Genomic DNA, 57,671 nt, shown 5'->3' on the forward strand with positions numbered 1-57,671 from the left:
GATTGCGCAGGAAGCCCAATCGGCCCCTCAGCATGCCCGAAAACAACATCGCCGAAGTAAAACAGAAGCCCTTCACACCCCCAACAATCTCACCCACGGAGTTGACAACCTATATAGGAACACCCCCCACTTGCAAGGGACGTGATCTTAAAAAGACGTTGCTTCCCTATTCTCAGTGAGCGTTCAACGGCCGTGACTTGACTGAAAGTACTGACCATTGAGGTTCGATGGTGGACAAAACAGACACCAGGGAGGCACATTCAACAAGACCCCAGGAGCTGGCTAGCAGTGCCTTACCGTTGCTGTTGAACAAATTTGGGCAAATGGATTCTGCAAGAAGTGCTAAGTCACTCGGTTCTGGGGAAACTTCAATCACATACCGAGGATGAGACTGGGAATTATTGAAGTAATTGCTCCACCACGGATCCGTAGGTACTCGGCAGCTCTCCCCTGGATGAAGAGCGACATCGATTTTCGAAAGCTCGAAAGAAGAAAAGCCTTTTCGCAACCCGATTTCGGTAGCAAGCATAATCACTGGCAGATATTCGACGGCAGATGGGTGCGTCTGATCAGAAGCGTAGAACTCTAATACCAAATCTTCGCACAGACCGTCAAAGCACAATTCCTCTTCATTGCTTTCCCCCAAAAACCAGGGAGATAACGAGGATCCAGAGATAATCGAGCCAATAGCGTTAATCAAACTCCAGAGATCCTCGGACTGCTCTGAGTTCCGCAACGGTCCATGAGGATCTTTTTTCCATGTGGCGCTCAGAGTCAAGATCATCGAAGCACCTCACAGCTAAACGCCACAATTCACCTAGTTCTCTTTATAAGCCTTCATTGGTGAGTCTACAGCGCCTATTATGGCAACATTCACAACGTTTCGATAGAGCGTGCGGTTGAGATTGCGGCAGTCGGCTCGAGCGTTCGAGCGATTACCCCTAGGCCAGACCTTCAGGAACAGTAACCTGCGAGCCTGTGGCTACCCTCACTCAGGTTCCATCTCCGTTTTTCTTCTCAATCCAGTTCCTCACCACTGCCCGCCCACCGGCTGGTCCTCCTATATAGCAACCATGTGCCGAGACATCTCCCTGAGAAAAGTGTGGGTTATCTGCAACCATGACCAGAGGCCCGATCCCCACCCCCGCACCTGAAATAGAGTCATGGTTCTGCTGCGGCCCAGAGGTTTCCAATTCAATCATCCACTGATCGGCTATTTCCGCAATTTCAGTATGAAGCAAGTCCGCGCCGCCTTCGTGGACAGACGCAGCTGGTGACAAACCCAACAGGGCCGTGGCAACGACAGCTCAAATGGATAACAATTGATTGTGTTTCAAAATCGTTTCCTCAGACCAAAGGCGTTTCTCTAATCGCTTTACCCAATCGAATTGGTTTGCGCACCATTGTTACTGAACATCAAGACACCGAGTACCCCAAAAAATACAAAATGCCTCGCAGCAAACCGTGAAGAATGCTGCGAGACATTTATCTAGTAGCGGGGGCAGGATTCGAACCTACGACCTCTGGGTTATGAGCCCAGCGAGCTACCGAGCTGCTCCACCCCGCGACGCGGTGCAAGAAGTAATCGAATTGATTGCTTCGGTGCAACGGGTTTTAAATCTACACCCGCTTCCCCACAAACACCAAATCCCCAGCACACACGGGTATCGGCGGCTGGGGATTCAGACCCGGCTTCAGGCTCGGCTTCAGGCTAGGGATTCAGGTTTCAGGTTTCGGAAATCGGAATACGGGGATTGGGGAACCCAGAGCAGGCTCGCCAACCCACTGCCCTAGTTGTTCACCAACCCTTGGTAGGCGCGCACGGCGCGGTCAAGTTCATCGAGCGCACGGCCATACTCCTCGTTGGTGCCGCCACGAGCATTTTCGAGGTTACGGAGGGCGTCGTTGATTGCCTGCACGGCCTCCGCCTCAGTACCCACAGAATCCGGTGCCGATGCCGGTGCCTGCGCGGAGGTCGTCGGAGCCGCGCCGGTTGAGGTAGATTCCGCATCGGTGGAGCCCTCGTTCACGCGTGGCGCGCTGGCGGTCTGCGTGTTGTCCAAGTCAGCTTCGGCGAGGTCCTGCGCGGCGCGTGGGTCGATGCCCACCTGGGCGAGTGCCTCAGAGATGGTTGGGGCGTAGCCCACCTGGCCTTTGTAGCTCACGAGCACACGCAGGAGCTTCGGGAACGCCGAGTCCTGGCCCTTGCGCTGCGAGTACAGGGGCTCCACGTAGAGGATCTCACCATCACCAACAGGCAACGTGAGCAGGTTGCCGTTGAACAGCTCGTTGGTTTCGCCCCACAGGGTGCGGTCGGAGGCGATCTGGTCCGAGGACATCATGGTGTCCTGCGCCTGCTTCGGGCCCTGGGTGAGCGTGTTGGTGGGCAGCACGCGCACGGTGATGCGACCAAAGGTCTCAGGGTCGGAGCTCACGGACATGTGTGCCGCCAGGAACTCACGCTGCAAGCCACGGAATGGGGTGATGAGCTGGAAACTTGGGTCACCCGTCTCTGGGTCTGCGGCCACCACGTAGTATGCGGGCTGAGCGATGTTCTGCTGTGCCTCGTCTGCGGATGGGTCGCCGGGGACGGACCAGAAGCGGTCGTTGGTGAAGAACTCGCGGGCGTCATCAACGTGGTAGCGAGCCAGCATTTCACGCTGCACCTTGAACATATCCTCTGGGTAGCGCAGGTGGTTCATGAGGTCTTCAGAGATCTCACTCTTTGGCTTCACGGTTCCGGGGAACACGCCTTCCCAGGCTTTCAGCACGGGGTCGTTTTCATCGAACTCGTAGAGTTCCACGGTGCCGTCGTATGCATCCACCACTGCCTTCACGGAGTTACGGATGTAGCCCACCTGGTCAAACACGGCGAGCTGGTCCACGGCGCCCACGCCTGCCGACGTATCCTGCGTAGCCTCCTGCAAATTGGTACGCGAGACGTATGGCAGTGCGCTCAGGGTGGTGTAGCCGTCCACAATCCACTTGATCCGGCCATCAACCACGGCTGGGTAGGTGGTGGAGTCCGTGGTCAACCATGGCGCAACGTTATGTACGCGCTCGCGGGGATCGCGCTGGTAGATGATCTTGGAGTTCTCATTCACGCGCTCAGAAAGGATGAGGTTGAGCTCCTGGTATTGCAGCGCAAAGGCTGCTCGGTTGAACACGTTGCCAATGCCCACGCCGCCTTGGCCGGTGTAGGTGTATGTGGACGTATCCGTGTCATATTCCACGGCGGTACCGTCGGCAGTGCCCACAACCGCATAGTCTGCGCCGTCGGCTGCGGATGCGATGAGCGGGCCAAAGTAGATGCGCGGCTCGGTGACGTCGAGGCCGATCGCGCGGGCGTCCGTGTCCGTGTTGTAGAGGTCGGAGACGGTGTAAACGGGGTAGCCGCCGCGGGCAGAGCCGACGTCACGCGCAACCTCATCCACCTGGTTTGCCTGGGCTGCCACAATGCCGTTGCCGTGCGTGTATACGGTGTGCCGGTTGATCCAGTCGCGCTGGTTTTCCCGCAGGGAGTTCGGATTCAACTCGCGCGCGGCAACAACGAAGTCTCGCATTTCGCCGTCGATCTCATAGCGGTCCACGGTCAAGGACTCGGGGAAGCCGTAGAAGTTACGCAGTTGCTGCTGCTGGGTGAAGGTTGGGGAAACGATCTCCGGGTCCAGCAGGCGGATGTTGCTCACCGTGGCCGTATCATTTGCCACGGCCTCGTTGCTCGCACCGCTTGCGCCCCAGTCCTCAATGTAGGTCACCTGCTCGTCGGTGATGCCGTACGCGTAACGGGTTGCCTCGATGTTTCGAGCAATGTATTCAGTTTCCTTTTCCGCGCGGTTTGGCTGCACGGAGAAACGCTCAATCATCAGTGGCCAGGCAGTGCCGATCACCAACGCGGAAAGCATCATCAGCACCGTGGAGAGCGCCGGGATGCGCAGGTCTTTGAGCACCACGGCAGCGAAGAAGCTCAAGGCCACCACGGCGGCGATCACCATCAAGATGATCTTGGCGGGCAGCACGGCGTTGATGTCAGTGTAGGAACCGCCAGTGAAGGTGGGGTGAGAGTTGAACAGCAGCTCGTAGCGATCCAGGAAGTAGCTGGCCACGCGCAGCAGCATCCACAGGCCCGCGGTGACTGCGAGTTGGATGCGCGCCGGCTGAGACACCACGCCCTTGATGCCCGCGGCTTGGTTGCCAATGCGGATACCACCCAAAAGGTAGTGCCCGAACAGCGCCACCAGGAATGCCACCACCAGCAGCACGGAGAAGGTGGACACGAGGATGCGCAGCATGGGCAGGACAAAGGCGTAGAAGCCGTAGTCCAAGCCAAACTGCTGGTCCTGCACGCCAAAGTCTTGGCGGTTGAGGAACATTTGCACCACCCGCCAGTTGGCCTGGCCAAACATGCCGGCGATCGCGCCGATGAACAGCGGTAGGACCACCAGAAGACGGCGCACGCTGGCCTCAATCACGCGGCGGTACTCCAGCATGGGGCCGCTGAGATCGAATTGCTCCAGCTCACTGGGCCGCCCGCGGTAGGCAACCCAGCCCGCGAGCCACACCACGAGCGCCGCGATAGCCGCAAAGATCACAAAGAGTGCGATGCGGGTGAAGATGACTTTTTGGAACACCCCCCTGAATCCAACTTCGCCGAACCAGAGCCAGTCGGTGTAGAAGCCGATGGCGGTTGGCACCACGGCAATGAGGATGCCCACCACCACAAAAATGGTGGTCCACATCCGCGATGGCCGCTTTGCTGCAGGAGACGGTGGCTTGAGGCCTTGCGTCAACTGTCTCTCCCTTAGTTGAGTGTGAACATTGCTAGTTACGCTGTGTGTTCCCCCGCCCTGCGCGCCCAGGCCCAGCACAGGCTGAGTTAGACTGCTTCACAGGCAGAAGACATGCAACGCTCAAGTTTACGGGAGTTTTGCATTTTGAGATTGTGAGGGTTTTCCAACCGTGGCTTCCAGCAAAGATTTTGACGCCCCTTCAGACCGGACGCTCAGCCCGCAAGCGCTGAATCGCGCGATGTTGGAGGCGGTAGAGTTCATCCACTCGGAAGGCTGGGACGCCCCACCAACGCTCTTTGGGCTGGTTCCAGCCGAGCTCATCGAGCAGCACATCCCCGAGGAAGACACCTCCCCACTCGCACTCGTAGTCCAAGACGGCCTGCCCACCCACATCAGCGGCGGCTCAGAGGAACTCGGCGACTACCTCTCCCGCATCACCTGGCCGCAGGAGGTTGTGGGTGCGGTGCTCGCGCAGGAGATCATGTTCAAGGACGCGGCTTCCGACGCCCCCACGGCGCGCGAAGCTCGACTGTTTTCAGGGGTGCTGCGGGAAGGTGCCGAGCTCACGCTGTTGCAAATAAAACCCACCGAGGAGGAGCTCGACGCGGCAGGAGCCTTTGCAGATGACAACATTGAGCTGCGCGGCGGGCCTGGCATTGCCCCTGGGGTGATTGCTGCGTTGCGTGCAACGCTCGACTAGAATGTGAGTGTTTGCTCGTTGCGCCCGAAGGCGCCGCGCCCGTTTTCCGCGCCCGTCTCCAAGGAGTTGCCCCGTGCGTCTAGTTGCTCGTGTCCCCCACGCCCGCGCTCTCAGCGGGATGTCTTTGGCGTGCGCGCTGGCCTTCACGCTTGCCGCTTGTTCCGCCGGAGACCAGGAGCAGCCTTCCGCTACAGCACCAGCCGAAACCACGGCAACGGCCACCGCCGCTACCTCTGCCGCAGCTCCCTCCTCTGCTGCAGCCCAGAGCACGCAGGCCGAGGCTACCAGCAGCGCCGCTGCCTCCACCTCTCCTTCCACCGCAAGCCGCCGTGCACAAAACGTGGAGGAAGCACGGCAGCGCTTCGGCGCACTCGCACCGGATTCCCTGTTTGATCAGTTTGATTCCTGTGACCGCGCAGGCATTGAAAACTCCATGGCCTGCTCCGGCCCAAACGTGGGGCAGTTCCAGTTCTTCGAGTCTGATTCAAATGCAGCATCCTCCACCCAGGTACTCACGGAACTCCGCAGCTCACGGGTGATGGAAGATACCGGCTCCCGCGTGGTGGGCTGGTCCATTCTTGGCAACACCGCCCTGATTACCGTGGTGGAAAATGACCTTGGCTTGGTGATGAAGCAGATGGTCTCCATTGATGAATCGGACCCGAAGGAGATCATCGAGGAGCTCGGATTGGTGGGCTTCAACCGTGAGGCAGCGCAGAAGTCTGGCGGCTCTGAGGAACCCACTAGCGAGGCTCCAGGAGCCAGCTAGCTGCAAGTCTCCACCGCTTGGCCGCTGTTGTAGGCCTCCAGCTCTGCGATGGCATCCTCAATTGAATCCACCGCGATGATGGTCATGTCACCGTGTTCCCGACTCACCGCTTCGGCGCAATTGGCCCGCGGTGCAAGGAACACCTCTGCCCCAGCCTGGCGGGCAGCATCAACCTTGTGGACAATGCCGCCAATGGGCCCCACCTCACCGGAGTCATCCACCGTGCCGGTGCCGGCCACAAACTTGCCGCCGTTGAGCTCACCTGGTGAAAGCTTATCAATCACGGCCAAAGAGAACATCATGCCCGCAGAAGGGCCACCGATATCTTCCAGGTGGAAGGTCACATCAATTCCCGACGCCGGCGCCGCCTCCATCAGCACCCCGAGCAGCGCCCGGTCGGCGTCGTCAGGCGAAGCCCCAAGCACCACCTTCCCTTCGTTTTCCTGCCCATCGCGCTGGTAGGTGATGGTGATCTCGGTGCCGGGGGCCAGCGCGCGGATGGAGTCTCTGACCTGCGCAGCGCCGGTGACGGGCTCGCCGTTAACACGCAGGAGTGTGTCGCCTGCTTGGAGCACCCCTTGGGCTGGGGAATCCTCGAGGACCTCGGCAACGTTAATGTTCACCGGCAGGTTGAGGTAGTTCATCGCCGCGATGGTGGCCGCGGCCTCCGAAGTGCTAAACGCCTGCTGGTTCGCCTCCTGGACCTCTTCCTCAGTCATGTCCTGGGGGAAGATTTCCTCGATGGGCACCAGAGTGTCATTGGTGAGCAGCCAACGGCCCAGCGCCTGGGCAAGCGTCATGCCAGTGCGCACGGAGACAGTGGTCATGTTGAGGTTGCCACTGGTGGGATCCAGTTCTGCGCCTTCAATCTCCACCACGTCCTGGCCGTCCACTTCCCCCAAGGTGTTGAAAGTGGGCCCGGGGCCTTCCGCCGCGTAGGGCACGGTGAGGTTGATAGAGGTGCCCGGGATGTGGTCCACCGTCACCAACAGCCCCAGCAGGCCCACTGGGATAAAGCCGAGGATGAGTGTGCGTAGGCGTCGATTCACGGTGTTCTAGCGTATCACTGGGTTTCAATGCGCTGCGAAGTTGTGGGTGAAGTGTGTTCGCTGTGAGCGTGCGGGTTTTCGTGGCAGCATGTCCTGGGCCTTCGGTAGCGTGTATGGCATGAACAGCAACGGCTTTGGTTTCTCCTTCCAGTTTGGCGGCGATGACGATGACGCCAACAATCGCAACAACCAAAACCCCTTCGGCTTTGGCGGCGGCCTCGGTGACATCCTGGGGCAGTTCGGGCAGATGATGTCCGGGCTCAGCGAAGCCATGAACAGCTCCGACCCTTCCGAACCGGTGAACTACGCCGTGGCTTCCCGCATGGCCAAACAGATGATCGGCCAACCCAAGAAGATCAGCGACCAAGAACGCACTGCCGTAGAAGAATCTGTGCGCTTGGTAGAGCTCTGGCTGGACGACGCCACGATCCTCCCCGCCTCCGGCAACCAAGTCCAAGCCTGGAACCAATTGGAATGGTTGGACAACACCCTGGCGGGTTGGAAGCGCTTCATCTCCCCCATGGCCGAGCAAACCCAGCAGGCGCAGCTCAACGCCATGCCAAGCGAGCAGGCGGAAATGATGGGCCCGATGGCCGGCGCAATGCAGCAGATGGCCAGCATGAACTACGCAATGCAACTCTCCGGGCGGCTCGGCGAACTCAGCTCCCACGCCCTCTCCGGCTCAGACTTTGGCATTGACGTGGCCCCGAGCGGCGTCACGGCGCTGCTGCCACACAACCTGGAGGAGGCAACCAAGGAGCTCGACGTCCCCGCGCAGGAAGTGCTCGTATTCCTCGCTGCCCGCGAGGCAGCCCGCCAACGCCTGTTCCGCCATGTGCCCTGGCTCAAAGAACGCATGGTTGCCTCCGTGGAGGAATATGCCCAGGGCCTTGAGCTGGACACGTCCGCAATTGATGAGGTGATGCGCACCCTGGAATCTGCTCAAGGCGACCCACACGCGATGCAAGAGGCCATGGAATCCCTCCAAGGCATAGATATGAACTCCATGCTGGTCTCCCGCAACACCGGCGCGAAGAACCGCCTGGCCACCTTGCTGGCACTTATCGAGGGCTGGGCCGAGCTGGTAGTGGCGGAAGCCTTGGGCGAGCGCATGCCGCACACGAAGGAGCTTGAGCAGGCGTGGCGGCGTCGCCGCACCTCTGGCGGCTCCGCACAAAGCGCTTTCGCGCAGGTCACGGGCGTTATCATGGAGGACATCGCCGTGGATGAGGCCCGTGAGCTGTGGCGACGCGTCGGCATCGCCGTAGGTACCGAGCGCCGCGACCGCGTGTGGGACCATCCAGACTTCATGCCGACGGCAGACGACGTTGCCAACTCCGCAGAGTTCATTGATTCCCTGCTGGACTCCGCCGAAGGCACGGACACCTTTGACCCCATCGCGGAGATCGCAAAGCTTGAGGCGATGCTTGAGGAAAACTCCGGAAAGGGAAACGAAAACAACGGGGGTGATTCTGATGAGGGCGAAGCGCCTGAAACGGAATCGGACCCGGAATCGGATTCAGGTTCGCAAGATGAGCAGAAGTAACGCTGCTGCGTAGCGTTTAAGGCATGCGCGCCCAGGCCTCCAAAAAGCCTTTGGCGCGCTCCGCCTTTTCCACCCTGTCTGCCCACTGCCAAAACTCCGCACTGTGCCCCGTGCTGATGAAGGTGTGCACCAGCTCATGGACGATCACCGCATCAAGCACATACGCTGGCACGCCTTTGAGCCGCGAGCTGATACGGATCTCCCCTGTGAGCTGACTGCAGGAACCCCAACGCTGCGTCTGGTTGTCCACCCAGCGGATACTGCTCACCTTTGCCTGCCCCTGCAGCACCTCCGCATTGAGGGCGTGGGCGCGTGCGGCCAGGTGCGCGTCGGAAATTGTGCTGCTCGTGCGGCTGCGCGCAACCTTTTCCACCAACTCCGCCACCGCCTCCTGCTCCTGCGTGCGGCTGAGCCGCGCCGGGATGCGCACCTGGAGGGTGTTGCCGTGGAAGCGGGCGCTGATGGTTTTGCGGCGTTTGGTGGAGCGGATGACTTCCACGGGGAAGTCGGGAATGGACGCGGGGGTGAGCTCGGGCATGCGGCAGCGCCTTTCCTGTGGTGGAATGGTGGGTATGCACACGGGGGAAGAATATGTGCAGCTCGCGCCGGGGGCGGCGGTGCTGCTGAGGCCACCACATCACCTGCAGTTCGGCATGGATGCCACCGTGGTGGGGGTGATGGAAACACCAGCAACGCTACAACGAAAGCTCGCCAAAAGCCTGCAACGCAGCGCGGTAGCCATCAAACGCCAAGACCTGGAGCACTGGTGCGTGGCCGCGGGGCTGGAGCCAGTTGCCGCGACGGCGCTGGTGGAGGACCTCCTGGCGCATGGGGTGCTGCAGGTTCGCTCCGCTACTCCCGCGGTGGCGATGCTCGGCAACGGGCCGATCCGCCCACTGGTAGATCAGGACCTGCGCCACGGCAATTACCGGCAGCGCACCCAAATGAAAAACGAGTCCCGCGCGGCGTTCCTGCACCGCCTGGGCCCCAATGACCTCACCATTGCTTTCCACCCCGACGTCAGCCACCACGAGCAGGTGCTTGCGCTAGCCAAATGTAGCAATGTGATCCCGGTGCAAAGCGTGGACGGCAAAGTGGTAATTGGCCCGATCATTTTTGGCGGCACCGGCGCCTGCCTGGCGTGCGTGGAATTGCATCATGCCGACGTGGACCCGCATTGGCAGGTGCTGCGCAAACAGTACCGACGCGCCCAGGTTGCCTTCCCCGTGCTGCTGCGGGCGGCGGGCACGGTGGCTGCGGTGGTGGCTTCGCTGCACAGCCATGTGGCAAGTCCCGGCGTGGCGCCGAAGCAGGTGTTCCCAGGGCAAATATGGCGGGTAGATGCGTGGGGACAGGTGGAGCGCACAGTTCTGCGCCATCCGCGCTGCCCGGTGTGCTGGGAGCGCGAACAGGGCTAGAGGAATTGGGTGGTGATTTCCAGGACTCCTTGCCCGAAGCGCTGCACTTTCACTTGGCCCACACCGGAGATGGCGAGGAGTTCCTCGGGGGTTGAGGGGAGGGCTTCGGCGATGGCGTGGAGGGTGGCGTCGGTAAAGACGATGTATGCGGGGGCTTGGATGTCTTTGGCCACGCCGGCGCGCCAGGTGCGCAGGGCCTCAAAGACTTCCTCGTTGCCACCTGGGCAGTCCTCGCAGCGGCCCATGGTTTTCTCCGCGGGGCTGAGCAGCGGTTCCCCGCAGATGCGGCAGGTGCGGCGGCGGCGAGTCCGGTCCGGTTGGGTGAGTTCTGTGGATGCGGTGGGTTCCGGCATGAGGCCGTCGAGGAATCGGGTGCGCTTGCGGGTGGCTTTGGCGCCCTCTTGGCGGGCCTTTGACCAGGTGCAGAACAGGTGCTCGCGGGCGCGCGTGACGCCCACATAGAACAGCCTGCGCTCCTCCTCGATGGCTTCATCATCTGCCTTGATGGCGTGGGTGATCGGCAGGGTGCCCTCCACGAGGCCCACCAGGAACACCGCGTCCCACTCCAAACCTTTGGCCGCATGCAGCGACGCCAAAGTCACGCCCTGCATAGTTGGCGGCACTTGGGCGCTGGCTCGCTCCCTCAGCGCCGCGAGCATCCCTTCAAAGTCAAGGTCAGGGGTGGCACGCCCCAGTTCTTCCACGAGGTCCACAAGCGCCCGCAGTGCCTGCCAACGCTCGCGGGCACGCGCGCCTTCGGGTTCTTGTGAGTCCAAGCCCAAGGGGGCGAGGATGTTTCTTACGACGCCGCCAAGGTCCGCACCCCGCAGCGCGGGTACGGCGCCTTGCTGCTGGGCGCGGATGATGCGCGCCATAGCTTCACGGATCTCGGGGCGCTCAAAGAACTTTTCTCCGCCACGCACCTGGTAGACGATGCCGGCTTCAGCGAGCGCCTGTTCGAAGGCCTCCGATTGCGAGTTCATCCGGTAGAGCACGGCGATGTCTTTGAGTTCCACGCCTTTGTGCTGCAGCTTCTTGATTTCTTGGGCCACCCCGCGGGCTTCCTCGGGTTCGCTATCGTAGGTGCGAAACTCTGGTTCTGCCCCACCTTGGCGCATTCCTTGGAGGGTGAGCCGGGTACCGGCAACGCGGCCGGTAGCTTTGCCGATCACGGTGTTGGCAAAGTTCGTGATGTGCGTGGTGGAACGGTAGTTGCGCTGCAATTTCACCACTGCCGCGTGGGGGTATTTCCTGGAGAAGTTGAGCAGGTAGTCCGGTGTTGCGCCGGTGAAGGAGTAGATGGTTTGGTTGGCGTCGCCCACCACGGTGAGGTCGTCGCGCTGGCCAAGCCATGCATCGAGCACGCGTTGCTGCAAGGGGGTAACGTCCTGGTATTCGTCCACCACGAAGGTGCGGTATTGCTCCCGGAACTCCTCTGCGATGCCGATGGAGTTTTCAAGCGCCCCGGCGGTGTGCAGGAGGAGGTCATCGAAGTCCAGCAAGAATCCCTCTGGGGTGTTTTTGGCTTGTTCGTAACGCCGGTACACTTCTGCCACCTTGTCTGCTGCCTGCGGAGGGGTGCGCTGGCCAAGGGATTCCGCGTACTGATCTGGGCTGATGAGGCGCGCCTTGGCCCATTCCACTTCACTGATGAGGTCACGCACCGTTTCGGTGGAGGCGTCCAGCCCAGCGCCACGGGTTGCACGTGCCACCAGGGCAAACTTGTTGTCCAGCATCCGCCACGGAAGGTCGCCTGCGATTTGTGGCCAGAAGTAGCGCAGTTGCCGCAGCGCCGCAGAGTGGAACGTTTGGGCTTGCACTCCCCCAACGCCCATGGTTTGCAGGCGGTGGCGCATCTCCGAGGCCGCCCGGCGCGTGAAGGTCACGGCGAGCACACGATTGGGGCTGGCGAGCCCTTGGTCGATGAGGTGCGCGATTCGGTAGGTAATGGTCCGGGTTTTGCCGGTGCCCGCTCCCGCGAGGATGGCAACCGGCCCGCGGGGCGCGAGTGCCGCCGCGCGCTGGTCTGGGTCCAGGTCTTCAAGGTTCACGCTGTGTGGTGCGGGTGTCACTGCCCCGGCTCCTCTGTAATTGCTGTGCTTGCTGTATTTGCTGTGCTTGCTGTATTTGCTGTGCTTGCTGTTTGGGCCCATTCCGTGATCATTGTGTACGCAATGGAGCTGCGCCCCGGCAAGGTAATTGTCCTGGTGCGGATGTCCTCCGGGGTGACCCAGCGGATGTCCATGAGTTCCTCGTCCGTGGGCGCGATGGGTGCTTCGTCAGCGGTGGTGGCATCCACGCCGAGCATGAGCGAGCCACCGTAGGGCCATGGTTGACTGCGCACATACTGCACGTTCTCCACGCGTCTTCCGGTCTCCTCTAATGCCTCCCGGATGAATGCTTGTTCAATGCTTTCCCCGAGCTCCACGAACCCGGCTATGAGCGAGTAGTAACCAGGGCGCAGCCGGTTTTGTGCGAGCAGCAACTTTGGTGGGTGCTGGCGTTCGGCGCGGAGGGTGATGCGCCCGATGACGGCGGGGTCGATGCGAGGGAACACTTCGTGTTGTGCGGGAGTACGTCCGACGGCCATCGGTTGGTTTGCAAAGTGGAGGGCCTCCCCGCTGCCTGGATGGTAGGTGGTGCGTTCGCGGTAGCCGAGCAGCCCGATGGCTCGTTGCACCAGTGGGTCTGCCACGCGGTTTGCGGTGTCTGTGTATGGCCGCAGGTCCGCTACTCGCTGTACCCAGAGTTCAGTGGTGACTTGGTATGCCTGGGAGGCTTGGTCTTGTGCTGGGGCGTGGAGGTAGCGGACGGTGCCCCGCGCGTGGGCGTGGGTGGGTACGCGCCCTTGCGCGTCGACAAGCAGGTAGCGTGTGGCCATGGTGCAACCGTGCTGCTAATTGGCGGGCTTGGTTTTGTGCTGAGACTTTTGTGCCGTCTTCTGCGGCGCTCTTTGCAGCGTGCCGGAGGGGTCCTTGAGGTCTTCGGAGAACACGCGGCGGACGTAGAGGAGGCGGTCGCCTGGCTCCACGGTTTCCGCTTCTGGGGAGTCGATGCGGTAGAGCTCGTTGGAGCGCACCACGCCGAGCACAATGTCTGCGAGGTGGCGTGGGTTGGCACCTACTTCATCTTCGGTGATGGGGCGTTCTGCAACGCTGAAGCCTTCGTCTGGGGAGAGGAGGTCTTCCATCATTTCCACCACGGATGGAGTCACAGTTGCTAGGCCTAGCATGCGCCCTGCTGTTTCGGAGGAGATCACCACGGAGTCTGCGCCGGATTGCTCCAGGAGGTGTTGGTTTTCCGATTCTCGGACGCTGGCCACGATCCAGGCACTTGGGGAGAGCTCGCGTACCGAGAGGGTGACGAGCACCGCGGTGTCGTCAATGTTGGGTGCTACCACCACGGCTTTTGCCTTGGGAACACCTGCGAGGCGGAGGATTTCGGATTTGGTTGCGCTGCCGTTGACGGTGACAAGGCCGCTTTTCGCGGCGGTGTCCAGCGCGTGTTGGTCGGTGTCTACCACCACGATGTCTTTGGGGGCTACGCCGTCTGCGAGTAGGGCTGCTACTGCGGAGCGGCCTTTGGTGCCGTATCCGATGACCACGGTGTGGTTCCGCAAAGTCTTCCTCCAACGTTGGATTTGCCATGCCCGGCGCGACTCTTCGGTGAGCACCGAAAGGGTGGTGCCCACGAGGAGGATCAGGAACGCCAAACGTAGCGGTGTAATGATGATGATGTTGAGTAGGCGGGCGCCTTGAGTAACTGGTGTGATGTCGCCATAGCCGGTGGTGGATAGGGACACCGCGGAGTAGTAGAGCGCATCGATGAAGGTGAGGTCTTCGCTGTATCCGCCTTTGTCGAAGTACACGATCAGGGCCACCGCGAGCACCAGCAACATGGCGTAGCCGAAGCGCCGCGCAATGAGCCGAACGGGGCTGCGGTAGCGCGGGCTTGGCAGGCCAACCACGCCGAATTGTGCCTGGTCAGGCACACCAGTTTCTGGCGCCTCGATGCTGCGCCTGGCGGGGTTTCGGGCCATCGCGTTCTTTCCCTTTTCCGGCTTTCTGTGGAGAAAACTTGTGCATTGCTTGTGTGAAGGTGGGTTTCTTGATTGCTGGGTGGTTGCCCTCACACGTCACGCCAAAGCGTACAACTAGCGTTGCAGCAGCGCTACTAGCTCACGTTCGCCCGGCAAGTTTGTGGGTTGCACCAGCTTGTTGTAGCGCACATAGTAAAACGCTGCCTGTACTTGTTCGGGGTTGCGCTCAAGGTCAATTCCTTTCAATTTGGCCCATGCGTAGCGGTACACGGCGAGTTGGAGTTGCACTGCACGTTTTTCTGCGGCATCTGCTGGTGGTTGGCCTGTTTTCCAGTCCACGATCAGCCATGCTTTCTCCGGTGCATCTTGGCCTTGGACTCCCTTTTGTGCGAAGACGGCATCCATGCGGCCTCGCACCACGGTGTTGCCTAGGGCTACCTCGAAGCCTTGCTCAACGTATTCCGGGGTTCGCTGTGCCCATTCGCTGGCCAGGTAGGCCTTCTTGAGGGCCTCGATATCTTCTTCCGGCTCGGTGTTTCCCGGCAGTTCGTCTTCTTCCAGGAGGGCTGCTGAGCCGAAGCGTTCTTCGAGCCATAGGTGGAACTTGGTGCCACGTTTTGCAAAGGTGTTGGGCTTAAATGGCACGGGACGCCGCAGGCGCCGGGCAAACTGTTCGGGGTTTGCGGTGAGCGCCACGATGTCCGATGCCGTCATTTCTGCGCTTAAGGGCACCTCGACTACCGGTGCTTGTGCTGCCTCGTGTTCTTCAATGAGCGCGGTAACTTCCTGTTCCCAGCGGTCAAACAGCCCGCCGTCGCTTTCCAACGCTGGTAAATCTTCGAGTGCTCGGCCCACTTCCTGCACTCCCGCAACGGTGTAGGTAGGTGGGAACTCCGCTTCCACTGGTGCTGGCTGTTCGGGTTCCTCATCTTCTGCACGGGCGACGGTCCAACCGGGATACTTGTCCATGAGCGCAGCGAGTTGTTGTGCGGGCTTTGTAGCCTTCTTGGTGGCTGGGTTGGAGGATGCGGTGATGAATAGTCGGTGCTCCGCTCGTGTGACGGCAACGTAGAACAGCCGCACAGATTCGTCTTCTTCGAGCCTCTTGAACTCAGCTTTTTGTGCCTCAATGGCCTTTTTGAGCGCAGTAAGTGTTTCTGCTTCCAATTCCCCTAGTTCGGGCACGCCGGTGGGGTTGTCCGGACTTTGCAGATCACCGCGCAGGGCGTATGGCAGTTCTTGTGGGGCGGTTGCCCAGGTGGAGGTCTGGGTTTTGTCATAGGTTTCTGAGTCCGCGTGTAGGACCGCTACGGTTCCCCACTCCAGGCCTTTTGCTGCGTGGACGGTCATGATTTGCACGCGGTCTGCCTGAACTTGTACTTCACCGGGGGCCAGGCCGCCTTCTTCATTGGCTGCGAGCTCTAGGTAGTTCAAGAGGCTGGTGAGTTGCATGCCGGGGATGTTGGCCATTGCAGCAACTTCTTGGGCAAATCTGTCAAGGTGAACGGTGCCCACCGCACCGTCACTGTGTGGATTTTCCCTGGTGAGCACCTCAGTTCGGATGCCCATCACAGTTTCAATATCCGTAAACAGGTCAGGCAGCGATCCGCTGAGGGAGTAGGTGCGCAGGTAGCGCAGTTTGGAGGCCAGCTCGCTGAGACGGCGGTAGCCCTCCTGGCTGTAGCGTTGTTCCTCCCCGAGATCTGCGATGGCGTCTGTGAGGCCTACTGCTGCTTCGGGGTTTTCTTCCAGGATTTCCTCAATTATTTCCTCAAGCCGCCGTTCCGGGTTTTCGGAGAAGTTTCGGCGTTCGGTAGCGCGGCCAGCAAGGTTTCGGGCGCGCTCTGAAAGTGCCATGAGGTCTGCTGCGCCAAGTTGTACGGCCGGCCCGGTGAGGATGCGCAGCGCAGCATGGTTTCGCTGGGGGCGGATGAGCATTTCCGCCACGGCAACCATGTCTGCAACTTCCGGCACGCCCAAAAGCCCACCGAGGCCCACGATTTCTACGGGCACACCTCGCTGCTGGAGTTCTTGTGCGATTGCCGCCATGTGCTTCTTTTTGCGCACGAGCACTGCGGCAGTGAATGCCTTGGGCTTGGGTTCTTCTTCGTTGGATTGCTTTTGAGTTTGGGGTTGGTTGGCTTTGCTGTGGTACTCCTGCGCGAGGGCGCCCGCAACAAAAGCGCGTTCCTCATCCGGGTTGGCAAAGAACCCCATTTGGACTTCACCTTTGAGGTTCGCGGGACCTTCTTTGAGAGGTGCCACGGTTCGCTTTGGGTTGCCCGGCTCGCCGAGCAATGAGGTGGAGACGTGATTGGCCACCTCTAGCACTTCCGGGGGATTGCGGAAACTTGTGAGGAGCTGGAGTTTTTCCGATGGCTCGCCGGCTGTGGTGAAGTCGTGTTGGAACCGCAGGAGGTTTGCCGCGGTGGCGCCGCGCCAACCGTAGATGGATTGCATAGGGTCACCCACTGCGGTAGTTGCAACGTCAGCAAAGAGCTCGCGAAGCAACACCCTCTGGGCGTGGCTGGTGTCTTGGTATTCGTCAAGGAGGACGACGTCGAAACGGCGCGCGAGCGCCTGCGAGACCTGCGGGTGTGTGGCGGCGAGTGTTGCTGCAATGCTCATTTTGCGGCCGAAGGTCATGAGCTGGTGATCTTCCATATACTCATTGACCTGCTGCACGAGTGGGAGGAGTTCCAGCCTGCGTTGGGCAATTGAAAGCCACTTCATTGCGTAGGCGGTTGTACCTTTGCTCGATTCCGCCGCGATATTTTCCACGTTGTGGATGAATGCTTGGGTTTCCTCACGGATGTCCTCCAAGTTGGCCATGTGGTTGTCCATGTTGCTCATCAGGTCACGGACGTTTGTGACGACGGAGTTGATCTCTATCTGATTTTCGATGAGTGGCTGGTCATAGTTGCGCACCACGCGGTCGATGATTTGGTAGAGCTCGGTGGCTGTGATGAGGCGCGAGCCTGGTTCAACGGGTGCGAGGAGCCCGAATTCTTGAACGATGTTGCCCGCAAAGGAGTCGTATGTAGAGATGGTGGGGGCAACAACTTGGAGGGTGCGTGCCAATTCCCCGGTTGGGTCAAGGTCTTTGATGCCTTCGCTTGCTGCGAGTTGGGCGAGCCTACCCCTGATTCGATTGGAGAGTTGCTGCGCGGCTTTGCGGGTAAAGGTGAGCCCGAGGACGCGGTCTGGGTGGATGATGCCGTTTGCTACGAGCCACACCACGCGGGCAGCCATGGTTTCTGTCTTGCCGGCACCGGCACCGGCCACAACGAGCATCGGCTCGAGTGGAGCGCCGATCACCATTGCCTGTTCGTCGGTAGGTTGATGCTCTTGGCCCAGCAGGATTGAAAGGTCTTTCGGGCTGATGCGTGACTCGAATGGTTTTGGGTGTTGCGTATGGGTGGTCATGGCTTCCCCGGTGGTGATGTGGTGATCCTTGCTGTGGTGTTCTGCGTGGGTATTCATCCAAGCACGCTCCTGCCCTCATCCTGTGCGGGGCAGATTTCTACAAGCTCGCAGTGTGCGCAGAACTTGTTTTGGCGCGCGGTGAATTTGGGGCCGCGGAGGTCCTGCAAAAGCTGTGGCAGCACGTTTGCGAGTTCGGCAAGTTCTTCTTCTGTTTTGGCTGATTGTTCACGCGACGGGTTTTTCTCCAAAGCCGGGTATTGCAACACCGCGTTGCATACTTCCAGCCCTTCGGCGTCTGTGGTTTCAATACGAACCGAAGATGCTGGCTGGCCCATCTCTTGCTCTTCCACGCCACTTGCCTGCTTTGTGGTGATCTTGCCGTGGCGCAATGCCAGCTGATAGGTAGCAAGCTGGAGGTGCTCGTCGGCGTCTGCTTGAGACATTGGAGAATTACCGGTTTTGAGATCGAAGATCTGAAAACCCTCTGTCCTGTGTTGAAGCCTGTCGATGCTTCCACCGATGGTCACGCCGTTGACATCCACGCGGACGGGCACTTCCACACCGACGAGCTCAGCTTGGCCGAGTTGGGCATGGTGCCAGTTGAAAATGTTGTCCAACATGATCTTCCACTTAGTGAGCTGGCCTTCATTGAACCAGCGAGGGCCGTCGAGGAGGCGTTCCATGGCTTCGGTCACTTTTTCCCGCGCCAATTGCGGATCCACTCCTTTGGCCAGTGCCTCAGCGTAGGCGTGGGCGAGCGTGCCTCGCACCATGGCGAGTGGCTTCGATTCATCAAGGAGCACACCAGAAAAAGTGGCGTACATCGGGCAGGAAAGGGCGGCTTCCACCTTTGATGGGGAGAGGCGGCGCACGTCCAGTGGCTCATCCACGCTCTGTGCTTTGGCGCCCCACCAATAATGCGGGTGGGCGCTAGCAATGCCGGCTTGAGCGAGGCGGGCGAGTTGGCGCGCTGCCTGTGCCTTGGTGGCGGCACCCGTGGTTTCATCCGCGAGGGCGCGGCGAAGCTCCGCAACCACAGTAGGTTGGCTGAGCAGGCGCACATAATGCTCATCCCCAACCGATTCCCATTCCGGATTCCCCGCCACTGCCCCCACTGCCCTCACTGCACCATTCGCCTGATCGGCGTCGGCAGCATCGGCGGCTTCCCCGGAGTCGGCGCTTGGCAGGTGGAGCCGCGCCTCTGCGCTGAGGGTCTTGGGACGCAACGGGGTGAGGAACCGCGAGGGTTCTGAAATTTCCTCACCCTCAAGGTTGTTCACCGCGGTGACGTAGGTGACCCTGCGGGCACGCGTGGTAGCCAGGGCAAACAGTGCTTCCTCATCACGCAGGCGTTCTGCGGTTCGGGAGATGATCTGGTCTGGGTCAATCCCGTTGTCAATGAGGTCCACGAGTTGCTGTTGGCCAAAGAGGGAGCCGGTTTCCTTCAGCGATGGCCAACTGTTCTCCTGCACGCCTGCCACCACCACGGTGTCCCATTCTCGCCCCACACAGCCGTGGGCGGTGAGCACCTCCACTGCTTCAGGGACTACCGAGCGGCGGTCGCGCACGCCGGTGGGGAGTTCTTGTTCCTCGATGTTTCGTAGGAAGGTGTGCACGGTGGTTCCTGGGCGACGTTCCACCCAGTCACCTGCGGCGTCGAACAACGCCATGATGGCGTCGAGGTCGCGGTCTGCCTGGGAGCCACGAGCACCGCCGCGCAGACTCACTGCACTGAGGTGGCCGGAGAGTTTGGAGGCATCCCAGAGGTTCCACAAGACCTCCTCCACGGTGCCCGGTTGCGTGCCCGCGTGCAGGACTTCGCGGATTCGAGTGAGGATACCCAGCTCGGATTCGGTGAGCACGGTTTGCACTTCCGCAAGGATTTCCTGGGCAGCCTCGGCGTGCATTGGTTGCACGAGCTCAGCAAGTACGGTGAGGGCGCGTCGGTTACTTCCCCGGCGCATTTCCACTTGGCGCAGGGCGCGCAGGAGGCGGCGCAGGCGCACGGGGTCTGCACCACCGATTGGGCCAAGTGCCAGCTCTTCCACCTCGGAGTTTTCCAGAGGCTCAACAGTTGCTTTTGCGGCAAGCATGAGGGAGCGGACAATTGGTTGTTGTCCCAGAACCACATCGGTGGGGTTGATGTGCACGGGTACACCTGCGCCGAGGAGGATGCGGCGCATTGGGGCGATGTCTTTGACGTCACGCACCACCACGGCGAGTTGGCTCCAGGCGATATTGTCCAGCAGGTGCGCCCGGCGCAGGATGTCTGCCACATAGTTTGCATGCACCGTGGCGTTTTCTGCGATCACCGCGTGCACTGGGGCCTCACGCAGCGGTGCGCTGAGCTTGAGGTCGTGCTCAACGGGAAGCTTTTCCATTGCGTCCTCGGCCGCGCCCCGGAAGTGGAACACGGATTGATCCGGGTTGCCGCCGATCACGGTGAACGTGGCAAACTTGCGGAGCTGATCGATGAGCTCGAGTGCGGCTGGGTCCAGATGTTGGGCATCGTCCACCAAGATGGTGCGCCACCCTTGGTCGGAGATGGTATGCGTGGCCAGGCGGCTGAGCAGCTCCGATGCGCTGAGGTTGTGGTTGCCGCCGATCTCAAGGGTTTGCTCGTACTCCCGCAGGAATTCACCGGCGGCACGCCACAATGGACGGTTGTGCTGTTCACCGAGTTGTTCTAGGTCTTCGGGGGAAAGGCCACGCTCGGCGGCGCGCAGGAGGAAGTCGCGCAGGCCACGGGCAAAACCTACCAGCGGCAAAGCCCCTTGGACTTCCTCGGGCCATTGGACTTTGGAAACCCCCTCCGCTGCACCTTGGAGGAGGTCTCGGATCACTGCGTCTTGTTCCGCGCCGGTAATGAGGCGGAACTGTTCCTCCTCCAAGGTGCGAAGCAGGGCAAACGCAAGGGAGTGCACCGTGCGCACCATGGGGCCTTCCGCGGAGTAGCCGTATTGCGTGGCGCGTTGCGCAATACCGGTGCGCAGGCGTTTTGCCGCCCCGGAGGAGGTTGCGATCACCAAGATGGAGCTGGCGGGATGCCCGTCTGCGATTTGTTGCGCGGCCAAGTCCATCAGGAGGGTGCTCACACCAGTTCCAGCGGCACCTCGAACACGCCAATGCCCGCTGCGCTGGGCAAAAAGCGGGTTGTCCCACTCCACGGCTGGTTGCTCCGGATCGGACTGGCCGTGGGCAATGGGAACGATCTTGGGATTCGGCGGCACCAAAAATGCAGCTTCCGGTACGGATTGAGGGGATCCTCCGGACACCGCCGGCGCAGAAGCGGAGCCAGCGGCAGGCTCAGATGCAGAAGCGTTGGGTGAGGGCTGTGCAGTCATAGTGCCCATCATGGCAGAAAGACGGGACACACCCACGCACAATCATTCGAACAAAATCTAAGAAATGAGAAATTACTCTGAGAGTCCCTCGCGGGCTTGGGCCACCAGCAGGGATGTCACCCACTCCAGGTTTGTGCCCGTATTTGAGGTAGCACCCTCATGCAAGGCATGCACGATTACCCGATAGAGCAGCGCACGCAGCGCAAGCTGTACAAAGGGCACCTGCTCAAACACTGCCATTCCCGCGAAACGGCGCAGCACGCCCTCATCCACGGCTTCCACAAGCAGGGCATCCACCGCCGTCAAGGCCGCGCTGTACCCCTTGGGGCGCAGGCTGCACACAAGGTCCGTGACCGCGGGCATGAGGGTTCCGTGGTAAATCGTGGTTGCAAACATGTCCGCGTGCGTGACCTGCAACGGCGCACTCGCTGCGTCAAGAGGTGCGAGCACCTCCACGATCTTCGGAATCAGACTCGCGGCCAGGCGCTGTTTGGGCACCTCCGTATCTAAGTGCAACCCTGCGCCGCGCAGCCAGCGCAAGGGGTCCGCGGCCTCGGCGGCGTCGATACGCAGCGCATACCAATCCGCCAGGGTGAAGGCGTTGGTGGAGTCTTTGTCCCCGAGCCCCTCGGGAACGGCAACCTCGGCGAGGGCCTCGTCCAGGCGCAGGGCGGCGGCGATGGTTTCATCTACGCGGCGCTCAATCTGGCCTTCCACATAGCCAGAGCAGCGCCAACCGGCGTTCATGAAGCGGGCGTCTGCGGAGCGCAGGGGGCGCACCACGCGCACACCCCTTGGGCTCAGTTTTTCGCGGATTTTGGCGGACCAGGCGGCGCGGGTGGGGTGCGCTACCTGGCTAAACACCACGTTGCCCACGCGCACGCCGTAGTCCCACGCGGTGCCCATGGCAACCTGTTCGCCCTCTGGGGCGTGGAATGCCTCGCGTACATGGGCGGGCACTTTCAGATCGTGAGGCGCTGACGCGGTGTGGCCCAGGCCGGCGGGTTCGAGTGGTGGGTGTTCAGCCATGCCACCTAGCTTAGGGCACGGGCTTTAGGCGAAGGGGTAAGGCCAGGGGTTGTGGGTGCAGGTGGCGTCGTCGTCCGGGTAGACCTCATTGGGATCAATGCGGTGCAGCTCAGAGTTGTTGAGGCTGAGAGTCTGCTGCATCATGATCGGCGCGAGTTCGCCGTCTGCTCGGCAGCCCTCGTGGGCGTCAAAGCCGATGCCATGGCCAACCTCGTGATTAATGAGGTATTGGCGGTACGCTCCCAGATCACCTTGGAAGGGCGTGGCGCCGCGGACCCAGCGGGACTCATTGAGCACCACGCGGCCGCCATCTGCGTAGTAGCAGCTCGTTTCCATATCAATGTTGTTGCCGCACAGCTCATGGGTGGTTTCCACGGAGGTGAGCTGGATGCGCAGGTCGGGGTCCTCATCCGCGGATACATGGCGGAAGGCAAAGCGTGGATCATTGGTCCAGCCCTTGGCCGCGGTCAGGGTTGCGTCCACCATCGTGGCAAAGGCATCGTCGCCGCCATAGGCGGAAGTATCAATCCCGTTTTCCACCTCGATGGCGTAGGTAAACTCCCGGGCCTCAGCTTGGCCGGCGCGCGCACCAGGCGTACCGACGGCGCGGAAGGTCCCCTCCCCTCGCTGCGTATAGGCGGCGCCGGCGGGCAGTTCATTATTGGCAATAGCGGGAATATCCTGGTCCGCAGGGTTCGGCCCGGCGAGGCTTTCCGCGCCATCCCCAGAAGCGTCCCCGGAGGCGCTCACGGAAGCGGCGGTATTTGCTGTATTTCCAGTATTTCCAGGCTGTGAGGAGGGTTGCGCATTGATGAAAATATCCACCAGCACCCACACGGTGAGCACGGCAAGCACGGGGATCGCGTAGGCACGCCAGCCGTATGCGCGGGCAAACTCCGCGAAACGCTCAGCAGTACCCGCCGGCCTCTTGAGCGGATAGGGGCTCGAGCTGCCTTGCGCGTTTCCCCTACTCCCTACCGACGGCGACGCCCCTTGGGGCCGCGGCTCTTGATGCCCCTTGGGGGCGTCGGCACGCCCTGATCCGTGCTTGCCCACGGTATTTACGCTCCTGCGAAGCCCACGTGGCGAGGCGCAGAGGTGCCAACCTCAACGTAAGCAACGCGCTCGGAGCGCACGAGGTAGCGGCGGCCCTGTTCGTCGGCAAGTTCCACCACCGGCTGATTGCTTTCCAACGCCTGACGCAGGGTGGCAAGGAGCTGCTCCTGTTCGCCCGCAGAGGAAATCACCAGTTCACGAGGGGTATCGGTGAAGCCGATTTTGATGTCCATACCCAGTTCTCCTTCAAGATTCTTCATTCGCCCGCGTCACCTTGATCCCCAAAGGCACAGGAGGCGCGGCGAGCGGTCACTAAGCAACTATAGGCGCCACTATATGCCACCTGTTGGACATGCAGCACCTGCCGGGAGAAAGCGCAGGAGGCGCAGTGATTCTCACCTTGCTGGCTGGCCTATTAGTATCAAGGTGTGTCTGCTTCAAGCCAATCCCCCACCTTTGCTGAGCTCGGCGTGGCCTTTGAGATCACCAAGGCGCTCGCCGCCCGAGGAATCCTGCGCACCTTTGCCATTCAGGAACTCACGCTCCCCATCGCACTCGATGGGCGTGACATCATTGGCCAGGCGCGCACCGGCATGGGCAAAACGCTCGGGTTCGGTGTGCCGCTCATTGACCGCGTGTTCGACGCGGCCGACGTCCCAGAGCTTGACGGAACACCCCGCGCACTGGTGGTGGTGCCCACCCGCGAGCTCGCGGTGCAGGTTGGTGAAGACCTCAAGCAGGCGGCACAGTACACCGGGGTGCGCACCCTCACCATTTATGGCGGGCGGCCCTACGATGAGCAGACCCAGGCACTGGCCAAGGGTGTTGATGTGGTGATCGGCACGCCCGGGCGCCTGCTCGACTTGGCCCAGCGCGGCAGCCTTACCTTGGACAATGTGGCCGTTCTGGTGCTCGATGAAGCAGACGAAATGCTGGACTTGGGCTTTTTCCCGGACGTGGAAAAGCTCCTGGAATCCACGCCTTCCAGCCGGCAGACCATGCTCTTTTCCGCAACCATGCCGGGGCCGGTGCTCACCCTAGCGCGCACGTTCATGCGCAGGCCGGTGCAGATCCGCGCGGAGCAAGCCGACGAAGCGCAAACCCACGAGGGCATCCAGCAGATCGTGTTCCAAGCGCACCAAATGGATAAGCCCGCTGTGGTCACCAAGGCATTGCAAGCCAAAGGCCGCGGCAAAACCATCATCTTTGCCCGCACCAAGCGCGGCGCCGCAAGCCTGGCGGAAGAGTTGGCTACCCGCGGCTTCATGGTGGGAGGCGTGCACGGCGACCTAGGCCAGGAGGCTCGCGAGCGCTCGCTGAGCGCGTTCCGCGAAGGCAAGATCGACATCCTGGTTGCCACGGACGTTGCCGCAAGGGGCATCGACATCGACGACGTCACCCATGTGATCAACTATCAAACTCCCGACGATCCCATGACCTACGTGCACCGCATCGGCCGCACGGGCCGCGCGGGCCACACCGGCACCGCCATTACCTTGGTGGGCTACGACGAGCTGCAAAAATGGAAGGTCATCAACGAGGAACTCAGCCTGGACAACCCCGAGCCACCGCAGTGGTTCTCCACCTCCCCTGAGCTCGTGGAAGCGCTCGACTTGCCTGCCAACGTTTCCGATACCGTGGGACCCGCCCGCAAAGTCTTCGGCGCGGGTGCCCCGCAAGCACGCCGTTCCAGCGGGCGCCGGCGCCGCTAACCGCGAGCCAGTCACCGCTCCTCGCCCAAGCTCCACTGCTCATCGCTCCACGCCCAGCAAAGGATTCACCCCGCATGGACCAGCGCCCCGCTCCAACTGCCGATACCGCCGATGCCGCCAATACCGCGGATACCGCCGATACCGCAACAGCCCCGCAACCTGAGGAAGCTGCGGCGGTGGCGGCGTCGAAAAGCATCACCTTCCCCAAGACCACCCGCCGTGACCTGCAGCTCGCCGGGGGTTTTGTGGCGGCGGCACTGCTCGGTATTACTGCGGTGTGGTGGACTGCCCCCGCGCGCCATGTGGAGCATCAGACCGCGGCGCAACAGTTCCAGGCCACCTATTCCGAGGCTGCGATGGCGCAGGCGTATGACACAGCGGGGGTTTTGGCAGATACGAACCCGCTGCCTGTGCCGTTGGTAGTCAATGGGCTGCTGATTACGGCTGCTGGGAGCGGGGGCAGCGGGAGCAGCGAGGGCAGCGAGGGCAGCACCGTCACCGCTTTTGACACCCTGAGCGGCCAAAACGTATGGAGCTACTCGCGCACGGACGCCCCGCTGTGTGCCGCGATGGGCGGGTGGAACAACGTGAACATGGTGTTCCGCACGGAGCGTGGCTGCGGTGATGTGGTGGCGCTGCAGGCGTCGGATGGCACCTACCAGCGCACCCGCAGTTCCAATGCCGCTGAGCAGGTGCTGCCGGTGCGCTCGAATGACCGCGTGGGCATTTTGAGCGCTGATCGCGTGGAGCTGTGGCGCTCTGACCTGGTGCGGACCGTGGAGTTCGGGCATGTGGAGGCGCCGCAGGAAGCAGACCAGCAGCCCGAAATTGGCCAAGACTGCGCCATGAATTCCGCCCTCACCCGGACCGAGCTGCTGGCCACCGTGCAGACGTGTGGCGCGGAGGCACAGTTAAGTCTGCAGAAGGTTACCCCGGAGGATTCCCGCGAGCCGGAGATGCACGCAACCGTGCAAATCCCCACCACGGACCCCGAAAGCGTGCAGGTAGTTGCGGTAGGCCAGCACCATAGCGTGGTGTATGTGGCCGCGCCGAAGCCGATGCTCCTCACCTTCGACGAACAAGGCATCGAAACCGCCCGCTTTCCCCTGGACGCCCCGCTCGATGTTGGCCGCGGCCTGATCCAACCAATCGTGGCCGACCTCCCCCACCACATCACATGGTTCGCCGACGGCAAACTCTTCCTCTTCACCCCCGAATCCATGCAGGTGGCCCACGTCCTCGACGACGCCCTCGGCCTCGGCATCGGCATCACCGCCACCAACTCCCTCTACTACCCCACCGCCGCGGGCATCCGGCAAGTGAACTGGACCACGGGAGAAACGGAAGCTGAGATCCCAGTGCAGCGCGAGGTTCCCGGAATCACTACCGACGCCACCACCCCCCCAACCAGCGCAAACGGCTCCACCCAGAGCATTTCATTAGCTCAAGCCAACGGTGTGATCCTGGAGAAGCGAGGCCAGGAAGTGGCGATCCTCAAGCCGCGGCAGTAGGCGCTTGGCCGGTCTTGCGGGCGGGCCGTTTAGTGGTAGTTCGCTGCGGTCCAGCGCACGGCGCGAGGACTAAACAGCATGGCCAATCCCACCACCGCGGACACCAAGCACGCAATGGCCAAAAGCCACGCGTGCGCGGTGAACATGTAATAAGAGATGGGCACAAGCATCATTTGCAGCATCACCACGGGGCCGCGCCCCCAGCGGTAGCCGCGCATCATGCGCCACGCGCCTACTGCCACCGCGCCGAAAATGATGATGAAAAAAATCGCCGTTCCATAGCCGACCCACGTGTTGGCATTGTCTGCTTCGTACACGATCGAAGGGTCGCGGTAGCCCGCCGCCTCCCGGTAAATCAGCAGCGCTGCGTAGCCAAATCCCACCAGGGATTGCAGCAGGGCGATCCAGCCGCCAACCATCACTGGCGCAGGGGGCGTTGGGCGGGTGGCGCCAGAAGGAGAGTTGCCACTGCTGGCAGTTTGGGGGTTCTTGCGAGGCTCGTTTTGAGGTCGGTTCACATCTGAGAAGTTTACCTGGGGTTCATTTTTCTGCATGTGCACGTAGGTGCTCAGGGCTTAGCAATATTGCTTTTGTAGTCAAACCTTAAGGATTCCAAAAGCACGATTTGACCTCGATACACTAATCATGCTTGGTGTCGGCACGGAACTGACATGCCCTGAACTGGGCTTATAAAGATTCAGTCCCGGCGGACACTGGAAGCATTGGGCTCCACACACCAAGGAGCCAAAGTGACCTTGCGCACATTCTATGAATAACCCTAGATATGAAGTTTTGTTCATGCCAAGATCACTTAAGTAAACAAACGCGGTCAAACCACTTGGCCAGCGTGATGCAGGAGCACTTGGGCAACCGAGCCTGCCAACTTTCCCCTTTGCACGCGCCACCGCCTCGCGGTTGGTTTATTTTTGTGCGCCCATCTCACATAAAGGAGTTGGGTTCCGGCTGGGAATTGAAGTTGGCGGCACCCTGGGTCTTCTGATGCGCTCCAGCTGGCGCACACTTTTTCAATATTTAGATAGCAACAAAATTTCACCCAAGGAGTACACAATGGATTGGCGCCACAAGGCAGTTTGCCGCGATGAGGACCCTGAACTGTTCTTCCCCGTAGGCAACTCCGGCCCAGCACTCGCACAGGTTGCTGCGGCAAAGGTTGTTTGCAACCGTTGCCCAGTTACCTCCGAGTGCCTCGCATGGGCACTTGAGACCGGCCAGGATGCCGGCGTGTGGGGTGGCATGAGCGAGGACGAGCGTCGCGCACTGAAGCGGCGCAAGAACCGCGGTCGTGGCCGCACCCGTGCGACCATCTAGTCGTTAGAAAATCTTCAGCCAACGGCGGCCCCACCAGCAATGGGGGCCGCCGTTTCACTTTTGTCCTAGCGCTGTCCTGTCCTAACTCTGTTGCCCCTACACGCGTTGGTCGATAGCTCAAAGTCGATAGGCCGTTGCGTTGGTCGATAGGAGGGCCATTTCGGAAAAATCCGAGTCCTATCGACTTTGGGCTATCGACCAACGCCCAAATCCCCCTGTTGCCACCACACGTCCCTGCCACAGCGCCACCACGCGTCCCTGCCACCACGCCGCCCCACCCCTCTCCTCCCCTCCACTGCCACCGCAGCGTGCAACCGGTTTCACGTTCCCCCCACCAAGCGGCTAGACTTATTGCGTTATCTTTTCCCCAGCAGCAAGGAGTGCCTCATGAGCCAGCGTGGCCGTAAGCGCAAGGACCGCCGTAAGAAGAAGGCGAACCACGGTAAGCGTCCAAACGCTTAAGTACGAAGCGTTTCACCGGAAAGCCGCGGATCCGCAGCGGGCAATGATCTGATTGCTCTCCCTGCAGGTTCGCGGCTTTTGCATCCACAGACTCCAAAACTCCACAGATACCAGCAACCCCCACGAAAACGCATCGGGAGCACCCAATGAAGATTTCCACCACCAGTATTTTTGTTCAGGACCAGGCTCGTGCAGCTGCCTTCTATACGGAGGTACTGGGTTTTGTTGTGCGCCATGACGTCCCTGTGGGCGAACACCGTTGGCTCACCGTGGTCTCCCCCGAAGACCCGGAAGGTACAGAACTCCTGCTCGAGCCCAACGTCCACCCCGCTGCGAAGGCGTACATGGAGGCCCTGTACGCAGAAGGTATTCCTGCACAGCAGTTTGAGGTCGCGGACCTCGCCGCTACCGTTGAAAACCTTAAAGAAGCTGGCGTGCGCTTTTCCCAAGACCCCACCCCTGCGGGCCCTGTGGAATACGCGGTGCTTGACGACACCTGCGGGAACTACCTCCAGCTTGTTTCCCCACTACAAAGCTAGAGGAACCACCTGCATTAGAAGCCTTCGCTGCGGATTTCGATGTGCGTAGAGCGGATGGTGTAACTGATCCGCTCCCGAAGGGTGTTCGGGGCGGCACCTTGGCAGCATTTCCGCAGGATGGAGCGCAGTTCGAGTTCATTGTTGATCTTCTCCGTGCAGGAGGGGCAACCACGCACGTGCTCTTCCAGGCGGGCGCATTCTTGTTCATTAAGTTCGCGGTCTACGAGCGCGTGAAGTTCTGCTCGGAATTCACCGCATGAACAGTGATGAGACATCGTTATTCCTTGCCTTCCTGGCCAGCGCGGCCCGCGCGGTCACCGTGACCGCGTTGTTGAACACCATCGGAGTCTCCCGTGGCGGGTCCATGAGCCTCATGAGCCTCATTAGCCTCAGCATCCAAAGCGTCCGTCGCATCCCCATTTCGAGCTGCGGTTTTGGCGCCGCTGGGGTGGTCGAGGCCAATGCCGTATTCGTTTGCTACGCCCTTCAACGCCTCTCGGAGTTGTTTTCTTCCCCTGTGGAGGCGGCTCATCACGGTACCCAGAGGGGTGTCCATGATTTCGGCGATCTCCTTGTATGCCAGGCCTTCGATGTCTGCGTAGTAGACGACCATGCGGTATTCGTCGGAAAGCGCATTGAGTGCTTCGGTGATCTCTGAGTCCGGGAGCCGTTTCAGGGCCTCGAGCTCGGCGGATTCGAGGCCGGTGGAGTCGTGTTGGGAGGATGCGAGCAGTTGGTAGTCGGTGACGTCCTCGGTGGAGGATTGCAGCGGCTGGCGCTTTTTCTTCCGATAGGAATTGATGTAGGTGTTGGTCATGATCCGGTACAGCCACGCCTTGAGGTTGGTGCCTTGGGTGAAGCTGCCGAAGCTTTGGTAGGCCTTCATGTAGGTCTCTTGGACGAGGTCCTCGGCGTCGGCGGGGTTCTTTGTCATGCGCAGAGCGCCGCCGTAGAGTTGGTCGAGGAGCGGCAAGGCCTCAGCCTCAAAACGCTTGGCCAGCTCGGAATGTGGAGCTGGTGTTGTCTTTGCAGCCACGATGGTTACCGTTCCTCCCGCAAAAATTGTAGGTAGATTCCAACCATTCTAATGGGGATGAGGAAATGGCCAAACGGCAGGCAAAACACAGCGCAGGAACCCCGGCTCTTCAACTGCTCAGCGACGCCGGGGTGGATTTTCACGTTCAGAGCTTTGAGTCCGGCTCGGACCATTTTGGGCAGCAGGCCGCGGAAGCCCTCAACGTTGAAGCTGAGCGCATCTTCAAAACGCTGGTCATTGATCTCACCGCAGGAAAGGGCGCTAAACGACGTCTCGCTGTGTGCTGCGTGCCCGTTACCACCACCTTGAGCCTGAAGAAGGCCGCCGCCGCGCACGGGGTTTCCAAGGTCACGATGGCTGACCCCCACGACGCAGAAAAGTCCTCCGGGTACATCACTGGTGGTATTTCCCCGCTGGGTCAAAAACATGTGCTGCCCACCGTGATCGATGAAACCGCCCTTTTGGCGGACACGATTTTTGTCTCCGGTGGCCGTCGGGGCCTTGACGTGGAACTTAAACCACAGGACCTCGCCTCGCTCATCAATGCCAGCTTCGCAGACATCAGCGCTTCCTAGTGCAACGCCGCGACTTCCATAGCCGAAGTGAGTAACCCTTTGTTTGGATGATGCCACCTCGCGAGCGATGTACTGGCGGGAAGGCATTGAGATCAATTGTTCAGGTGTGCCCAAAAGCGTTAACTTGGCCAAACTGAAAGTCATGGCCAATCGGATTGCGCAACTTGGCTTTGGTTTCTAGTCACCGAGTGTGTTAGTTGGCCAGTACTCTCTTCCCGGAATTTTCACAGCCGTGCAATGTGCAGTAAACGCCAAATGAATTCTTATAAAACACCGTGCAGTTCCCACTTGAAAACCGTAACCTACTATTGGAAATCAGAATGAACAAAAAGGAGCATTCATGAACAGAAAAGGCCTGTGGGGATCTTTTGCTGCAATCGTGCTGTTCAGTTTTGTTGGACTACTTCTGTCCGGAATCCTTTGGGAACCCAGGTCAGCTACCATAATTATTGCAGCATTCTTTGGAACGTTAATTATCGCCACAATTATCTGGGTGCCCCTTTATTATTTCATGAAGAAATATCAATCAAGAAAGGAAACTGACTAAAATAAAGCGTCTTATCTCTATCTCATTTTCCATTATTTACGCCTCTTCCCTTGTTCGCCCAATGGCCAACGCCCATGAGAATCTTCCAGCCCAAGAAAATGCCAGCTGCGAAGGTCGCTCTACAATGAACAAAAATTACGAAGGTTACGGATCACGCTTGTACGTCCAACACACCATAATTGGCCCTCACTGCCATGAATCAAGAATATGACCGCACAAATCATGAAATGATTGGGTGAAATTTGCCTGCCGTGCTCACTAGCGCCGCGGCCTCCGCAGCCCTGCCCCACTGCCGCCACCAACTTGAACCTTGGGAGCGTCGGAAATTTTAGCTCTCTCCTAATTCCAGCCCCATGAGTTCTGGGTAGTCGTTGCGCACGCTTCCTACCTCTTTGGGTGCGGGGGTGAAGTGGAAGCCGGTGGTGTCGGCGGGAGTGAGCAGTTCCTCGGCCTCGGCGGGGCTGCCAAAGATCCACTGTTCCATTTCCTCGGGGGCAAGGAACCTGGGCATGCGGTGGTGAACCTGATCCAGGGGCGCCTGGGCGTCCGTGGTGATCATCGTTGCGGAAAGCTGATCCAAGCCGAAGGAGTAGAGCCCTGCCACCCAAATCGGTGAGCCCGTGCGGATAAAGTTGGGGTGCTTCGCCTCCCCTTCGCCGGTCCATTCGTAGTAGCCGTCCATGGGGATCGCGCAGCGGGCGCGCTTGAAGGCCTCACGGAAACTCGGCTTGGAGGCTACCGTTTCCGCCCGCGCATTAAACAACGGCGGGCCCTTGAGTTCTTTTGCCCAGTGCGGGATGAGGGCCCAGCGGGCGGGCTCCAGGACCATCTCCGTAGCCACTGCGCCGCCAACGCCAGCCCCAACGCCAACTCCAGCCCCAGCACCAACGCCGCCGCCCGCCGGGCGCAGCACCGGGATCACCTGGGTAGGCGCAATGTTGTAGCGCGCCTTTGGCATGCCGTAGGGCATCTCGATGGTGGCAAAAGGCACGTTTTCCAAGAGGCGTTCATCAGTGGTGAACAATACGAAGCGTCCGCACATGCCTCTATTATGGTGCCTATGTCTGATTATTGGGCCGCCCCCACTGTGTCTGCTGGATCCACCGCGTTTGACGCCACCGTTGAGATTCCCGGTTCGAAGTCGATTACTAATCGCGCCTTCATCCTTGCGGCGCTGGCAAGTGGCCCTTCCACCATCAATGGTGCGCTGCGTTCCCGCGACTCCGACCTGATGATCGCCGGCCTGCGCGCCATGGGCGTGGACATCGAGGCAGCCCCGGACGCCGGCCCGTTCAGCTTCCGCGTCACCCCAGTCCCCGCACCGGGTACCCTCCACGCCGGTGAGGTGGACTGCGGCCTGGCGGGCACGGTGATGCGCTTCGTCCCACCGGTTGCCGCGTTCGCAGAGGGCACGGTGCGCTTCGACGGCGACGAATACGCCCGCAACCGCCCCATGGGCGTGATCCTCGACGCGCTGCGCAGCCTCGGCGTGCAGGTAGAGGGGCATTCTTTGCCTTTCGACGTCCACGGCGCCGGCGGTGCTAAAGGTGGGCTCGTGGAAATCGATGCCTCGGGTTCCTCCCAGTTTGTCTCCGGCCTCCTGCTTGCCGGCGCCCGCTTTGAGCAGGGCATCACCGTGCGCCACGTTGGCGAGTTCCTGCCCAGCATGCCGCACATCGAGATGACCATTGCCATGCTGCGTGAGGCCGGGGTGACGGTCACCACCAATGGGTCAAATGAGTGGAGCGTCGCTCCCGGCGAGATCGCGGGCCGCGAGTGGAACATCGAACCAGACCTCTCCAATGCCACCCCGTTTTTGGCGGCGGCGGCCGTCACCGGCTCCACCGTTCGTGTGCCTCACTGGCCTTCACAGACCACCCAGCCAGGGGATGCGTTCCGGGAGATCGCAGAGCGTATGGGCGCCACCGTGACCCTAGAGGATGGGGTGCTCAGCGTCACCGGCCCTGTTTCCGACCCCAGCTCCAATTCCAGCCAGCCGCTACGCGGCATTGACCTGGATATGGGTGACATCGGCGAGCTCACTCCCACCGTGGCCGCCATGGCCGCGCTGGCCTCCACCCCTTCGAGGCTCACGGGCATCGCCCACCTTCGCGGGCATGAAACGGATCGCTTGGCAGCACTCACGCATGAGATCAATAACTTGGGCGGAAACTGCAAGGAGCTGCCAGACGGCCTGGAGATTACTCCAGCACCGCTGCACGCCGGCAAGTGGCATTCTTACGCGGACCACCGCATGGCCACGGCCGGCGCGATTATCGGGCTGAAGGTGCCGGGTGTGGAGGTGCAAGACATCCACACCACCTCAAAGACGCTCCCGGACTTCCCCGCGATGTGGGACACGATGCTTCGTGGCTAGGCGCTGGGACGAGTCCGACGTCAAGGTGCGCCCGGGCAAAGGTTCGCGGCCACGCACCAAGGATCGTCCGACGCACGCCGATGCCCGTTTTGGCATGGTGGTCACCAAAGACCGCGGGCGCTGGGGCGTGGTTCTGGATGGCGAGGATCGCCACAACCCCATCGTGTGCATGCGCGCACGCGAGATGGGCCGCACCGCCGTGGAGGTTGGTGACCGCGTAGGAGTGGTTGGTGATACCTCCGGCAGGCCCGGCAGCCTGGCGAGGATCGTCAAGTTGGAGGAACGCTCCAGTGTGCTGCGCCGCACGGCGGACGACACCGACCCCTACGAACGCATCGTTGTGGCCAATGCCGAACGGCTGCTCATCGTGTGCGCCGTTGCGGACCCGCCGCCACGCTCCGGGTTTGTGGAACGCGCCCTGGTGGCAGCCTTTGTGGGCAACTTGCAGCCAGTGATCTGCCTGACCAAGTCCGACCTCGCCGACCCCACAGAGTTCGCCTCCGAGTTCGCCTCCCTCGACGTCCCCGTGGTGATCTGCGGCATCAATGACCCCCTGGATGCCGTAATGGATGTGGTAAATAATCACACCAGCGCGTTGATCGGCCATTCCGGGGTGGGCAAATCCACGCTGGTAAACCGCATTGTTCCGCACGCCCAGAGGGAAACCGGGGAGGTCTCCTCAGTGGGCAAGGGCCGACACACCTCCACCCAGGCGGTGGCGTTCCCACTGGACGCAGGTGGCTGGATCATTGATACCCCCGGCATCCGTTCCTTCGGCCTAGCCCATGTGGACGCAGATACCGTGGTCGGCGTATTCGAGGATCTCCGCCAGGCAGTGGAGGACTGCCCGCGCGGCTGCACCCATGCAGGTCCCCCGGCGGACCCAGAGTGCGCGTTGGATTCCTTTGCGGAGGATTCCCCCACGGGACGTCGGGTGCAGGCGGTGCGCAAGCTGCTCGCCGCGCTGCGCACCAACGTTGATTGGGAGTAGCTCGAGCTGCGTCTAGGCTTCAACGGACGCGAACGGATAGTCCGTGTACCCGTGCTCACCTGGGGTGTAGAAGGTGTCAAAGTCAATCGGATTGAGTTCCAGGCCCTCGCGCCAACGCCGCACCAAGTCTGGGTTCGCAATAAGCTCGCGGCCCACGGCTACGGCATCGGCAAGGCCGGAGACCATGATGTCCTCAGCCTCTGTGAGGTCGGTGACCTCCTGGAAGCCGGAATTGAGCACCACAAAGCCGCCGAACAGCTCACGCAGCCGCGTCACCAACTCGCCCTTATAGTCTTTGTGCAGGATGGAAAGGTAGGCAAGGCCCAGGTCCTTGACGCCTTCAATCAAGGCCTCGTAGGTTGCCAAGGCATCCTGCGGATCTTCCTCCAACACGCCTTGGATGTTGTGTTCTGGGGAAATGCGCAGGCCCACGCGGTCTGCGCCCACTTCTGCGGCCACCGCGCGCACCAGCTCCACCACAAACCGTGCGCGTGCCTGGGGCGTGCCACCGTAGGCGTCGGTACGCGTGTTGGAAACCGGGGAGAGGAACTCGTGCAGCAGGTAGCCGTTGGCGCCGTGGATTTCTACGGCGTCCACACCGGCGTCGATTGCGCGGCGGGCACCAGCCACGAACTCCTCGATCACCCGGCTGAGCTCTGCCGTTGCCAGCGCCCGGGGCACTGGCAGCTCCATTTTGCCTTGCGGGGTATGCGCGGAAACGCCGGGCGCGATCGCCGAGGGCGCCTCCGGCTCCTCCCCGCGAGTGAGGGGAGGCGGCGCCATCCTGCCGGCATGCATCACTTGCATCACCAGCACTCCTCCGCGATCGTGCACGGCGCGCGCAACCCGACGCCACCCTTCCTGCTGCTCGGCGTTGGCAATGCCAGCCTGGCCCTCAAAACCCCTGGACCGGAAACTCGGGAAGGTGCCCTCTGTTACCAAAAATCCCACCGACGCCCGCTGCGCATAATACTCAACGTGGAGGTCGGTGGGGACGCCGTCTTCACCAGCGCGCTTCCTGGTCAGTGGGGCCATGGTGATGCGGTTCGCCAGACGCAGCGCACCCGCCTGGGCTGGTTGGAACAAGTCAGTCATGATCTGTTCAACCCCCAAAGCGGGGCGGCGTATTCCCGCGAGGCGTTCCTACGCGGCATAGAACGAAAAGCCAAAGGCCCCGGACTTACCCTTAGGCAGCGCGCGCTGCGGCAGCCTTGCTGGGGATGCGGCCGGAGTAGATGCGGATTGCATCCTTCACGGTTGGGCGCAGTTTTTTGATGAGTCCGAGGCCCGTCTTGAGCCCGGAGCGGCGCCCCTGCTGCTCGCCTTCCCAGAGCTGGTCCTCCACTGGCTCGAATGCCCGGTTGGAGCGCACCTCCGGCGCGTTGTCCGGGCTTGCCAGCAGGAACTTGTTGGGCAGGGTGAGCTTGAGCAGAGTCTTTTGCACCTTGAACAACTGCACCGGGAAGGAATCCACGTTGTAGGGAAGATCGAATTCCTGGCACACCGCCTGGACCTTCTTCCCCACCGCCGCCAAGCGGTTGGAGGGCAGGTCTGGGAACAAATGGTGCTCAATCTGGTAGTTGAGGTTGCCAGACATGATGGTGAGCAGCCAGCCGCCGTGGAAGTTTGCCGACCCAAGCATCTGGCGCAGGTACCACTGGTTGTGGTCCTCGTTACGGAACTGCTCCTTGGTGAAGGTTTCCACCTCATCTGGGAAGTGGCCGCAGAAAATCACAGCGTATGCCCATACGGAGCGGGCAAAGTTGGCTACGGCGTTCGCGGCCACTGCCTTCGGGTAGTTCTTGCCCGCGAGCGCCGGGTAGAGCACGTAGTCACGCGCCGTTTGACGGCCGGCTTTGCGGGTGGTTTCCCAGAACTTTTCCCTGGTGTCCTCCCATGAGGCGCGCCCACTGAGGAATCGGCCCAGCTCCACGTCGTAGTAGCCCACGGCCCATTGGAACATGGAGGCCAACACAGTGTTCACCACAGGCTGGAATGCGTGCAATGGCCCCCACTTGCGGTCGCGGGTCACGCGCAGGATGCCGTATCCCACGTCATTGTCCATGCCAAGGACGTTGGTGTAGGTGTGGTGGACGTAGTTGTGGGAGTGCATCCACTGCGAGGAGGGGCACACGATGTCCCATTCCCAGGTGGTGGAGTGGATTTCGGGGTCGTTCATCCAGTCCCACTGGCCGTGCAGCACGTTGTGGCCGATCTCCAAGTTTTCCAGGATCTTAGCCAAGGTGAGCATGCTGGTGCCGGCCCACCAAGCGGCACGGTTCCCGGAGAAAATGAGGGCGATGCGCCCCGCCGCCTCCAGGCTGCGCTGGGTGCGGATGAGGTTTTTGATGTAGGCGACGTCTCGCGGGCCGAGGTCCTGCTCGACCTCTTCCCTGATGGCGTCCAGCCTGCGGCCGATTTCCGCGATGTCCTCATCGCTGAGGTGCGCGTAGGCCTTGATGTTGTCAATTGCCATGATGTGTTCGGTACTTTCCTTGAATGTTGTGGTTGGTGTGTTGGCGCTACTGGACCGTAATGTCCCCGCAGGCCACGGATACACAGGTGCGGAACCTCGAGCCCGGCTCGTGTTCCTCCCCGGTGCGCAGGTCCATCGCATGCCCCTCAGCAAGGGTTCGGGTGCAGGTGTGGCAGATGCCCATCCGGCAGCCAAAAGGCAACTGGGCCCCGGCTTGCTCACTAGCCTCAAGGACCGTGGTTGCGCCGTCCACGGTGACGCTGCGGCCGGACGGGAACGTAATGGTGCCGCCTTCAGCGTCGGACTCCCGCTCCAAGGAGAAGCGCTCCGTGCGCAGGGTGACGCCTTTGGCCTTGGCCCAGGATTCGAAGTCGTCGAGCATTGCCGAGGGGCCGCAAGCGTAGATGGTGCGCTGCGTAATGTCCGGGACGAACTGCTCGATGTTTTCCGGCGTGATGCGCGAACTTTCCGAGGTAATGCGGGTGACCAGGGTGAAGTTTTCCGGGTAGGTTTCGGCGAAGCGCTGCAGCTCCTCGGTGAACAGTTGCTCGCTTTCGTGGCGCGAGGAATACACCACGGCTACGTTCGTGGCACCGAACTGGCCGCGCTGCTCCATCGTGCGAAGCATGGAAATGATCGGGGTGATGCCCGTGCCGGCGGTGACAAAGGCGAGTTGCGCCGGTGGCGGGTCGCTTAAGTGGAAATCCCCTGCTGGGGCTGCTAAACGCACGGTGGTTCCCGGCGTCGCAGTGCCCACCAAGTGGTTGGAGAGCTTGCCTTTTTCCACCGCGCGCACGGTAATGCTGAGCGTGCCGTCTTCAGGCGTCGGGGCGTTGGTGAGCGAGTAGCTGCGCCAGGTGTAGCGCCCGTCTACCTCCACCCCAATTCCGATGTACTGCCCGGCCTCAAAGTGGGTAGGCACTCCCCAACCTGGGGTGATGCGCAGGTGGACGGCGTCGCCCTGACGCTCCACGGAATCAATTTTTCCGCGTAGCTCACGCGTGGACCACAGGGGGTTGAGCAACACCGAGTAGTCATCCGGGAGCAATGGCGTGGTGAATCTATGCAAAAGGCCTCGCACGCGTGCAAGGCCATCGGTGGTGCGTTGCTTCAACGGGCAACCTCTTCCGCACATAGGTGAAACTTACGTTCCAGTATCCTACGCAAGAGTAAGTTTTATTGTCAAAGGTAATTTTTCCTTAAGATCCACCGCTGCCACTGCTACGCCAACAGGGCGTTGAAAATTTCCGACGTAGACGGGTGCGTGAAAATGCCATCGCCCAACTCACTCGCGGTGATCCCGGCGCGCATCGCCACCGCCACAGTATTGATGAGCTCCTGGGAATCCACACAGAACAACACCGCGCCGAGGATCTGGTTTGTGCCTGCATCCAGCACAAACTGCACCACGCCTTCGGGCTGCTTGAGGATCTTCGGCCGCGGCACAATAGCCAGATCAGCCACCTTGGCCTGGCGAACCTCCACCTCAAAGCCCTGTTCACGGGCTTCCCGCTCACTCAGTCCGATGGTGGAAAGCGGCGGGTTACTGAAGGTGGTGCGGGGGTAAATCCGGCCAGCCCGGGTTCGTGGCTCACTCCCCGACCCCCAGCGATCAGCCATGACCACGCGGTGGTCGTCGTAGGAAAGGTAGGTAAATTGCGGGGCGCCGGTGACGTCACCCACCGCGTACACTCCGTCTACCGACGTCCGGCAGCGCTCATCCACCTCAATGCCGTCTGCGGAGTAGCGCACCCCAGCGGCATCAAGGCCCAGATCCTCCACCACGGGCTTGCGTCCCACCGCCATGAGCACCTTCTCCTCTGGTAGCGCTTTCGGGTCAGCAACCTTTTCATCCTTGATGGTGATGCCCTGACTCTCCAAGTGCTCGCGCACCGCTTGGGCGATCTCTGGGTCGAGGAAACCCAAGAACTCCTTGGAGCCGTTGTACAAGGTCACGGGCACGCCGAACTCGTTGAACATGGTGGCAAACTCAATGCCAATCGGCCCGGCACCCACGATGCCCAGCGAAGCCGGCTTGGCAGCAAGCTGCTGGATGCTGGTGGAATCATGCAGGCGCTCATCCACCTCCACTGAGGAGGCAGCACCGGTGTTGATCACTACCGTCTGCGCGGTGATCTCCAGAAGCTCGCCCTCGCCCGTGACCTGCACCGTGTGCGGGCCCACAAATCTGGCGTGCCCGTCAATAACCAGCGCCCCAGCGCCTTCAGCCATCGCCTTGTTGGCCGCGTTCAGCTTGGCAATAAAGCCATTGCGGTCTTCTTTAGCCTCAAGGTATTCCAGCCCAGCGGCGGCACTTTCCAGCAGCCGCTTGGTGGGAACGCAGGCGATGTTAATGCAGGTGCCGCCATACATCGACGGCAGCTTTTCCACGATGGCCACGCGGTCCCCCGCCTTGGCGCGCTTCATCGCAATGGTCTTGCCGGCCTTGCCAAAGCCGATGACCAACAGGTCAAGCTCGAGTGTTTCCTGGGTTCGGTGTTGTGTTTGGGGTGCCATTGATTCGCCTCGCTCTGAGCTGTGGAAGATGTACCACCCCAGCCTAGGCGCGAAGCTCACGCCCCTGCCACCACCACCTAGAGCATGAGCATGGCGAGCTCGGAGGGGTCGTACCACGCCATGAAGTTGTCTAGGGCGTCGCCAACCGCAAGCTCCGCGTCCTCATCGCCGAGGTCTGCTGCATCCACCAGCTCCACAGCCTTGGCGGTGGCCTCCTCAGCGGCCTCTAGGTCCACGTGAATCGCCGCGAGCTGGGCAAGCTTCACCTCAGGCTCAGCAAGCTTGACTACCGCTTCCCCACCATCGGGGTACAGCGCCACCTTGGAATCGTCAATATCCACGGAGATCACCACACGGCGATGAGGGTAGCGCCCTGCCTCGCCTGTGGCCAGGAGCCGCAGGGACGCCCGGGCCGCGTCGTCAAACGCAATCTCGCTGAGCTCCTCGTCCTCACCCTCGGTGAAGAACTCGCGCAGCGCCGGGGTCACCGCGAAGCCGTAGCCGGAGCGGGCGTGGAAGGCGCCGTTTTCTGCGAGCTCGGCGAGGATGTCAAAGGTAGCGGGGATGAACACGCGCATGCTAGAACTCTCCTTCAATGCCAAACAGGCCAGTAATTTCCACCACGGAACGCTCAAACTGCTGGTAGAACACCCCCACCAGGCCGCTTTCCACCGCGCCGCGCACGTTGAGGATGGAATCGTCCACCATCACACAATCGCTCATGGGCAGCCCTAACGCATCCGCAGCGGCCCGGAACGCTTCCTGGTCGGGCTTGTCCGCCCCAATTTCCCCGGAAAGCAGCACTGCATCCACCAACCCCTGCTCTTCGAACGCGCGGATGGGCGCCGCACCTGGGCCACCTGGGTCATTGGAAAGGATTGCGGTGGCCACACCGTTTGCTCGCGCCGCCTGGAGAAGCCTCCGCCACCGGCGCTGCTCCTCCTCCGAGCCGTCCAGGACTCCCACATAGTCCACGATTAAGCCACGCACGCCTTCTACCACCTCGAAAAATTCCAAAACTCGACCCGCCAGGAGGGCACTCACGCTGATGAAACGGCCTCAATGTGGCGGGTTTTCACTATGCTATTACTTGCGCTCTTAGGAGAGCTTTTACTGCGCCCCAGCACCCGTGTGCGAGCCGCGCGCAAACCATGCCCATTGTTGCATACTGTTTCATACTTTTCTCGCTCCCCCAGCGCACGCAATCCGCAAAAGCTTGGGGGTACAAGATTGACCGGTCGCTTTGCCTGCCACGCAAGAAAGACCACTATGGACCTTCCCCCTTCGGTGCCTGAGCATACGGCCCAAGCCCTGGAGCCCATCCCCGGGCGCGCCATGCTCAAAGTTCTCAACCCCGAGCGCCTGCACTCCCCCTCCCCGCCGCCTGCCCCGTACCAGGAGCTCCCGCAGGAGGTGCAGCGCAAGGTCCGGCACCTCATCGAGGTTGCGCTGGCTGCGAGCTTCGGGCTTATCGACGTCCGCCGCCTCAGCCCCTCCCTCTTTGCCCCTCCGGTGCTGCGTAGCATCCGAGCCAGGCGGCGCGGAACCGCCCAGGGCGGGGCGATCACCAAAATGTCCATGCACCTGCGCGTGCGTTCACAGCGCATCGATGCCCTCGGCTCAGCAACCATCGCGGGCCAAGACATCCACCTGGGCTACGCCGCCATGGTGGCCGCCGATGAGGAAAGCACCCTGGGATTGCAGTTGCGATCCTTCAGGGTGCTGTGAACGCCTTCGTGCCGGCCTTAGCCTGGGGCCTTAGCCACCTACCACTGGAGCGGTAGGCACGCCGCCGTCTGGCTGGTCATCTCCAGCAACAGTGATGGTCGGCGCTGGCGCCTGGAACTGCTTGCGCAGCAGGAACAGTTGGCGCACCGTTTCTTCCTTGATGCCGTCCTTCATGGCATTGAACATGTCGCCACCCTCCTTCTGGTATTCCACCAGCGGGTCGCGCTGTGCCATTGCGCGCAGGCCAATACCCTCCTTGAGGTAGTCCATCTCATAGAGGTGCTCGCGCCACTTCTGGTCGATCACCGGGAGGATCACCATGCGTTCCAGGTTGCGCATCTGCTCCGGGCCACCAATTGCAGCCACGTTGGACTCAAGCTCCTCGTATTGCTTGTGGGCATCCTCCAGCACCACAGTGCGGAGGTCCTCTGCGGAGAGCTCGCCCTTGGCGCCGTGGACGTCATCGTCGATGAGCGCCTGGTAATCCACGGATGGGCCATAGAGGGATTCTAGAGCGTTCCAGAGGCTCTCCAGGTCCCAGTCCTCCACATAGCCGCTGGCGGTTGCACCATCGACATAGGCTGAGACAGTGTCGTCGATCATGGATTGCACGTTCTCACCGATGTCCGCAGACTCCAGGATCGCGCGGCGCTCGGAGTAAATGACCTTGCGCTGCTCATTCATCACTTCGTCATACTTGAGCACGTTCTTGCGCATCTCAAAGTTTTGGTTCTCCACCTGGGCCTGCGCGCCCTTGATGGAGTTAGTCACCATCTTGGCCTCAATTGGCACATCGTCTGGCACGTTGAGGCGGTTCATCAGGGACTCCATCTGTGGGCCCATGAAGCGCAGCATCAGGTCATCGCGCATGGACAGGTAGAAGCGGGTGGTGCCTGGGTCGCCCTGGCGGCCGGCGCGGCCACGTAGCTGGTTGTCAATACGGCGGGACTCATGGCGCTCCGTGCCCAGCACATACAGTCCACCGGCTTCACGAACCTGCTCGGCGAGCTTCTGGCCGCGCTCCTTGACCTTGGCCAGCTCATCATCCCAGGCTGCCTCGTACTCCTCAGCCTTTTCCACTGGGTCAAGGCCGCGTTCGCGCAGGTTGATGTCTGCAATAATGTCCGCGTTGCCGCCGAGCACAATGTCCGTACCGCGGCCGGCCATGTTGGTGGCCACCGTCACGGCACTTGGCAGACCGGCACGGGCAACGATCTGCGCCTCCTGCTCGTGGAACTTCGCATTGAGCACCGAGTGCTTGATGCCGCGACTCTGCAGCTGCTTGGAGAGGTACTCGGAGCGCTCCACGGAGGTGGTACCCACCAGCACCGGCTGGCCCTTGTCCACGCGCTCGGCGATGTCATCCACCACTGCTGCAAACTTTGCTTCCTGGGTCTTGTAGACCAGGTCGGAAAGATCCTCACGCTGGTTCGGGCGGTTGGTGGGGATCGGGATCACGTTGAGCTTGTAGATCTGGTGGAGCTCAGCGGCCTCGGTCTCTGCGGTACCCGTCATACCGGAGAGCTTTTCGTAGAGGCGGAAGTAGTTCTGCAGGGTGATGGTTGCCAGGGTCTGGTTTTCATTCTTGATCTCCACCCCCTCCTTGGCCTCAATCGCCTGGTGCATGCCCTCGTTGTAACGGCGGCCCGCGAGGACACGGCCGGTGAAGTCATCCACAATGAGCACTTCACCGTTGCGCACGATGTAGTCCTTGTCCCTGGTGAACAGCTCCTGCGCCTTGATGGCGTTGTTTAGGTAGCTCACCAACTGGGAGTGCTCAGGGGCGTAGAGGTTGTCGATGCCGAGCTGATCCTCAACGAACTCAACACCCTCTTCCTTAATGCCGACGGTGCGCTTGCGGCGGTCAATCTCATAGTGGATGTCCTCCTTCAAGCGAGGCGCGATTTGGGCGAACACGCCATACCACTGGGAGGAACCGTCAACAGGGCCGGAGATGATGAGTGGGGTGCGGGCCTCATCGATGAGGATGGAGTCCACCTCGTCCACGATGGCGTAGTGGTGGTCACGCTGCACCGCCTCGTTGAGGTTGCGGACCATGTTGTCACGCAGGTAGTCAAAGCCCAGCTCGTTGTTGGTGCCATAGGTGATGTCAGCGTTGTAAGCAACGCGGCGCTGCTCAGGGCGCATATCGGAAAGGATGACGCCCACCTCCAGGCCGAGGAAGCGGTGGACACGGCCCATCCATTCGGCGTCACGCTTGGCCAGGTAATCGTTCACCGTCACCACGTGCACACCCTTGCCCTCCAGGGCGTTGAGGTACGCGGGGAGCACACAGGTCAGGGTCTTGCCTTCACCGGTGCGCATCTCAGCAACGTTGCCGAAGTGCAACGCGGCGCCGCCCATAATCTGGACGTGGTAGTGCTTCTGACCGAGCACACGCCAGGAAGCCTCGCGAGCGGTGGCAAACGCCTCAAGGAGCAGATCGTCTACGGTTTCACCGTTTGCGATCCGCTCCTTGAACTCAGCGGTCTTGGCCTTCAGTTCCTCATCGGAGAGCGCTGCGTACTCCTCGTCGAGAGCCGCTACTTCCTTGGCAATGTGGTCGAGGCGCTTCACAGCGCGTCCCTCGCCCATGCGGAGGATCTTAGAAAGTCCGAACACGAAAGATTCCTTCTTTGCTTGTTGCTTTTGCTAGTTGCTTTGCTTACGCTAGGCCGCGCCCATGAGCTAGCCGGCGCTTCGTTTCGCTTCCCCAACCACGGGAGCTCCAAAGCACTCGAAATACTGGGCACACATACAGTCTTCTGATTGTACGCGTTAAGGCCCCAATGAGAAACCTCATGCTTTGGGGTTGGTGGTGCGCGTGGCGTGAGCACCTCTGCGTGGGGGTTTAGGCGCTGGTTTAGGCGCTGGTCTTGACGTTGGTCTTGACGTTGGTTTAGGCGTTAGGTTTAGGCGTTAGTCGATAGCTAAAAGTCGATAGGCCGTTGCGTTGGTCGATAGGACGGCCATTTTCGGGGAAATCCGCGTCCTGTCGACTTTTAGCTATCGACCTACGCGTCCTATCGACCAACGCATCAACGCACTAACACGTCCTATCGACCAACGCACCAACACACCAGCACCCCAACACGCCAACACACCAGCACCCCAACCCCACAAAAAAGGAAGCCCACCACCAGGTGGGCTTCCAAATCAAGTGCTCACCAGCACCTATTCAGCGTTCTTCAAGGAGATCAAGCCGTAGTCAAAGGCGTGGCGGCGGTACACCACGGATGGCTGGTTGTTCTCCTCGTTGATGAAGAGGTAGAAGTCGTGGCCAACGAGCTCCATTTCGGAGAGGGCGTCGTCCACGCTCATTGGGGTGGCCTCGTGCTCCTTGGTACGCACGATCTGGCCTGGCACTACATCCTCGACCATGTCGGCGTATGGGTCGGTGTCGTACTGATTCTCCGCGCGCGCCTCTTCGGCTTCCTGCACGAGCGCCGCGGCTGCCTCGCCGGTGCCCATTGGGGCGCGGTGGCCGGAAAGGGAGATGGAACGGCGAGCCTTCACCTTGCGCAGCGAGCGCTCCATGCGGGCGAGTGCGGTTTCCAGTGCGGCGTAGAAGCTATCTTCCTTCGCCTCAGCTCGTGCGATGTGGCCCTTGCCGGTTGCGGTGATCTGGATGCGGTCGGAGGCATCGGCGCGGCGTGGGTTTGGCTCGTGCTGGAGCTCTACGTGGAAGAAGGTGAGGGTGGGATCCAAACGTGCAATCTTTGCCAGTTTTGCGTTGACCCGTTCCGCGAAGTGCTCTGGCACCTCAACGTTGCGACCAGTAATGGAAACCTGGACCTCTGGGGAGAGCGTCTCGTTGTTTGCAGCAGGCGTGGACATAATCACGTACCTTCCTGTTCAGCCGCCCTGGCGGAGGTGAATCGGATTACTCACTCCACCCAACTATGGCGGGGATCAACTTCCATATCCAAGGATACATCTGGTCATAACAAGTTCGCTAAAAGTTGGAGCTGCATCACGCGCTGATCCACCCCAATCCCCCTGCCACCTTCGCTCCTGCGCTGCTGAGAGCACTTGCGGCCGCAATGAGTGTTGCCCCCGTTGTGATCACATCGTCCACCAAGAGCACTTCCCGCCCGCGCAGGAGGGCGGCTTCAGGCGCTAGGCGCACCGCCTGTTGCATGTTTTGCCGACGCGCCTGCGCGCTCAGTCCCACAGACTCCAGGGCCTGTTCGCTGTGGTAGAGGGCCTGCACATAGGGGAAACTGCAATGTGCGAGTGCGCGGGCCATGTGGTCACCGCCGCGCGCCCGCGCTGAGCTGCGCTTACTCGGCGCGGGCACGAGCACCACCTGGCCGCTCACATGCCCTTGCTCGATCAACCGTGACACCGCCGCCTGCGTGATTGCCCCGAGGTACTGGGCGGCGTCGGCACGCCCCCGCTCCTTGTAGTGCACCACGGTGCGGCTGCGGACCTCGCTCATGGGCCCGAGCGCCCACAGCGGCCAATGCGCAAAGCTGCGCGTGCTGATCCTACCCGGCGGGCTGCGCCATTCCCGCAGGCAGGCGGCACACATAGTGTGTCCCGGCGCGTTGCAGCCCACGCAGCTCCGCGGCAAGAGTAGTTCCCCCAATCCCCACATGGGGCCAATTCTAGCGAGTGACCAACATGATGGAGCGGTTGCCTTCCAGGCCCTGGACTTCGCGCCAGTAGCTGGCGGTGGTGCCGCCGTTGGGGAGCTCGAGGGCCGCGCGGTTGTCGGTGACGTAGAGCATCGATGGCCCGGCGGCAACGGAGAGCACGGGGGCCACAATGTTGCCGCTGGGCAGCGGGGCTACGGTTGCGCCGTCGGCGGCCACAGCCCATACGGGGGCCTCGGAGTTCGCGGTTCCTACCACCAGGGAGCCGTCCATCTGCCAGTCCAGGGCGGTGGCGGTGTCGCCAATTGCGGCAGCTACCTCCTGGATGCTGGTGAGCCTGCGCTCCCCCGCGTTGGGTCGCGCCACCACGGCGGTGTATACGCGGCCGTCCATGATGAACGCCGCGCGCACGCCGGTTGGGGAGAGCTGGAATTGGGAGAGGTCACCGATGTCTGCGCCGAGGGCGGAAATGTCTACTTCATTGGTGGAGATCTCGCCGGTTTCCGCCGAGCGTGAGACGCGCACCAACGTCTCCCCGTCCACCACTGCCCAGGCGCTTGTTCCGCCCTGCTCAAAGGTGGGTTGGGAGATGCGCTGGGCGCGGAGAACCTCGGTCACGTCTCCGCCAATCGCCCCCACCACGAGCGCGCGTTCACCGCCTGCACCGTCTCCGGTCACCTGCACCGCCGCGATTGTATTGTTGGTAGCCGCCACTCGTGCCGACTCCAACGTGTTGAGCGTGGTGAAGTCCCCGCCAACCCTTTGCACGGCATCGTCACTGAGCTGGTACAACACACCGCCGGTCAGGGAGTACACCTGGCTCACGGCGTTGGGTGTTGCCTGCGGGTTGTACTCAGGGAAGGAATCGGCGGTGAATTCAGTTTCGCCGAGAGGGCCCGGCACGTCCGCGCCGTCAAAGCGGAACCGGTACGGACCTGGGACTTCCGCCATAGCGAGCGTCCACACTGCCTGGCCAAGGAAACGGCGTAGCGCGTCTTCGGCCATGCCCACCATGCCGGTGAATTGGTACACGCCGTCGGAGTTGCCTGCATAGGCCGCGGTATCCGGCAGCTCATCGATCACCCCCGGCGCGAGGTCCGCGGAAGGCCCCGCCACCAGAAGCTGCATCAGAGAGGAATCCAGGTTGGACATCCCCGTGAACAGCCAGCGGCGATCCTGCACCAGCACCTTGCCCGAAGGGTCAAAGAAGTACACGCCGCGGGGATTATAACGATTACGCAGCTCAGAGCGCTCAAACACAATCTGGTTGCCTAGCTCATCCAGGCGCCACTGCCCGTCGATGCGCTGCAGTGTCACCCTGTCCGTAAACGTCTCCTGCCGCGGCCGGTAGGCACCACCTTCCGTGATAGAACCGACGATCGTGCCACGCACCTCATAGCTGCGCCGCTCCGTCTCCAGGTTCACCGAGTTGATCTCAAAGCGGTCCACCACCACGATCTCGCTGCCAGGATTCCAGGTTTCGCTGGCGGCCGACGTGAGGAAGCTCCGGGCATTTAAGTAGGACTGCGAAGGGTCCGAGCTCGCAATGTAGAAGTCGCGCAGCAGCAGGTCCGGGTCACGATCCTGAATCGGGCCCACCTGCGCCTGCTCCGCCGATCCTTCAAAGGCGCGCAGCACCTGCGGCTCGGAATTGCTCGGTAGCGAGGCGCAGGCACCCAAGGTCAGGGAGCACACCAGCACAAACCCGCTTGCCGACGCTGCCCGGCGCCAGCGCGGGGCCGGCTCACACGCGGCGTCGGCTCGTGCGCTGCGGGGCACTGGTTGAGAACCCTGAGACGGACTCGAATTCGGATTCGGATTCGGTGAGCGCCACCTGAAGTTACGCATGGTTGCCCTCCTCGGATTCAGACGCGGGTTCCCCAAGGTGCGCCGGGCCGTTGAGGTCTGGCCCGTCAAGGTCTGGATCGTATGCTGCGGCGAGCTCGGCCTCATCCACGGCGTCCTCATCAACCTCAATTTCATTGCGTTCCGCGGCGGTTGCGTTTGGGGCATCGGCGATGGCTGGCGTGACGTCCACATAGCGCTCCTTCGGCGCTTCGAGGGCAATTGGCGGTTCGATGATCTCCTGTCCAGGCTCACGGGGCAGGATGAGGCGGAACATGGTGCCTACCGACTTCATACCGGCAGCGTCCAGGATGCCGCCGTGGAGGCGGGTGTCCTCTAGGGAAATAGCCAGGCCAAGGCCGGTACCGCCGGAGTGACGTTTGCGGGAGGGGTCGGCGCGCCAGAAGCGGTTAAACACCAAGTCTTCCTGGCCGTATTCCAGGCCCACACCGTGGTCCACCACGGCCACGCCCACGGCGTATTCGTTTTCCTTCAAGGTCAGCTCCACCGGGTTACCCTCAGAGTGGTCAAGGGCGTTGGCCAGCAGATTTCGCAGGATGCGTTCGATGCGGCGGGAATCGCCATTGATTCGCACCGGCTCGTCTGGCATGTCCACGTGGACGGGAACGTTGAGCTTTGCCGCAATGTGTTCGGTTTGCTGCACTGCTGCGTGCACGCACTGGCGCAGATCAATGGAGCTGGCGGCAAGGTCGGCCACGCCGGCGTCGTGGCGGGAAATCTCCAACAGGTCATTGAGCAGGGATTCAAACCGGTCCAGCTCGTGGACCATCAACTCAGATGCCCGGCGGGTACTGGCTGGCAAGTGCTCGGCATCATCCACGATCATGTCCGCGGCCATGCGGACCGTGGTCAGCGGGCTGCGCAGCTCATGTGACACGTCAGAGGTGAACTGCTTTTGCAGGTTGCCGTACTCCTCAAGCTGATTGATCTGTTTGCTCAAGGATTCCGCCATGGCATTGAAGCTCACGGCGAGGCGGGCCATCTCATCTTCACCGTCCACCACCATGCGTTCGCGCAGGTGCCCAGAACTGAAGCGCTCGGCGATGCGGCTCGCGGAACGCACCGGGGTGATCACCTGCTGCGTGAGCAGCCAGGCGATGCCCACCAGGAGGACCACCAGCACAATCGCCGCACCGGAGAACAGGCCACGGAGCAGGGCGAGGGTCGCCTCGTCCTGCTCCAAAGACAGCACGAGGTACACCTGCAGGTTCGGAATGTCTGTTTCAGTTGGGGTGCCGATGATGAGTGCTTTGTACGGCGAAGCGTCGGCACGCTCGATGGTGGCGTACTGGTAGGACACCTGCCCCTGGCTGACGAAGGACCGCAGGCGTTCGGGGATGCGGTAGCCCTCTGGGGATGCGAGGACGCTGCCGTCGGGGTTGTTGACGATCAGCACGGGCTCGTAGACCGCCTGGTCACCGGCAGTGGTGCCCTGGTTCACCAATGCCGCGCGGGCCGATTGGAGGCGGACTTGAGTGCTGCTGGCGGTGCCGGTGGCGTCGATTTGCAGTTCAACGGCGGCGCGGGCGCGGTCGATCTCATTGTTGGCCAGCTCCAGTTTGGTGTTCACCAGACGTTGGGTCACAAAACTCACCAGCACAAAGGCGAGCACGAGCATCACTACGGCAGAGGCCACCAGAATGGAGCCCAAAACCCTTGTTTGCAAAGAAGTACGCCACCGTTCCGTGAAGCGGTGGCGCATCTTTGTGGCGAATTGCAACACTTGTGCCACGGTGGTGAACTACTCCTGGCCGGTCTTGTATCCAACGCCGCGGACGGTACGCACAATCTGCGGGCGTTCGGGGTCAATTTCTATCTTGGAACGCAGGCGCTGGACGTGCACATTCACCAGGCGGGTATCCGAGGCGTTGCGGTATCCCCACACCTTTTCCAGCAACTCCTCGCGGCTAAACACTTGTCCAGGCTTTTGGGCGAGCTCCAAGAGGAGGTCAAACTCCAGTGGGGTGAGCGGGATCTCATCGTTTCCGCGGCGCACAACGTGGCCGGGGACGTCGATCACCAAGTCACCAACCTCGATGGTGTGCACGTCCTCTTCCTCGGTGCGGCGCAGGCGCGCGCGGATGCGTGCCACCAACTCCTTGGGTTTGAAAGGCTTGTTCACGTAGTCATCCGCGCCGGACTCCAGGCCCAGCACCACGTCCACGGTGTCCGTCTTGGCAGTGAGCATCACGATCGGCACCTGGGAAACCTTGCGGATGGCACGGCAAATATCGATGCCATTCATGCCCGGGAGCATGAGGTCCAGCAGAATGAGGTCTGGTTGCTCGCGTTCAAAGGTGCCCAGTGCTTCCGCGCCGTCCATGACCGCAACGGTGTCAAACCCATCAGCCTCCAACACGATGGAAAGCATCTCAGAGATTGCTGGGTCATCATCCACCACGAGGATCTTGTGAGCCATGACGAGGAGCACCTTTCACTAACCAGCGGGACGTATTCGGAGTTGCCGCCGAAAAACGGCAGCACTACACCCGCAATGCTACCGAACTGCTAGGACAGATGGTGCTGCACACGGCGCACAACGTCCGCCGGTGTATCACTTGGCTCCACCACGATCCAAGGGGAAACCCACCCACTTTCCGCAAGCGCGTGGAACGCCTGGTCCACGCGGTGTTGGAGGCTGCTGCTTTGCTCGTAGGCGTCTTTTTCCCTCGTTGCGTCCAGTTTTGCACGGTGCGCCGCGCGCTCCATGGCCAACTCAGGCGGGGTGGCCAGGAATACCTGCAGGTCAGGGGTGGGTACGCCGAGGGTGGAGAACTCCAGCTCCTCCACCCACTGCTGCATCGCCGGATCCTGTGTACGGGCCACGCTGTAGGCCACGTTGGAGGCAACGTAGCGGTCCAGCAGGAGGTGCTCCGTGGGGCTGGCTTGGTATGCGCGGACCTGTTGGGCGGCATCTGCGCGGTCGAGGGCGAACAGGGTTGCCATGGCGTATGCGGAATCGATGAGGTCACCCATCTGGCCATACAGCGCTTTGCTGGCAAGTTGCGCGTGCACCGATTCTTGGTAGCGCGGGAACGCCAGCACGCTCGCATGGAGCGCCTCGCGGATAGCCCCCATGAGGGTGTTTTTCCCCGCGCCGTCGATCCCCTCGATCGCAATGATCACGCGCCTAATCCTTCCACTTCGCTACCTGAACGCCCCCTCCGCTTCCCCGCCCCACACTTGGGCCTTGGGACTCGGGTCTCGGGGGCGTCGGGAAATTACTGCCGGAAGCCCTACCCCGCTCTAGTAGCGGTAGTGCTCTGGCTTGTACGGGCCGGCTACGTCCACGCCGATGTACTCTGCCTGCTCCTTGGTGAGCTCGGTGATGTTGCCGCCGAGTGCCTCCACGTGAATGCGGGCAACCTTCTCGTCGAGGATCTTGGGCAGGCGGTACACCTCATTGCTGTAGCGGCCGTCGTTTTGGAACAGCTCGATCTGTGCGATGGTCTGGTCCGCGAAGGAGGTGGACATTACGAAGGAGGGGTGGCCAGTGGCGTTGCCCAGGTTGAGCAGGCGGCCCTCCGAAAGCACGATGATCGCGCGGCCGTTCGGCAAGGTGAACTCGTCTACCTGCGGCTTGATGGTGGTGCGGGAGACGTCGGTGCGGTGGAGCAGCGAGGCCATGTCGATCTCATTGTCAAAGTGGCCGATGTTGCCGAGCACCGCGTGGTCCTTCATCTCAAGCATGTGCTCAAAGGTGATGATGCCCATGTTTCCGGTTGCGGTGATCACGATGTCCGCGTCCGCGATCGCCTGCTCCACGGTGACCACCGGGAAGCCGTCCATGAGTGCCTGCAGCGCGTTAATGGGGTCTGCTTCTGTGACCTTCACTCGCGCGCCCTGACCGGCCATGGCCTCGGCGCAGCCCTTTCCGACGTCACCATATCCGCAGATCAACACATTCTTGCCACCCATGAGCATGTCTGTTGCGCGGTTGATGCCGTCGATCAGTGAGTGACGCGTGCCGTACTTGTTGTCGAACTTGGACTTGGTCACCGCATCATTGACGTTCATCGCGGGGAAAGGCAGCACGCCTTCTTCGGCGAAGTGGTACAGGCGGTGGACACCGGTGGTGGTTTCCTCAGTCACGCCCTTCACCTCCTGGGCGATGGCATCCCACTTGGGGCCCTCCTCCGCCAGAACGCCGCGCAGCATGTTGAGGAACGCCTGGTACTCGTCCGAATCACCGTCTTGCACGGGTGGAACCACGCCGGCCTGCTCAAACTCGCGGCCGCGGATGACGGCCATGGTGGCGTCACCGCCGTCATCCAGGATCATATTTGGCAGCACGCCTTCGCCCCAGCTAAAGATCTGGTTGATGCACCACCAGTACTCATCCAAGGTCTCGCCCTTCCAGGCGAACACCGGCACACCCTGCGGATCCTCTGGGGTGCCTTCCTTGCCCACCACAACGGCAGCGGCTGCCTCGTCCTGGGTGGAGAAGATGTTGCAGGAAGCCCAACGCACCTCAGCGCCCAAGGCAACCAGCGTTTCAATGAGGACGGCGGTCTGCACCGTCATGTGGATGGAGCCAGCAATGCGGGCGCCGCGCAGCGGCTGCTCATCCTTGTACTCCTCACGCAACTGCATCAGACCCGGCATCTCATATTCAGCCAAACGAATCTGGTGGCGGCCTGCCTCCGCGAGGCTGAGGTCTGCGACCTTAAAGGCCAAAGGTGCGGTCTGCGGGGTCAGGTCAGAGGATGCTGCCATGGTGAAGGTGTACTCCTTGGGGAAAAGCTGGATAGGCGGTTGGCCGTATTGCTGGATAGCTGGTTTTAGAGTCTATCGCACACACCGCACGCGCCGGACACACCGAACGCCACAGCCGCCACGGCAGCCACGGCTGACACCCGAGGAACGGCTAGCTCAACGCCTCCAGGAAGGGATCCAGGTCCTCTTCAGTCTCCGCCTGCTCCAACACCCCGGAGGCGAGTTCCCGCAAGGTTTCGTCGGCTTGCCCACTGAGCTCCCTGATGAATGGATACTCATCCACAATTTCCCCAGAGGTGTACGGGGCGCCGGACCAGATAGCCGCGATTGTTGCAGCGGCCAGCGCATTCAGTTTGTCCGTTTCCCCCGCGGTGGGGTCCTGTGCGAGCAGGCACGCATCACGCACGGATTCCACGATGTCTTCTGCTTCCAGGGAAAGCAGCTCCTCCAGGAAGTCTGTATTGGCTTCCTCAGTAAAGATTTCGGTGTCCCAGCCGCTCATTCGTCCGGTGTTCCTTTCCTTGCGGAGTGCTACGGGGCATTCACGTTTCAGTCGATTTCATTTTTCAGGCTGATACTTCACTTTCATACCCGCAAAATCTGCAGAACGCATGCAGATCCTTTGTGATTACTTGCTCAAGCCAAGTCCCACCGGGCGCGCCGGTATCCCACTTTGTCACCCTCGAATGCGCCGTGAATGCGCCGTGACCAGTGCCAGGAGGTGTAGTTGTGTGATAGCGTCGCTACTACTGAGAGAATTGTGTCCGATTTGTGATCAAAATGTGATGGTGTTTTTGAAGGCCACTCAGGAGGAAATCTCATGCGTCCGCATCGTCCGGCTGAGCCCCCACAGGCGCGCCGACTCCTCCTGTTCGTCGCCGCCGGGTGCACCGTAGCGCTCCTCGTCGGCATGCTGGTATGGCGCTACACGCTGCAGCCACCGGCTCCTACGGTGGATGCGGGCCCGGCGATCACTTCCACGCAAGACCCCGCGCAGCCGGCGCAGCGCAACTCCGCTCGCCGCGCAACGGATTCTGCAGCACGCGCCGAAGACAATGCGCAGTTGTACTCAACCTGGCCAGGAGCTGCAGGTTTCTCCTCCGGCTTTACGACGCCGCGCAGCCGCTCCACTGCTTCAGGCACGCAGGCGGAAACAGGGATCCCGCTAGTTACTGCGTCTACTCCGGTTCCGGGGCCAGCGCCGGCTCCGGTTCCAGGTTCGAGTTCTGCAAACTCTTCGGGCACTCAGGGCGCTGGAAATCGCCCAACCACACCGACGTGGGGCAACGAGCCAACTTCGCCTGAGAACAATCCGCCGCAACCTTCCCCACCGGGCACGCCTCCGACACCTACGCCAGTGGATCCCACAAATCCAGGTGACCCGGAACCGACTACTCCCCCAACCACCGGTCTCCCTGAGCCCACTGACCCTGTTGGGCCTGTTGGGCCAACGCCTACGGATCCCACTGAGCCACCAATTACTGCACCGATTGATGAGCCGGATCTTCCACTTGTCCCCGGCGATCCCGATGCACCCACTGACCCCGCGGAACCGGTGAGCGAACCAGTTGATCCAGCTAATCCAGCTAATCCAACCTCCCCCAGTGCTGGAACTGGAATTGGAATTGGCGCAGAAGCGTAAGTGGGAATGTGAGGGGGAGTTGGCTCAAACCCCCTCCGACCAGTTCCTGTTACTGAACTGACGTACTAACCGACGGTGGCGATGAAGATTTCGCCTTCGCCCTGCACCCGCACTGCTGCCTCGTTGGCTGCTACCCAGGCGGCGTCGGTAGGCCTGAGCGTTTGACCATCGATTTCTACTTCGCCGCTCGTGACCAAGAGGATAGTTGGCCCGTGGTGTTCCACGGTGGTTTCCCCGTTGATGGCGCGCTTTTCCAACGCGAATTCCTTGATGGGGATGGGGTACACGCCGCCGTGGGGTTGGATTTTGGGGTCCTCAATGGATTCAAAGCGCAATACGCGGACGAGTTCGGGGACGTCCACGTGCTTGGAGGTCAGGCCGCCGCGGAGAACGTTGTCTGAGTTCGCCATGATTTCCACGCCGAGGCCGCGGACGTAGGCGTGCAGGTTGCCGGCGTCTAGGTAGGTGGCCTCACCGGGCTGCAGTACCACGTGGTTCAGCAGCAGCGCGCCGAGGACTCCCATGTCACCTGGGTAGCGTTCGGCCAGCTCCACAATGTTGCGTAGTGTCACCAGCATCCATTCCTCAACGGCCTGCTGATCAGCAACATCCGTTCCAGCTTCAGCGCCGCTCAGCACCGCCTGTGCGCACTCCACTACGGAGTTGATGAGCTCCACTCGCGCCGGTTGTGGGATGGAGATCCAGGTGGTGAACAGGGCCCGGAGGTTTTCGGATTCCGCGGCGGGGTCGTCGCTGAGTAGGGAGAGCGAGCGATCCAATCCCGTGCAGCCCAGCGCCGCGAACAGCTTTCGGGTTTTCGCCAATGGGCGGAAACCAGCCATGGCGTGGAACTCGGTGAGCGCCACGATGAGTTCCGGCTTATGGTTGTTGTCTTTGTAGTTCCTATTGGCAGCACCTAGCGGAATGCCAGCGGCGTTGTCTCGTTCAAATCCTTCTTTCGCCTGCTCCAACGATGGATGCGCTTGAAGAGATAGCGGCTGGTCAGCGGCCAGCAGTTTCAGGAGGAACGGAAGGCGCTCGCCATAGGCATCAATCACCGGGGCACCTAATTGCTGCATCGGATCAGCATCAATGAGTACCGCCAAGGTTTCCTGCTGAGCGCCTGGGGTGCGGGATGGCCCACCGGGGTGGGCGCCGTACCACAGCTCTGCGATTGGCTTTTCACCACTCAGATTTTCTGCAACTACCCCGTTGGGTTGTTCGCTGGCGTTGCCAGCGGCGGAGGGCTGACCCTGGCGCATTTGCGGGATCAGTGTCCGCGAACCCCAAGGGTAGTACTGGGCAATCGGGGTGAGCAGTTGCATTTGTATCCTTTGGTTCCTCACGTTTGGGCCTTGTAAGCCCTGGCCAGCCTCAGCGTCTGCCGTAGGCCGCCATTTTCCCAATAGAGCTTATATGTAATTGCTAAAAGAAGGCACTCGCTGCGAATCCGCGGGTCACCAAACGGAGCGTGGCAGCCAAGTCTAGATTGCGCAGCGCCACTCCTTCTTGGGCAACAGGGTCCGCCACGGTGGGATCGCCCCATACCAACACTTTCAGCGGCAATGCCGCCGGTGCTGTACTAGTGCCGGCCCCATCCCCAGATGTAGGGCCTGCATCACCGTCAATGAAGGGGTCATAAAAGACATCGCGTTCCGTGCCATTCCGGCCCCTTTCCCGGTACCTTCGATCCAGCTCTCGCATGCTTGCTTGCAGGGTGTCGTGCTCCAAGTAGCTACTCAGTACGCCTTGGGCGGACCAAAGTGTGGCCATCAATTCCGCTATTGCGCTGGTCACCCCAGCGGCGTTGTCCGGATCATAAGGCGCAGAAGGGTCCTGCCCAACGCCGGTTTGCAGCATCGAATGCCGCATAGCAGCCTCTGCAAGCTGGCGCGCGGGATTCACCAATATGTCACGTTCCGGTGAGCATTTCAACAGCTCATCGTCCACTTCCTCCGCAGCACGGCTCAATGCCTCTGCAATCAAGCTGCTTTCTTGGGTGAAGCACTGTGCAAGCACATGCACAAGCGCTACCACGCGCGCGGGGCTCGGACCTTGGACTGCGGGCAGTGGCGGAACGGTAATTACGGAGGCGGGGGCGTCGTTTTGCAAGGGCCCCTCCCCACCTGCGGCGAGCACTACGGGAACACCTTTGTTCGCAGCGACCGAGATCTCATTAGCTAGGCGCTCGAATTGCCGGCGTTCCGTGACCACCAGCACCACATCCAGCGCACTCACATAGCGCGGGATCTGTTTTGCCACCACTACCGGAAAGGCGTAGGGCGCCTGCAAAGCAGCGCCCAGACGGGCGGCGGTGTGGGAAATATGGTCACCAGCCACTACCACCAAGCTGCGTGGCTGCACACCTACTCGCTCAAACAGCCCATGCTGAAGCTGCTCGGCCACATTACGCAGTTGCGCTCCCTCATGGGCAATGTCGAAGAAGCGCACTGCCTCCGGGGAGTAGCGGCTGCCATCGTCCCAACTATCCGTGCTGTCTGTACTTTCAGTACTTTCTGTGCTTTCAGTGCGAGCCATGGTGGCCATTGTAGTGAGCCACCCCGACGCACCGCCGCACCAAACCCACAAACTTTCGAACGTTCGTTCGAGCACTTGGCAGGAAACCGCACCTAAGCGCGAATGATCCCCAGAATCTCCTGCACCAAAGCATCCACCTCTTCCTGGGTTGGTGCCTCAACGTTGAGGCGCAGTAGAGGTTCGGTGTTGGAGGCGCGAACATTGAACCACGCCGGGGTGCCCTTGAGCTCCACCGTCACACCGTCCAAATGATCCACTGATTCAGTGCGCTCAGCGAAGGCGTCCAGCACTGCCTGCGTACGTTCCTTCTGCGCCTCTGCACTGGCGAGTACCGAGTTGATCTCGCCCGAAGCAGCGTAGCGGGTGTACTCCCCCATCATCACGGACAGCGGCTGATCCTGCTCACCCAGTGCTGCCAGCACGTGCATGGCTGCCAGGATGCCGGAATCCGCGTTAAAGAACTCGGAAAAGTAATAGTGCGCGGAGTGCTCGCCACCAAACACAGCACCGGTCTGTGCCATCTGCGCCTTGATGAAGGAGTGGCCCACGCGGGTACGCACTGCGGTGCCGCCGTTTTCCTCAATAATCTCCGGCACAGCCTTGGAGGTGATGAGGTTGTGGATGATGGTAGAACCAGGGCGTGCGGCGAGGTAGCGCTTGGCCACAATGCCGCAGATCGCGGAGGGGCTCACGGGCTCGCCGCGCTCATCAACGACGAAGCAGCGGTCGGCGTCGCCATCAAAGGCAAGCCCAATGTCTGCGCCCACCTTTGGGGTGAACTCTTGCAGGTCCACGAGGTTCTTCGGGTCCAGTGGATTGGCCTCGTGGTTGGGGAAGGTGCCGTCGAGCTCAAAGTACAGAGGCTCAATTTCCAGCGGCAGCCCGCGGAATACCTCTTCCACGGTGTGGCCAGCCATGCCGTTGGCGGCGTCCACAGCCACCTTCAGTGGGCGGATGTTGGAAAGGTTCACAAGTTCACGCAGGTATGCACCGTAATCCGCCAGGACATCGCGGTTCGAAATGCTGCCCTGGGTGCCGTCGTACTGCGGCACGCCCTCCACGAGGAAGTCAATGATCGTGCCGAGCCCCGTCTCCTGCCCCACCGGGCGAGCGCCGGAGCGGCACATCTTGATGCCGTTGTACTCGGCGGGGTTGTGGCTGGCGGTGAACATGGCACCTGGGCAGTCCATCACGCCGGAGGCGTAGTACAGCTCATCAGTGCTGGTCAGGCCAAGCATCACGACGTCCACACCTTGCTCCGTGGCGCCTTCCGCAAACGCGGCCGCCAGGCTGGGTGAAGAAGGCCGCATGTCGTAGCCGATCACGATCTGGCTTGCACCTTCCT

General features: G+C 61.2%; 48 protein-coding genes, 1 tRNA gene and 1 pseudogene (1 of these 50 running past the window's edge). 15 read left to right on the top strand and 35 right to left on the bottom strand.

The features are described 5' to 3' along the window. Positions 1-172: 172 nt before the first annotated feature. The 3 genes from NQ050_RS02790 to NQ050_RS02800 form a co-directional block, all read right to left on the bottom strand. Entirely contained in the window at positions 173-784 is a 612-nt protein-coding gene (locus tag NQ050_RS02790) for a hypothetical protein (RefSeq protein ID WP_257037757.1), read from the bottom strand. Between the two features lie 709 nt (positions 785-1,493). After that, positions 1,494-1,567 (bottom strand) — tRNA-Met (locus NQ050_RS02795). A gap of 223 nt (positions 1,568-1,790) precedes the next feature. Further along, positions 1,791-4,790 (bottom strand): UPF0182 family protein, encoded by a 3,000-nt coding sequence (locus tag NQ050_RS02800; RefSeq protein WP_257037758.1) that lies wholly within the window; start codon positions 4,788-4,790, stop codon positions 1,791-1,793. 238 nt (positions 4,791-5,028) lie between these two features. On the opposite strand from NQ050_RS02800, the gene NQ050_RS02805 reads away from it, so the two are divergent. After that, positions 5,029-5,490, top strand: a complete 462-nt coding sequence (locus tag NQ050_RS02805) for a PPA1309 family protein (protein WP_257037895.1) — start codon at positions 5,029-5,031, stop codon at positions 5,488-5,490. Positions 5,491-5,563: 73 nt separating this feature from the next. Continuing rightward, a complete protein-coding gene (locus NQ050_RS02810) occupies positions 5,564-6,259 on the top strand; it encodes a hypothetical protein (RefSeq protein ID WP_257037759.1) in 696 nt (231 codons plus the stop codon). Here NQ050_RS02810 and NQ050_RS02815 read toward each other — a convergent pair. Beyond that, a complete protein-coding gene (locus tag NQ050_RS02815) occupies positions 6,256-7,308 on the bottom strand; it encodes a PDZ domain-containing protein (RefSeq protein ID WP_257037760.1) in 1,053 nt (350 codons plus the stop codon). The genes NQ050_RS02810 and NQ050_RS02815 overlap by 4 nt on opposite strands. 118 nt (positions 7,309-7,426) lie before the next feature. Between NQ050_RS02815 and NQ050_RS02820 the strand changes: the two genes are divergently transcribed. Continuing rightward, positions 7,427-8,854 (top strand): zinc-dependent metalloprotease, encoded by a 1,428-nt coding sequence (locus NQ050_RS02820; protein WP_257037761.1) that lies wholly within the window; start codon positions 7,427-7,429, stop codon positions 8,852-8,854. A 16-nt stretch (positions 8,855-8,870) separates the two neighbouring features. Here the strand turns inward: NQ050_RS02820 and NQ050_RS02825 are convergent, their stop codons facing one another. Then, positions 8,871-9,392, bottom strand: a complete 522-nt coding sequence (locus NQ050_RS02825) for a M48 family metallopeptidase (protein ID WP_257037762.1) — start codon at positions 9,390-9,392, stop codon at positions 8,871-8,873. 34 nt (positions 9,393-9,426) lie between these two features. On the opposite strand from NQ050_RS02825, the gene NQ050_RS02830 reads away from it, so the two are divergent. Then, positions 9,427-10,272 carry a TOMM precursor leader peptide-binding protein gene (locus tag NQ050_RS02830; RefSeq protein ID WP_257037763.1) on the top strand — a complete coding sequence of 282 codons (846 nt, stop codon included), beginning with the start codon at positions 9,427-9,429 and terminating at the stop codon, positions 10,270-10,272. On the opposite strand, the gene NQ050_RS02835 is transcribed toward NQ050_RS02830, so the two are convergent. From NQ050_RS02835 to NQ050_RS02870, 8 genes and pseudogenes are all read right to left on the bottom strand, one after another. Beyond that, positions 10,269-12,344, bottom strand: coding sequence for an ATP-dependent DNA helicase UvrD2 (locus tag NQ050_RS02835; RefSeq protein ID WP_257037764.1), 2,076 nt, complete (start codon positions 12,342-12,344; stop codon positions 10,269-10,271). The two genes, NQ050_RS02830 and NQ050_RS02835, sit on opposite strands and share 4 nt — an antisense overlap. Next, a complete protein-coding gene (locus NQ050_RS02840; protein ID WP_257037765.1) occupies positions 12,341-13,153 on the bottom strand; it encodes an NAD(+) diphosphatase in 813 nt (270 codons plus the stop codon). Before NQ050_RS02840 ends, NQ050_RS02835 begins: the two co-directional genes overlap by 4 nt. A gap of 90 nt (positions 13,154-13,243) precedes the next feature. After that, positions 13,244-14,311 (bottom strand): annotated as a pseudogene (locus NQ050_RS02845) (TrkA family potassium uptake protein); the annotation flags it as partial. A gap of 114 nt (positions 14,312-14,425) precedes the next feature. Beyond that, positions 14,426-17,737, bottom strand: a complete 3,312-nt coding sequence (locus NQ050_RS02850; protein WP_257037896.1) for an ATP-dependent DNA helicase — start codon at positions 17,735-17,737, stop codon at positions 14,426-14,428. Between the two features lie 53 nt (positions 17,738-17,790). Next, positions 17,791-21,090: a PD-(D/E)XK nuclease family protein gene (locus NQ050_RS02855; RefSeq protein WP_373456397.1), complete on the bottom strand. Its 3,300-nt coding sequence runs from the start codon at positions 21,088-21,090 to the stop codon at positions 17,791-17,793. A 63-nt stretch (positions 21,091-21,153) separates the two neighbouring features. Next, the gene (locus tag NQ050_RS02860) at positions 21,154-22,110 is read right to left on the bottom strand and encodes a TIGR02569 family protein (RefSeq protein WP_257037767.1); all 957 of its coding nucleotides are present in this window, start codon (positions 22,108-22,110) and stop codon (positions 21,154-21,156) included. A gap of 24 nt (positions 22,111-22,134) precedes the next feature. Next, positions 22,135-22,971 carry a DUF3152 domain-containing protein gene (locus NQ050_RS02865; protein WP_257037897.1) on the bottom strand — a complete coding sequence of 279 codons (837 nt, stop codon included), beginning with the start codon at positions 22,969-22,971 and terminating at the stop codon, positions 22,135-22,137. A gap of 200 nt (positions 22,972-23,171) precedes the next feature. Continuing rightward, positions 23,172-23,399, bottom strand: a complete 228-nt coding sequence (locus NQ050_RS02870) for a DUF3107 domain-containing protein (protein WP_257037898.1) — start codon at positions 23,397-23,399, stop codon at positions 23,172-23,174. Positions 23,400-23,594: 195 nt separating this feature from the next. Here NQ050_RS02870 and NQ050_RS02875 point away from each other — a divergent pair, with 195 nt between their 5' ends. Together NQ050_RS02875 and NQ050_RS02880 are read left to right on the top strand one after the other, a co-directional pair. Then, complete coding sequence (locus NQ050_RS02875; RefSeq protein ID WP_257037768.1) at positions 23,595-24,878, top strand: DEAD/DEAH box helicase; 1,284 nt, start codon at positions 23,595-23,597, stop codon at positions 24,876-24,878. A 74-nt stretch (positions 24,879-24,952) separates the two neighbouring features. After that, positions 24,953-26,389 (top strand): hypothetical protein, encoded by a 1,437-nt coding sequence (locus tag NQ050_RS02880; RefSeq protein WP_257037769.1) that lies wholly within the window; start codon positions 24,953-24,955, stop codon positions 26,387-26,389. A gap of 29 nt (positions 26,390-26,418) precedes the next feature. Here the strand turns inward: NQ050_RS02880 and NQ050_RS02885 are convergent, their stop codons facing one another. Further along, a complete protein-coding gene (locus NQ050_RS02885) occupies positions 26,419-26,808 on the bottom strand; it encodes a hypothetical protein (RefSeq protein WP_257037899.1) in 390 nt (129 codons plus the stop codon). Positions 26,809-27,457: 649 nt separating this feature from the next. Between NQ050_RS02885 and NQ050_RS02890 the strand changes: the two genes are divergently transcribed. The 3 genes from NQ050_RS02890 (at position 27,458) to NQ050_RS02895 (ending at position 28,719) form a co-directional block, all read left to right on the top strand. After that, positions 27,458-27,718 carry a WhiB family transcriptional regulator gene (locus tag NQ050_RS02890; protein ID WP_257037770.1) on the top strand — a complete coding sequence of 87 codons (261 nt, stop codon included), beginning with the start codon at positions 27,458-27,460 and terminating at the stop codon, positions 27,716-27,718. Between the two features lie 387 nt (positions 27,719-28,105). After that, positions 28,106-28,180, top strand: coding sequence for a 50S ribosomal protein bL37 (locus NQ050_RS11230; RefSeq protein ID WP_370443781.1), 75 nt, complete (start codon positions 28,106-28,108; stop codon positions 28,178-28,180). Positions 28,181-28,326: 146 nt separating this feature from the next. Beyond that, a complete protein-coding gene (locus NQ050_RS02895; RefSeq protein WP_257037771.1) occupies positions 28,327-28,719 on the top strand; it encodes a VOC family protein in 393 nt (130 codons plus the stop codon). 14 nt (positions 28,720-28,733) lie between these two features. Here NQ050_RS02895 and rsrA read toward each other — a convergent pair whose 3' ends face one another. Both rsrA and NQ050_RS02905 read right to left on the bottom strand, forming a co-directional pair. Then, the gene (gene rsrA / locus NQ050_RS02900; protein WP_257037772.1) at positions 28,734-28,994 is read right to left on the bottom strand and encodes a mycothiol system anti-sigma-R factor; all 261 of its coding nucleotides are present in this window, start codon (positions 28,992-28,994) and stop codon (positions 28,734-28,736) included. Between the two features lie 2 nt (positions 28,995-28,996). Further along, the gene (locus tag NQ050_RS02905) at positions 28,997-29,755 is read right to left on the bottom strand and encodes a sigma-70 family RNA polymerase sigma factor (protein ID WP_368734670.1); all 759 of its coding nucleotides are present in this window, start codon (positions 29,753-29,755) and stop codon (positions 28,997-28,999) included. 65 nt (positions 29,756-29,820) lie between these two features. On the opposite strand from NQ050_RS02905, the gene ybaK reads away from it, so the two are divergent. Together ybaK and NQ050_RS02915 are read left to right on the top strand one after the other, a co-directional pair. Then, positions 29,821-30,330 carry a Cys-tRNA(Pro) deacylase gene (ybaK, locus tag NQ050_RS02910; RefSeq protein ID WP_257037773.1) on the top strand — a complete coding sequence of 170 codons (510 nt, stop codon included), beginning with the start codon at positions 29,821-29,823 and terminating at the stop codon, positions 30,328-30,330. Between the two features lie 340 nt (positions 30,331-30,670). Next, entirely contained in the window at positions 30,671-30,877 is a 207-nt protein-coding gene (locus NQ050_RS02915) for a hypothetical protein (protein WP_257037774.1), read from the top strand. Positions 30,878-31,205: 328 nt separating this feature from the next. Here NQ050_RS02915 and NQ050_RS02920 read toward each other — a convergent pair whose 3' ends face one another. Continuing rightward, positions 31,206-31,919, bottom strand: a complete 714-nt coding sequence (locus tag NQ050_RS02920) for an SOS response-associated peptidase (protein WP_257037775.1) — start codon at positions 31,917-31,919, stop codon at positions 31,206-31,208. Positions 31,920-31,937: 18 nt separating this feature from the next. Between NQ050_RS02920 and aroA the strand changes: the two genes are divergently transcribed. Further along, a complete protein-coding gene (gene aroA, locus NQ050_RS02925) occupies positions 31,938-33,254 on the top strand; it encodes a 3-phosphoshikimate 1-carboxyvinyltransferase (protein WP_257037776.1) in 1,317 nt (438 codons plus the stop codon). Beyond that, positions 33,247-34,245, top strand: coding sequence for a ribosome small subunit-dependent GTPase A (gene rsgA / locus NQ050_RS02930; RefSeq protein WP_257037777.1), 999 nt, complete (start codon positions 33,247-33,249; stop codon positions 34,243-34,245). Before aroA ends, rsgA begins: the two co-directional genes overlap by 8 nt. 12 nt (positions 34,246-34,257) lie before the next feature. On the opposite strand, the gene NQ050_RS02935 is transcribed toward rsgA, so the two are convergent. From NQ050_RS02935 to NQ050_RS02960, 6 genes are all read right to left on the bottom strand, one after another. Further along, on the bottom strand, positions 34,258-35,340 hold the full coding sequence (locus NQ050_RS02935) for an alkene reductase (protein ID WP_257037778.1): 1,083 nt from the start codon (positions 35,338-35,340) through the stop codon (positions 34,258-34,260). Positions 35,341-35,431: 91 nt separating this feature from the next. Then, positions 35,432-36,721 (bottom strand): acyl-CoA desaturase, encoded by a 1,290-nt coding sequence (locus NQ050_RS02940; RefSeq protein ID WP_257037779.1) that lies wholly within the window; start codon positions 36,719-36,721, stop codon positions 35,432-35,434. Between the two features lie 46 nt (positions 36,722-36,767). Further along, complete coding sequence (locus NQ050_RS02945) at positions 36,768-37,835, bottom strand: ferredoxin reductase (RefSeq protein ID WP_257037780.1); 1,068 nt, start codon at positions 37,833-37,835, stop codon at positions 36,768-36,770. Positions 37,836-37,942: 107 nt separating this feature from the next. After that, positions 37,943-39,238 carry an FAD-dependent oxidoreductase gene (locus NQ050_RS02950; RefSeq protein WP_257037781.1) on the bottom strand — a complete coding sequence of 432 codons (1,296 nt, stop codon included), beginning with the start codon at positions 39,236-39,238 and terminating at the stop codon, positions 37,943-37,945. Positions 39,239-39,315: 77 nt separating this feature from the next. Next, a complete protein-coding gene (locus NQ050_RS02955) occupies positions 39,316-39,816 on the bottom strand; it encodes a hypothetical protein (protein ID WP_257037782.1) in 501 nt (166 codons plus the stop codon). Position 39,817: 1 nt separating this feature from the next. Continuing rightward, positions 39,818-40,228: an HAD-IA family hydrolase gene (locus tag NQ050_RS02960; protein ID WP_257037901.1), complete on the bottom strand. Its 411-nt coding sequence runs from the start codon at positions 40,226-40,228 to the stop codon at positions 39,818-39,820. A 279-nt stretch (positions 40,229-40,507) separates the two neighbouring features. Here NQ050_RS02960 and NQ050_RS02965 point away from each other — a divergent pair, with 279 nt between their 5' ends. Continuing rightward, positions 40,508-40,966 carry a hypothetical protein gene (locus NQ050_RS02965; RefSeq protein ID WP_257037783.1) on the top strand — a complete coding sequence of 153 codons (459 nt, stop codon included), beginning with the start codon at positions 40,508-40,510 and terminating at the stop codon, positions 40,964-40,966. 30 nt (positions 40,967-40,996) lie between these two features. Here the strand turns inward: NQ050_RS02965 and secA are convergent, their stop codons facing one another. The 9 genes from secA to NQ050_RS03010 all read right to left on the bottom strand — a co-directional run bounded on the left by secA (position 40,997) and on the right by NQ050_RS03010 (position 52,648). Further along, on the bottom strand, positions 40,997-43,588 hold the full coding sequence (secA, locus tag NQ050_RS02970) for a preprotein translocase subunit SecA (protein WP_257037784.1): 2,592 nt from the start codon (positions 43,586-43,588) through the stop codon (positions 40,997-40,999). Positions 43,589-44,140: 552 nt separating this feature from the next. Continuing rightward, positions 44,141-44,803 (bottom strand): ribosome hibernation-promoting factor, HPF/YfiA family, encoded by a 663-nt coding sequence (gene hpf / locus NQ050_RS02975; protein ID WP_257037785.1) that lies wholly within the window; start codon positions 44,801-44,803, stop codon positions 44,141-44,143. Between the two features lie 136 nt (positions 44,804-44,939). Continuing rightward, positions 44,940-45,407 carry a ComF family protein gene (locus tag NQ050_RS02980; RefSeq protein ID WP_257037786.1) on the bottom strand — a complete coding sequence of 156 codons (468 nt, stop codon included), beginning with the start codon at positions 45,405-45,407 and terminating at the stop codon, positions 44,940-44,942. Positions 45,408-45,576: 169 nt separating this feature from the next. Beyond that, complete coding sequence (gene lpqB, locus NQ050_RS02985; RefSeq protein WP_257037787.1) at positions 45,577-47,343, bottom strand: MtrAB system accessory lipoprotein LpqB; 1,767 nt, start codon at positions 47,341-47,343, stop codon at positions 45,577-45,579. Between the two features lie 61 nt (positions 47,344-47,404). Next, positions 47,405-49,132 (bottom strand): MtrAB system histidine kinase MtrB, encoded by a 1,728-nt coding sequence (gene mtrB / locus NQ050_RS02990; protein ID WP_257037902.1) that lies wholly within the window; start codon positions 49,130-49,132, stop codon positions 47,405-47,407. 39 nt (positions 49,133-49,171) lie between these two features. Continuing rightward, positions 49,172-49,849, bottom strand: coding sequence for an MtrAB system response regulator MtrA (gene mtrA, locus NQ050_RS02995; protein WP_257037788.1), 678 nt, complete (start codon positions 49,847-49,849; stop codon positions 49,172-49,174). Between the two features lie 89 nt (positions 49,850-49,938). Further along, complete coding sequence (locus NQ050_RS03000; protein ID WP_257037789.1) at positions 49,939-50,556, bottom strand: dTMP kinase; 618 nt, start codon at positions 50,554-50,556, stop codon at positions 49,939-49,941. A 120-nt stretch (positions 50,557-50,676) separates the two neighbouring features. Then, positions 50,677-52,146 (bottom strand): adenosylhomocysteinase, encoded by a 1,470-nt coding sequence (gene ahcY / locus NQ050_RS03005; protein WP_257037790.1) that lies wholly within the window; start codon positions 52,144-52,146, stop codon positions 50,677-50,679. Positions 52,147-52,297: 151 nt separating this feature from the next. Then, on the bottom strand, positions 52,298-52,648 hold the full coding sequence (locus tag NQ050_RS03010; protein WP_257037791.1) for a DUF4259 domain-containing protein: 351 nt from the start codon (positions 52,646-52,648) through the stop codon (positions 52,298-52,300). Between the two features lie 318 nt (positions 52,649-52,966). Here NQ050_RS03010 and NQ050_RS03015 point away from each other — a divergent pair, with 318 nt between their 5' ends. After that, entirely contained in the window at positions 52,967-53,788 is an 822-nt protein-coding gene (locus NQ050_RS03015) for a hypothetical protein (RefSeq protein ID WP_257037792.1), read from the top strand. A 65-nt stretch (positions 53,789-53,853) separates the two neighbouring features. Here NQ050_RS03015 and manA read toward each other — a convergent pair whose 3' ends face one another. From manA to NQ050_RS03030, 3 genes are all read right to left on the bottom strand, one after another. Continuing rightward, on the bottom strand, positions 53,854-55,113 hold the full coding sequence (manA, locus tag NQ050_RS03020; protein WP_257037793.1) for a mannose-6-phosphate isomerase, class I: 1,260 nt from the start codon (positions 55,111-55,113) through the stop codon (positions 53,854-53,856). Between the two features lie 100 nt (positions 55,114-55,213). Then, positions 55,214-56,326 (bottom strand): hypothetical protein, encoded by a 1,113-nt coding sequence (locus NQ050_RS03025; RefSeq protein ID WP_257037794.1) that lies wholly within the window; start codon positions 56,324-56,326, stop codon positions 55,214-55,216. Positions 56,327-56,418: 92 nt separating this feature from the next. Beyond that, on the bottom strand, positions 56,419-57,671 hold the 3' portion of the coding sequence (locus NQ050_RS03030) for a phosphomannomutase/phosphoglucomutase (RefSeq protein ID WP_257037795.1). 124 nt of this gene lie beyond the right edge of the window; 1,253 of the gene's 1,377 nt are visible here — the last part of the coding sequence; the start codon falls outside the window, past its right edge; the stop codon is at positions 56,419-56,421.

Origin of the sequence: Corynebacterium sp. 122RC1 (assembly GCF_024580955.1) — a bacterium.
Classification (GTDB): Bacteria; Actinomycetota; Actinomycetes; order Mycobacteriales; family Mycobacteriaceae; genus Corynebacterium; species Corynebacterium kozikiae.

Coding starts and splice junctions, on each gene's coding strand:
- mtrA (WP_257037788.1), bottom strand. CDS start 49,849: ATGGCTCACAAGATCCTCGTGGTGGATGATGACCCAGCAATCTCTGAG.
- mtrB (WP_257037902.1), bottom strand. CDS start 49,132: ATGCGCCACCGCTTCACGGAACGGTGGCGTACTTCTTTGCAAACAAGG.
- NQ050_RS02980 (WP_257037786.1), bottom strand. CDS start 45,407: ATGAGCGAGGTCCGCAGCCGCACCGTGGTGCACTACAAGGAGCGGGGG.
- NQ050_RS02955 (WP_257037782.1), bottom strand. CDS start 39,816: ATGCGCGTGTTCATCCCCGCTACCTTTGACATCCTCGCCGAGCTCGCA.
- manA (WP_257037793.1), bottom strand. CDS start 55,113: ATGCAACTGCTCACCCCGATTGCCCAGTACTACCCTTGGGGTTCGCGG.
- NQ050_RS02790 (WP_257037757.1), bottom strand. CDS start 784: ATGATCTTGACTCTGAGCGCCACATGGAAAAAAGATCCTCATGGACCG.
- NQ050_RS02915 (WP_257037774.1), top strand. CDS start 30,671: ATGAACAGAAAAGGCCTGTGGGGATCTTTTGCTGCAATCGTGCTGTTC.
- NQ050_RS02825 (WP_257037762.1), bottom strand. CDS start 9,392: ATGCCCGAGCTCACCCCCGCGTCCATTCCCGACTTCCCCGTGGAAGTC.
- NQ050_RS02855 (WP_373456397.1), bottom strand. CDS start 21,090: ATGGGCACTATGACTGCACAGCCCTCACCCAACGCTTCTGCATCTGAG.
- NQ050_RS02830 (WP_257037763.1), top strand. CDS start 9,427: ATGCACACGGGGGAAGAATATGTGCAGCTCGCGCCGGGGGCGGCGGTG.
- NQ050_RS02820 (WP_257037761.1), top strand. CDS start 7,427: ATGAACAGCAACGGCTTTGGTTTCTCCTTCCAGTTTGGCGGCGATGAC.
- aroA (WP_257037776.1), top strand. CDS start 31,938: ATGTCTGATTATTGGGCCGCCCCCACTGTGTCTGCTGGATCCACCGCG.
- ybaK (WP_257037773.1), top strand. CDS start 29,821: ATGGCCAAACGGCAGGCAAAACACAGCGCAGGAACCCCGGCTCTTCAA.
- NQ050_RS03015 (WP_257037792.1), top strand. CDS start 52,967: ATGCGTCCGCATCGTCCGGCTGAGCCCCCACAGGCGCGCCGACTCCTC.
- NQ050_RS03010 (WP_257037791.1), bottom strand. CDS start 52,648: ATGAGCGGCTGGGACACCGAAATCTTTACTGAGGAAGCCAATACAGAC.
- NQ050_RS02860 (WP_257037767.1), bottom strand. CDS start 22,110: ATGGCTGAACACCCACCACTCGAACCCGCCGGCCTGGGCCACACCGCG.
- NQ050_RS02850 (WP_257037896.1), bottom strand. CDS start 17,737: ATGACCACCCATACGCAACACCCAAAACCATTCGAGTCACGCATCAGC.
- NQ050_RS02935 (WP_257037778.1), bottom strand. CDS start 35,340: ATGACTGACTTGTTCCAACCAGCCCAGGCGGGTGCGCTGCGTCTGGCG.
- NQ050_RS02965 (WP_257037783.1), top strand. CDS start 40,508: ATGGACCTTCCCCCTTCGGTGCCTGAGCATACGGCCCAAGCCCTGGAG.
- rsrA (WP_257037772.1), bottom strand. CDS start 28,994: ATGTCTCATCACTGTTCATGCGGTGAATTCCGAGCAGAACTTCACGCG.
- NQ050_RS02950 (WP_257037781.1), bottom strand. CDS start 39,238: ATGGCACCCCAAACACAACACCGAACCCAGGAAACACTCGAGCTTGAC.
- NQ050_RS02840 (WP_257037765.1), bottom strand. CDS start 13,153: ATGGCCACACGCTACCTGCTTGTCGACGCGCAAGGGCGCGTACCCACC.
- hpf (WP_257037785.1), bottom strand. CDS start 44,803: ATGTCCACGCCTGCTGCAAACAACGAGACGCTCTCCCCAGAGGTCCAG.
- NQ050_RS03025 (WP_257037794.1), bottom strand. CDS start 56,326: ATGGCTCGCACTGAAAGCACAGAAAGTACTGAAAGTACAGACAGCACG.
- NQ050_RS02880 (WP_257037769.1), top strand. CDS start 24,953: ATGGACCAGCGCCCCGCTCCAACTGCCGATACCGCCGATGCCGCCAAT.
- NQ050_RS02870 (WP_257037898.1), bottom strand. CDS start 23,399: ATGGACATCAAAATCGGCTTCACCGATACCCCTCGTGAACTGGTGATT.
- ahcY (WP_257037790.1), bottom strand. CDS start 52,146: ATGGCAGCATCCTCTGACCTGACCCCGCAGACCGCACCTTTGGCCTTT.
- NQ050_RS02885 (WP_257037899.1), bottom strand. CDS start 26,808: ATGGTTGGCGGCTGGATCGCCCTGCTGCAATCCCTGGTGGGATTTGGC.
- NQ050_RS02895 (WP_257037771.1), top strand. CDS start 28,327: ATGAAGATTTCCACCACCAGTATTTTTGTTCAGGACCAGGCTCGTGCA.
- NQ050_RS02805 (WP_257037895.1), top strand. CDS start 5,029: ATGTTGGAGGCGGTAGAGTTCATCCACTCGGAAGGCTGGGACGCCCCA.
- NQ050_RS02890 (WP_257037770.1), top strand. CDS start 27,458: ATGGATTGGCGCCACAAGGCAGTTTGCCGCGATGAGGACCCTGAACTG.
- NQ050_RS02920 (WP_257037775.1), bottom strand. CDS start 31,919: ATGTGCGGACGCTTCGTATTGTTCACCACTGATGAACGCCTCTTGGAA.
- NQ050_RS02940 (WP_257037779.1), bottom strand. CDS start 36,721: ATGGCAATTGACAACATCAAGGCCTACGCGCACCTCAGCGATGAGGAC.